Source organism: Pseudomonas floridensis (assembly GCF_002087235.1).
GTDB classification, from domain to species: domain Bacteria; phylum Pseudomonadota; class Gammaproteobacteria; order Pseudomonadales; family Pseudomonadaceae; genus Aquipseudomonas; species Aquipseudomonas floridensis.
In genome coordinates this window covers 1-56,327 of sequence record NZ_MUIO01000013.1, presented here as the reverse complement: position 1 = coordinate 56,327, position 56,327 = coordinate 1, and the positions used below count along the sequence as shown (strand labels likewise).

Sequence of the window (56,327 nt, the reverse complement as noted above, 5' to 3'; positions counted from 1 at the left end):
CGGTTTCGGACACGACCGCGTCACAGCTGTCCTGTGGCAGCCCCGGATCGTCGGACTCGATGCAGTTGCTCAGTTCATGGATCTGGCCATCAACCGGCAGTACGTTGGGAATTCGTGTGATCGGCCCGGCGATATGCCGGAACTCGTCATCGAACAAGCCGTAGGCGTCCACGGCGCGCATGTCGAAGGTCATGCTGGTGGCGAGTGCGTCGACCAGCGCCTGACCCTCGAAGCGGGAAAACAGTTGCTGACGGTGGGTCAGCGAATGGCGGGCGAGGTTGTCCAGGTAGTTATTCACTTCCCAATACAAGACGCCCAGCAAAATGGCGCTCCAGGCCACGAACAATGAACTGTAGAGCGCCAGAAGTCGGCTGGAGGAGGAGCGCCAGCCGTTAGACGGGTTCGGCAATGACATAACCTGAACCTCGCACGGTCTGTATCAGCGGTGCGATGCCGGGTTGGTCGATTTTTTTGCGCAGACGGCCGATGTGAACGTCGATCAGGTTGGTGCCGGGATCGAAGTGGTAGCCCCAGACTTCCTGGAAAATCATCATGCGGGTGATGATCTGCCCACTGTTGCGCATCAGAAACTCGAGCAGCTTGAACTCGGTCGGCAGCAGCGTCAGCGGTTCGCCACCGCGGCACGCTTCGCGGGTGATGAGGTTCAGCTCCAGGTCCGACACCTGGAGCACGGTTTTGGCCGCACTGACCGGATTGCTGCGCCGCAGCAGCACTTCCACCCGCGCCGCCATTTCATCCGATGCAAACGGTTTGGGCAGGTAGTCGTCGCCCCCGGCACGCAGGCCTCGCACGCGCTCGTCCACGTCGGACAGCGCGCTGATCATCAGAATCGGGGTCGCGATGCCCTGAGCCCGCAACTGGGTGACGATGGTCAGTCCATCGATCTCCGGCAGCATGCGATCCAGGGTTATGAGGTCGTAGTCGCCACTCACTGCACGCGCCAGGCCGTCACGGCCGTTGTCCACCCAGTCCACTTCGAGTCCGTGGCTGCTGAGTTCCGCGACGATTTCCTTTGCGGTGATGGCATCGTCTTCGATTGCCAGAATTCGGGTCATGGTCCCTGCCTGAATAAATGCGTTCAAAGGGCTATTTTGCGCTTAATTGGCACTGAAGTTCCTGAAAGAAAGTTTAATGACGGGGATCATATGTCCTTCTTCAATCGGGAATCGGCGTCCTTGAGCTTTTGCTCATGGGCCAGACGTTTTTCTTCGGCACGCATTTTCTTGTCCCGCTCCAGCTTGGCACTGGTGTCTTTCTCGCTGCGGATCTGCGCGTGGCTGATCAGGGCGAAAATGAAGCTGCCGCCGATGATGTTGCCCGCCAGCGTCGGGCCAGCAAAGGTGAACAGAAAGTCCTTCCAGCCGATTTCACCCGCAAACACCAGGTACGACACCTCTGCCGAACCCACTACGATGTGAGTGAAGTCGCCCAGTGCCATGAGATAGGTAATCAGCACAATAATCGCGATCTTGGCATTTTCCATTGAGGCGATCATCCAGACCATGGTCGCAATCATCCAGCCGGAGACGATGCCTTTGGAGAACATCTGACTGACGTCGTTCTCCATGACCTTGCGACCGATCTCCAGAAAGGCCTGATCGGTCTTGGTATCGAAGATCGGCAGGTTGAGCATTACATACGCGACCAGCAGCGTGCCGGCCAGGTTGCCGGTCAGCACTACGCCCCAGAGCCGCAGCAGGCGCCAAATGTTGGCCAGATTCAGTTTACTCATCACTGGCAACACGGCGGTGATGGTGTTCTCGGTGAACAGTTGCTGGCGCGCGAGGATGACCGCGAGAAAGCCTGCCGAGTACCCCAGGCTGGTAATCACATGACTGCCGGGAATGCCTTCCAGGCGCGACATGAACAGACCCATCGCCATCAGCGACAGCCCCATGGTCAGGCCCGCGGCCAGTGCCGACCACCAGAGCGCAGCGACACTGCGCTCCAGCTCGTGGTCGCCCTGAATGCGGATGGTTTCGTGCAACACAGCAGCGCGCGGCGGTTGATTCTCGTCGATTTCGCGCTCTTCGTCGGCTGACAGGCCGGGGGTCTTGCCGTCTACTTCGTGGTCCATACCGTTTCCTGATGTCTTGCTGAGGCGCTTGGCTCGCTGACTGTAGGTACACAGTCCGATGAGGAATGGACCTCGCAGTCTGCGTCAGTCCGCTGGTTCAGACAGGCGCCGTGCGCCGTCGTTCGCCAGCGCCGTGCAGTGTCGAAAAATGTATGAGCCAGTTGGCAGAACGTGCGGCCTGTACCTGTAATCACGGGCCATTCACGGCTTTGTCCGATGGCTAATAGCAGGATTAACGTGATTTTTGATAATTTGTATCAAGTGCTAATAAGAATCTGTACTATTCGCAAAAAAATCCGCCAGGTCCGAAGAGACCCGGTTTACTGCCAAGGGCTGCATATCGATGCGTCGTACCTTTCTTTCGCTTTGCGTCATTCAAGCCATCGCTCCATCCGCCTGGGCTGACCAGGTCACTGCCAATAACCCCTCGATCGAACTGCAGAACATCGATATCCAGAGCGCTGCCGATCTCGACACCGCACAAGGGCCGGTGCAGGGCTATCGCGCCACCCGGTCCGCGAGCGCCACGCGAACTGACACATCCCTGCACGAGACGCCGCAGTCGATCAGCGTCGTGACGCGCGACGCGGTCGAAGACATCGGTGCCACGCGTTTACAGGACGCGCTTGATTACGCGGGTGGCGTAGGGCGCGCCAACAACTTCGGTGGACAGGGCCTGACCACCTTCACCGTGCGCGGCTTCACCACCGGCGAGTTCTACCGCAACGGTTTTCCGATCAATCGCGGCTATCCGAACATGCCGGACGCCAACACCATCGAGCGTCTGGAAGTGCTGCGTGGTCCGGCGACAACGCTGTATGGTCGCGGCGATCCGGGCGGTACCTTCAATGTCGTCTCCAGGCAGCCGCTGGCCGAACGCTCGGTCACGCTGGGCAGTCAACTCAATGATCAGGGCATGAAGCGCGGTACGCTGGACGCCACCGGCCCGCTGGACGCCACCGGCCCGCTGGATGACGAGGGCCGGTTTGCCTATCGTCTCAATGTCGTGGCTGAGGGCGGCGACACCTTTCGCGATCATGTCGAAACCGAACGCTACGGCGTTGCACCCGTGCTCACCTGGCAGGTCGATGACGCCACGCGCCTCACCTTCGAAGGCGACTTCATGCGCAACAACGCGCCGCTGGACCGTGGCCTGACCCGCTATGCCCGCCAGACCCGCACAGCGTCACGCGATACCTTTTTCGGCGAGAAGGACGTGGGCAAGCTGCACAACGACAACAACATGGCGCAGATCCGTTTCGATCACGACCTGAACGCCGACTGGAAACTGGGCGGCGGAATCCAGATGCTCGACGGCTCGTTGAAAGGTGATGCCATCGAAGCCAACGGCCTGGCCGCTGACGGGCGCACGCTGGGACGCAACTTCAACTACCGCAAGCTGGAATGGACCGACCGCGATGTGCAACTGAACGTCACCGGACATTTTGCGACCGGTGCGTTCGACCACACGCTGCTGGCCGGTGTCGAGTACGAAGACTATGACTACAAGTCGATCATCCGGCGCTCCAGTGGTGCTGTCGGGGCTTACACCATCAATATCTTCGATCCTGTCTACGGCCAGGCGCGTCCGGCGCTGACCCGCACCACCACCCACGACAAAGAAAACCTCAAGACATACGCCGCTTTTTTGCAGGATCAGGTGGCGCTGACCGAGCGCCTGAAGTTGCTGGGCGGCGTGCGTTTCGAGCGTTTCGAGCATGACTACGACACCTTCGGCGTCGGCGTGCCCTTCACCAACAGCGATAACGCCGTCACGCCGCGTCTCGGGCTGACCTACGACCTGACCGATGACGTTGCGGTCTATGCCAACACCGCACGCTCGTTCAAGCCCAATACCGGCGCGAGCCGTCTGGGTGGTGGCTTCAAGGCCGAGGAAGGCAAGTCCTATGAAGTCGGGGTCAAGTGGCAGGCGCTGGACCGTCAGTTGAGCGTGGATGCCGCGCTGTATCAGATCGAGAAACAGAACGTGCTGACCACTGACCCGGTCGATTCGACGTTCAGCGTGGCGGCGGGTGAAGTGCGCAGTCGTGGGCTGGACCTGAATCTGGTCGGCAATTTGACCCCCGAATGGCGAGTGATGGGCAGCTATGCCTACGTCGACGCGGAGGTCACCAAAGACAACTCGTTGCGGTCCGGCACGCGGTTGCTGAATATCCCGGAGCAGACTTTCAGCCTGTTGAACGTCTATGAGTTCCAGGACGGTGCCTTGCGCGGGTTGGGGCTGGGGGTCGGCGGACGCTATGTCGATCAGCGCGCCGGGCAGACGGCCAATGTGGCCTTTTCGATGGACAGCTACACCGTGTTCGATCTGCTGGCCTTCTATAAGGTCAACGAACACGTGAAGCTCAACCTCGATGTGAAGAACGTGTTCGACACCGAGTACGAGGAGGGCGCCTTTGGCAACGTTTACGCTTATCCGGGCGCCCCTCGGACAGTGCAGGTGGGGATTGCCTACACGCTCTGATTGAAGGTCCGATACGGTCAGGCGAAAACCCTGATCGGCGACCCCGCATGCCAGGCCTGGATGTCTTCGATCATCTGGCTGAAAAAGGTCCGGTAGTTGTTTTCGGTGACATAGCCGATGTGCGGAGTCGCCAGCACGTTGTCCAGCGTGCGGAAGGGGTGTTGGGCCGGGAGTGGCTCGACATCGAACACGTCCAGGGCTGCTCCGGCAATCCTGCGTTGGCTGAGGGCTTCGATCAACGCCGCTTCATCGATGATCGGGCCGCGTGATGTGTTGACGATGAATGCGCCGGGCTTCATCCGGCCCAGCGCTTCGGCGTCCACCAGACCACGGCTGCGGTCGCTGAGCACCAGGTGCACCGACAGCACATCGGCCTGTTCGAAGAGTGCCTGTTTGCTGACGTAGGTCACCCCCGAGCCGGCCGCTCCCTCGGGCGTGAGGTTCTGGCTCCACGCGATCACCTTCATGCCGAAAGCCTGGCCGTATCGGGCGATCCATTTGCCAATGCTGCCCAGTCCCAGAATCCCTAGCGTCTTGCCATGCAGGTCGCCACCCAGTCCCGCTTGCCACTGACCCGAGCGCAATGCACCCGCTTCGGTGACCAGGTTGCGGGTGATGCCCATGATCAACGCCCAGGTCAGCTCCGGGGCGGCATGCTTGTAGCTTTCCGTGCCGCACACTTCGATTCCAAGGCGTCGGGCGGCAGCAACGTCGAGCGCAGCATTGCGCATGCCGCCGGTGACCAGCAGTTTCAGGCGTGGCAAACGGCTGAGCAGCGCCTCGTCGAACAGGGTCCGTTCACGCATCACGCAAATCACGTCGAAGTCTTGCAGGCGCTGGCTCATGGTGGCGGTGTCGGCCGGAAAATCATGCAGAAAACTGACGGCACCTATCGGGTCAAGTACCGACCAGTCGACGACGTCGCTGGCCACGTTCTGCCAGTCGTCAAGCACCGCGATGTTCAATGGGGTCATGAATGGACGTCTCTTTTGGCTATGTCGGGAAAGGCCGCTAGTTGAACAGGCTGGCCGCAATGTTGATCGAAAAGCCCAGAATCGCGGTGTTGAACACGAAGCAGATCAACGACTGGGCGAGCACGATCCGGCGCATTTGAGGGGTCGCCACGCCGACGTCGGACGTCTGTACTGCAACGCTCAAGGTGAACGAGAAATACAGAAAATCCCAGTAGTCCGGATTCTTCTCGCCGCCCGCGAAAGACAGGGCCGGATCCTTGCCTGTCCAGGTATAGAACAGCCGCGCGTAATGCAGGCTGAACACCACGCCGATCATCAGCCATGAGCCGATGATGGTGATGCCGGTGAACGCGTGGTGCAGCAATTGGGCGTGCGGTGACAGGCCCTTGCTGCCCGCGATCTCGACGATGATCGCGGCCAGGCTGGCCAATGCCGCGATGGAGACGGTCATCAGGATCGTGCCCGCGTTCTCGTCCTCTATCAGCGCGATACGCCGCACATCACCGGCGCTGCTGTGCAGGGTGCGGATGAACATCAGGATCAGATACAGCCATACGCCCAGGTCCCAGCCGATCAACAGCTTTTGGGTCAATGTGGTGTCGGGCAGGACCCAGATGGAGGCAATGCCGCAGGACAGGCCTGTCAGGGCCGCGATGGTCAGGCGAGGGTGGGTGTGAACGATATGGCGCATGCTGGCTAGTCGTTACTGATTGTTGCCAGACAGTATCACGCGGTGAAAGAAACCAAGAAAAAACGGCGCGCAAGGGGGTTGCGCGCCGGGTGCCTACACAAGGGCGAGAGTATGAGGGAAAGCGAAGCGGCTTAGCGCACCAGGCAGGGCTGCTTGTTGTTGAACGTCCAGTCCGGAATCAGAAACTGCATGGCCACGGCGTCATTGCGCGCCCCAAGCCCCATGCCTTTGTACAGTTCGTGAGCCTTGGCCAACTGATCTACGTCCAGCTCGACGCCCAGGCCGGGCTTTTTCGGTACCTCGACCTTGCCGCCGACAATCTGCAGTGGTGCCTTGGTCAGGCGCTGGCCATCCTGCCAGATCCAGTGGGTATCGATGGCGGTAATGTTGCCCGGTGCGGCAGCGGCCACATGGGTAAACATTGCCAGTGAGATATCGAAGTGGTTGTTGGAATGCGAGCCCCAGGTCAGGCCCCATTCGTTGCACATCTGCGCGACGCGCACCGACCCCTGCATGGTCCAGAAGTGCGGGTCGGCCAGCGGGATGTCCACCGATTGCAACTGAATGGCGTGGCCCATTTCGCGCCAGTCGGTGGCGATCATGTTGGTGGCGGTCTTAAGGCCTGTGGCACGGCGGAACTCGGCCATGACCTCGCGGCCGGAGAAACCGTTTTCCGCGCCACAGGGGTCTTCGGCGTAAGCCAGCACGTGCTGCTGATCGCGGCACAGGCGTATGGCTTCCTTGAGCGACCACGCGCCGTTGGGATCCAGCGTGATGCGGGCATCGGGGAAGCGTTCGGCCAGTGCCGTGACGGCTTCTATCTCGTCGTCGCCGCGCAGCACGCCGCCCTTGAGCTTGAAGTCCTGAAAGCCATAACGCTGATGCGCGGCCTCGGCCAGACGTACCACCGCGTCAGGGGTGAGGGCGACTTCATGGCGCAGGCGGAACCAGTCGTTGTCGGCGTCAGGCTCGCTGCGGTAGGCCAGGTCGGTCTTGTGTTGATCGCCAACGTAGAACAGATAGCCGAGCATCTCGACCTGATCGCGTTGCTGACCTTCACCGAGCAGCGCGGCGACAGGCACATCCAGGTGCTGGCCAAGCAGGTCGAGCAGCGCCGCCTCCAACGCGGTGACTGCGTGAATGGTGATGCGCAGGTCGAAGGTCTGTTGACCACGTCCGCCCGAATCGCGTTCGGCGAAGGCCTTGCGCACGTCATTGAGGATTTTCTGGTAAGTGCCGATGCTGCTGCCGACCACCAGCGATCGCGCGTCTTCCAGGGTCTGGCGAATCAGATCGCCACCGGGGACTTCGCCGACGCCGGTGTGCCCGGCGTTGTCCTTGAGGATCACGATATTGCGAGTGAAGTACGGACCGTGCGCACCACTGAGATTGAGCAGCATGTCATCGTGGCCGGCCACCGGCACGACGTGCATCTCAGTGATGGCAGGGGCTTTTGCAGTGATACTCGCGTGCTGAGCGTTCATGTTGAAATCCTTTGTCAAAATAGGGGGCGCGTCAGTGGGTGGCCGGTGTCTGCACGGCGGCGACCGGTGTAGCGCCGGGTTTCGGCGTGTTGCGGGCAGCGAAGACGATGACCGCGGCAATCAACGAGGTGGCGGTTAGCCCGTACAGTCCGCCCTGGATCGAGCCGGTGTGCTCTTCCAGCAGACCGAAGGTGGTCGGGGCCACGAAGCCGCCGAGGTTGCCCACCGAGTTGATCAGCGCAATCACCGCAGCGGCGATGCGTGCATCCAGATACGCCTGAGGAATCGGCCAGAACAGCGATGACGCCGACTTGAAGCCGAGCGCGGCGAAGCATATGGCGATGAAGGCGAAGATCGGGCTGCCGGTGGTGGACATGAACATCCCGGCTGCGGCAATCAACAGCGCTGCGGCGACCCAGGCCTGCTGGCGCTTCCATTTGGCCGACAGCGCAGCGAATGCGTACATGCCAACGATCGACAGCAGCCACGGAATGGAGTTGAACATCCCGACTTCGAAATCGCTCAGGCTGCCCATCTTTCTGATGATGCTCGGCAACCAGAAGGTGGCGGCGTAGATAGTCAGTTGAATGAAGAAGTAGATCACGCAAAACAGAATGATCTGACTGTCCTTGAGCAGCTTGCCGATAGACGCCTTGACCGGCGTTGCGGCTTCACGGGCGGCCTGTTCGGCATCGATGGCATTGACCAGTGCGTCCTGTTCTTCGCGGGTCAGCCACTTGGCATCGTGTGGCCTGGAATCCAGCCAGAACCAGACGAAGAAGCACAGACCCACCGAGAACATGCCCTCGATGAAGTACATCCACTGCCAGCCCTTCATGCCGAGGCCGTTGATCTGCAACAGCAGCCCGGACAGCGGGCCGGAAATCAGCGAAGCGATGGCCGAACCGCTGAGGAAGATCGCAATCGCCTTGCCGCGCTCTACGCCTGGCAGCCAGCGGGTGAAATAGTAGATCACCCCAGGGAAGAAACCGGCTTCGGCCACGCCGAGCAGAAAGCGCAGAATATAGAAGTGGGTTTCGTTCTGGATGAACGCCATGCAGGAAGCGACCAGCCCCCAAGTGAGCATGATCCGCGTCAGCCAGATACGGGCGCCGACTTTCTGTAGCAGGATGTTGGAAGGAACTTCGAACAGCGCGTAACCGATGAAAAACAGCCCGGCACCCAAGCCATAGGCTGCAGCACCGATACCCAGATCATGCTCCATGTGCGAACGCACGAAGCCGATGTTCACCCGGTCGATGTAGTTGACGATAAACATGATGACAAAAAGCGGCAGGACATGACGTTTGACTTTCGATACGGCTGAACTCAGGACCGAATCTGTGCCGTCGGCCATCCTGGAATTGGATGTGCTCACAGTTGAATCTCCCACTCGTTGTTTTTATGCGGGTCTGCGCAAGAGTGCCCTTGCATTGTCGGTCATCATACAAGTAACCCGGGCTTTGGCAAGCCCCTGATGGCGTTCGATTGCTGCGTTCTCCAGCTCGTGGCGACGAAAGGCGAGGGTCGTTTTTGCTTGGTAAACAGGCTATAAGCTTGGGTTTTGCCCAGTATTTGTTGGTTTTTTCTGTATGCCGGGAGTGTTTTCGGTCGCCAGGCGTCAGTTGGCCTGCGAAGAGTCATCGGAAATCGCGCGAAAAATGTGCGCGTTAAATTTTGACAAGCGCAGGTTGCTTGTAATACAAGTCAGACAAGTTGCCAGGGCCGTGAAACGCAGACGGGATGCGCCTGATCGGGCCAAAGCGTTTCGTTACCCGTCCGGTAACCACTGCACGAATAGACAACCTCAGGACACTCCCATGCAAGAGCCTGCCAGCACCGCGCCCAAACGCCGCCAGCACAGTCTCGCCACCGATCTGGTCACCGAGTTGAGCCAGCGCATTCTGCTGGGCAAGATCGCGCCGGGTGAAAAGCTGCCGTCGGAAAACCAGATCGTGCGTGAGCATGGCGTGAGTCGCACGGTGGTGCGTGAGGCCATCTCGAAACTTCAGGCATCAGGCCTGGTGGTGACCCATCACGGCATCGGTACCTTCGTGCTGGAACGCGGCGACCAGACCGGGTTACGCCTGAAGGTCGAGACCGTTTCCAGAGTGCGCGACATCATTGAGTTGCGCATCGGTCTGGAAACCCAGGCGGTGGCGCTGGCGGCGTTGCGGCGTACCGATGAGCAACTGGCGGCCATGCGCCAGGCGCTGGATGACTATCAGGACCTGCTGGCCAACGAAGACAGTTGTGTCGAAGCGGATAAGCGCTTCCACATGCTGATTGCCGAGGCGACCGGCAACCCCTATTTCATGGAGATCATGCAACACCTGGGCAGTGCGATCATTCCGCGCAGCCGCATAGCCTCAAGCGAGCGCGCTGGCAACAGTCTGGCTCATCAGGGCTATCTGGCCAATCTGGAGCACGAGGCCTTGCTCAGCGCCATTCGCCGCAAAGACCCCGATGCCGCACGTGCGGCGATGTGGACGCATTTGAGCAACAGCCGTGAGCGACTGGTGCCGCTGGAATAAGCGGCCGAATGGCCAGGGTTTGCTTCATTTTGCGTCTTTGAGCACGCCGAGCATCAACTGCGTCTGCCATTCGAACCAGGGGTTGAACGTCAGTCGCGAGTGGATCTTGCCCGGTTCCCGATACCCCCAGTCGGAATACCAGACCGGTTTGCCCGCCATGCAGTTCTTCGTGTCTTCGTCGCTCTGGCCGTTCCAGCAGATGCGCTGCGTGCCAGCCGCGCCATAAAGCGGGTTGTCCGGCGAAAACACCAGGCCCATGTGCGAAAAGCGGCTGATACGGTACGCCGGTAGATGATCGGTGCGGACCTCCACACGTGAGGTGACGGCTGTCCTGGCCGGCTGGTCGCCGTACCAGATCAGGCGGCTGTCCGGATGGCTGAAACGCGCATTGAAGGTATCCAGTACGTAAGCGGTGTCCAGTACCGAGTCATGCTGGGCGATGGCGACGAACACCGGTTTGTCGTAGGTGCGCTGCCGCAGACGGTTCTGCGCCAGCGTGCTGCTGCGATAGAACTGGGCGAAGCCGTTGGTGGGTACGTTCATGTAGCGCACCGGTGTCTGCATCGGACGCAGGCTGTCTTCGGGCGATGCGAGCAGCCAGGGTCTGGCCCAGCCGATCCACGGCGTGAGCCAGGCGTAGCCGCTGTCGGAGCGAAAGGCCGGAGAGAACAGCACCAGCCCGGCAATCTCGTCATGGTCATAGGCGTAGTCCAGCACCAGGTTGGCGCCGGTCGAAAAACCGCCCAGATAGACCTTTGGCACTTCTTCGCTGAGCAATTTCGCTTGCTCGCGGACCACCTGCTGCCACTGTTCCAGCGTCACGTCGAGCATGTCCTGAGGCTTGGTGCCGTGACCGGGCAGCAGCACGGTCCGGACCAGAAAGCCCTGGTCGGCCAGCCGCGGCCCTATGTCATGAAACGACCATGGCGAATCGCCCAGCCCGTGCACCAGCAGCACGCCGCCTTTAACGGGACCGCTTGGCGTCCACTGCTGCGGGGCATTCCAGTTGAGTTCGGCTTCGGGGTCCGAGGTCTGAAACGTCCGTTGCGAGCGGAGCAGGGCGATGGTCTGTTGCCGGTATTCTTCGAAGCGCTGAGTGGGGTTTTCGCCTTCGGCCATCGAGGTGCAGGCCGACAGTGTGAGCAGGGACAGCAGACTGGCGATTCGGGATCTGATCAACGTTCAGCGCGCCTTCGGCTAGGGTGGGGGGATTCAATGTATGACGGCAAGCCCGGCACTGTGCCATGCGCATCGCGCTCGATACCAGTTTCAGGCACACTCGATGCCTCAATAACTTCAACAAAATGTATCCGCATGCCTACTCATTCCAAGCCTCTTGCGACGGCGGGAGCTCATCATGTTTGCGCTTGATCGGGCTCTGGCTCAGGACATCGTCGACCGCGCCATGGCCATTCTGCCCTACAACGTCAATGTCATGGATTATCTGGGCATCATCATTGGTAGCGGTGATCCCGAGCGCCTGTGTACCCGGCACGAGGGCGCCCAACGGGTGCTTGCCAACAGCCAGGTGGTCGAGATCGATTCTCAGGCCGCCCTGCATCTGGGCGGCGTCAAGCCGGGCGTCAATCTGCCGCTGATGCTCGACCACCAATTGGTAGGCGTGCTGGGTATCACCGGCGAGCCGGACGAGGTTCGCGTGTATGGCGAACTGGTCAAGATGACCGCCGAAATGCTCATGGAACACCGTCGTCAACAGGCAGACCGTCAGTGGCGGCTGCAGCGCAGCGAAGACCTGCTGGCGCGGTTGTTGCTGCCTGATTGTCCGGATAGCCTGGTCGACGAGGCGCGACAACTGGGACTGCAGCCGCAACTGCCGCGTCAGGCGGTATTGCTCCAGCTTGAAGGGCAGCCCTCGGCTGCCAGCCAGATTGCCGGGTGGCTGGGATCACGCTACGCCGACAGCTGGTTCGTGCTGCGTGAGCCGACGCTGCTCTATTGGTGCCGGGCGGCAGGCAAGGATCGCGATGATGCCACGCTGCTCAAGCAATTCGACGAGCATCACTGGCCAGTGGTGCGCATGGCCACGGTTGAGCCCTCGGCGGATCTGCCCGAGTTGCGCCATGCCTGCGCCGCCGCCCGGGATCTGCTGGATTACGCCACTCAGGCGCGCCCGACACACAGGCTGTTGCGTCTGGCGGATCATCGCCTGCCGGTGCTGTTCTGGCGTCACCGCCACGACTGGCTGGCCGCCGAAGTGGCCGAATCCATTGGCCGTTTGCACAATCAGGGGGCATTGCTTGAAACCCTGTGCAGTTGGTTCGAATACAGCGGCGAAAGTCAGGCCTGTGCCGATGCTCTGGGCATTCATCGCAACAGCCTGCGCTATCGGCTGGAAAAGATTGCTGAGTTGACCGGCCGTGATCCCTACAAGACCGACGACCTCTTGCATCTTTATCTGGGTGCGCAGATGCAGCCTCGCCAGGGCTGAGCGCAGGTTTTGTTCAAATGCCCGACAAGCGTCGATAATCGTTGTGCGCAGGGCTGGCGGCAAAGCAGGGCCGTGATGAGAACATCCGGTAACGGACATGGAGAACAACAATGAAAATAGTCATCGCCCCCGACTCCTTCAAAGACAGCCTGAGCGCCCAGGCCGTCGCCAATGCCATCGCCAGCGGCCTGGCCGAAGTCTGGCCGGATGCCGAACTGATCAAATGCCCGATGGCCGACGGTGGTGAAGGCACCATCGAAGCGCTGCTGGACGCCTGCAATGGACAACTGATGAGCGCGCGGGTCAAGGGCCCGCTCGGCGACAGCGTCGAGGCCCATTGGGGCTGGCTGGCGCACAGCCGCACGGCGATCATCGAAATGGCCATGGCCAGCGGTCTGCAATTGCTCACTCTCGCGCAACGTGACGCCTGCCGCACCGGCAGCGAAGGCACCGGGCAATTGATCTCGGCGGCACTGGATGCCGGGGCGCAGCGCGTCATTCTGGCCATCGGCGGCAGCGCGACGAACGATGGCGGCAGCGGCATGCTGTCGGCGCTGGGCGTGCGCTTTGTGGATCACGCCGGTCAGGCGCTGCCGGGCGGCGGTCTTGCCTTGACCGATCTGGCACATATCGACCTTGCCGGGCTGGACCCAAGGCTTGCCGACGTACGCGTGGAAATTGCCGCCGACGTGGATAACCCCTTGTGCGGACCGAATGGTGCCTCACACATCTTTGGTCCGCAGAAGGGCGCCTCTTCCGAGCAGGTATTGGCGCTCGACGCTGCGCTGGCGCATTTCGCCGATCACTCGGCGCAGGCGCTGGGCCGGGACCTGCGCGACAGTCCTGGCAGCGGCGCGGCCGGTGGCATGGGTTTCGCAGCCAAGGCGTACCTGAATGCTTCGTTTCGTGCCGGGGTAGAAGTCGTCGCCGAGCTGACCGGACTCGAGCAGGCGCTGGCGGGCGCCGATCTGGTCATCACTGGCGAAGGCCGTTTCGACGCGCAGACCCTGCGCGGCAAGACGCCGCTGGGTGTGGCGCGGGTCGCCAAACGCCAGCGGGTGCCGGTGATCGTTCTGGCGGGTACGCTGGGTGAAGGCTACGAACAGCTTTATCAGCACGGCATCAGCGCAGCTTTCGCCCTGGCCGGTGGGCCGATGACGCTGGAGCAGGCGTGCCGCGAGGCGCCGCGTCTGCTGCGTGAGCGTGCGCGTGACATTGCCAGGGTCTGGCAACTGGCCGCGCGCTAGTTGCAGGTGAGGCAGACGGTGCGCGATCCCGGGCGGATCAGCGCACCAGCCCCAGCCGTTCATGCCACTGGGCAATCGACTCCTCTGGATACCCGTCGAACTGCCGGTCGCGCTCATGTGCCTCGATTTCGACCCAGGACGCCTTCGAATCAAGCAGCATGTGCGTACGCTCGGGCGCTGTCGGCAACGGCGTGTCGATGGCCGACGCGAAAGGGTGGATCAGTTGCGGCCACTCCGGACTGAACAGCCACAGGCCGCTGCCGCAGACTTTGCAGAAATGGCGCTCGGCGCTGCTGATTTTTACGTGATGATCTTCCCGGATTTTTGCGTGGTAGACCGAGATGTTCTCCCGCCCTTTGACTTTCAGGCTTGACGCCTCGCCGCTCAGGTTGATGGCATAGCCGCCCGCTCCCTGGGTCTTGCGGCAGATCGAGCAATAGCAGCGTTGATAAGGGTAAGGGTGGGCGCTGTTCAGGCTGAACTCCACCGCGCCGCAATGGCAGGAACCTTCCAGATGCATGGCAAAAACCTCCACGGTTGTACGAGCCGGTTTCGTGTGCATGAGGGTAGACAAGCGCGTGCTCGGGTTGAGCGTGTTCATTCGTCGGCTGGCCCGGAGGCTGAATGATTGTCGAAAGCCTTAAAGAATTGTCCGACAAGGGCGATACGCTGTGCGGTTGTCCGACAACTGTCGGTCGACGATCGTCTTCCAAATATAAAAGAGCCCTGGCCATGAATTTACGCAACCTCACTATCGCCCGCCGCGCAGGTCTGGGTTTTACCTTGATTTCCCTGCTCGTGGCGTTGCTGGGCTGGTTCGCACTGGTGCAGATGTCGACCATTCGCGAGAGCGAAGTGGCCGTTGAAACCAACTGGGTGCCGAGCATGCGCGTGGTCAACGACATACGCGAAATCATGTTGCGTATCCGGACCATCTCTCTGCGCATGGCGCTGGACACCGATCCTGCCAGTATCCCCACCTACCGTGGCCAGATGGATGTGCGTCTGGGCGACTTGACCAAGAAGCTCGACCTGCTCAACAAATTCGTCGACACGCCGGAAGAGAAAGTCCTTGCCGACCAGTTTCTGGTCACCATGGGGCAATACCGCACGGCGCTGGATCGCTCGTTCGTGCTCGCCGCGCAAGGTGACGGCGCAGGCCTGAACAAGCTGTTGCTGGCCGACATGAAGCAGATCGTCGATGGTTCGGGCAAACAGCTCAACGACCTGGCCGATTTCTACGTCACCAGGGTCGATGCCGAGGGCAAGGCAGCCGAGGCCCAGTACGAAGCGTCGCGCACTATTGTGTTGGTGTTCGTGGTACTCGCGGCGCTGGCGACCATCGGCCTGGCGCTGTGGCTGACCCGCAGCATTGTCCGCCCGTTGCAGCGTGCGGTCAGTGCCGCCGAGCATGTCGCCCAGGGCGATCTGACCCGCACCATTCAGATCGATGGCAACGACGAAGTCACCCGGCTGTTGCGTGCGCTGGAGCAGATGCAAGGCAATTTGCGTGAAGCGATGCGCCATATTGGCAGTTCGGCCAGCCAATTGGCGTCGGCCGCCACCGAGCTCAACTCGGTGACCGAAGACAGTTATCGCGGATTGAACCAGCAGAATGCCGAAATCGACCAGGCGGCCACGGCCATCAACGAAATGACGTCGGCGGTGGAAGAGGTGGCGCGTAACGCGGTGTCCACTTCCGATGCGTCCAGCCATTCCAGTGCTTCGGCCCAGGCCGGGCAGACGCGGGTCATCGAAACCGTGCAGTCGATCCAGACCCTGACCGACAACGTTCAGGCCACGTCGGTGCTGGTGCAGAACCTGGCCGATCAGTCTCAGGACATCGGCAAGGTGCTGGACGTGATTCGCTCGATTGCCGAGCAGACCAATCTGCTGGCGCTCAACGCCGCCATCGAAGCCGCGCGCGCCGGTGAATCGGGCCGCGGTTTTGCCGTTGTGGCCGACGAAGTACGGGCGCTGGCGCATCGCACCCAGCAGTCGACCCTGGAAATCGACTCGATGGTCAGCGCCATGCGCAGCGGCTCGGCCCAGGCGCTGGAGTCGATGAACACCAGCCGCGAACGCGCCGCCTCCACGCTGTCGCTGGCCAAGGGGGCGGGGGAATCACTGAGCGAAATCACGTCGTCCATCAACCAGATTTCCGAGCGTAATCTGGTGATCGCCAGCGCCGCCGAAGAGCAGGCGCAGGTCTCCCGTGAAGTGGACCGCAATATCGTCAACATTCGTGATCTGTCGATGCAGTCGACTCAGGGTGCCAATCAGATCAGCGCGTCGAGCCACGAGTTGTCGCGTCTGGCCGCCGATCTCAACCAGGTGGTGGCGCGCTTCAAGGTCTGAAACGCCGAAATCGATGAGGCCGCGGTGGCTTGCCGCTGACCGGCCGGGCGCGCATTATTGCACCCGGTCGCCGCGACCACCGTGCAGGTACGTCTTATCGATGGAGGCAGCACAGCGTCATGAATAATAACAATCAAACCTTCAGCAGTTGGCTTCGCTCGCCAGCCCACCATCAATGGCTGGCGCAGGAGGGCAGGCGTCTGCTGACCTTCGCCAAGGCCGCCAGGCTGGAAAACGGCTTCGGCAGCCTCGATGATTACGGTCGGCTGATGGTCGGGGCCACCGCCGAGACCATGAACACTGCGCGCATGACCCACTGTTTCGCCATGGCGCATGCGCAAGGCATTCCCGGTTGCGCCGCGCTGGTCGATCACGGCATCGCCGCACTCAGCGGCACCTTGCGCGACGCCGAACACGGCGGCTGGTTCAGCGCTGCGCTCGCCGATGGCGGCACCACCGACAAACAGGCTTATCTGCATGCCTTCGTCGCGCTGGCGGCCAGTTCCGCCGTGGTCGCCGGACGGCCTGCAGCCCAGGCGCTGCTGTCGGATGCGATTCAGGTGATCAACACCCATTTCTGGAGCGATGAAGAAGGCGCGATGCGCGAGTCCTTTGCCCGTGACTGGAGTGACGAGGAAGCGTATCGCGGGGCCAACAGCAACATGCACAGCACCGAGGCGTTTCTGGCTCTGGCCGATGTGACCGGCGACGCGCAATGGCTGGATCGGGCGCTGGGCATCGTCGAGCGGGTGATTCATCAGCATGCCGCTGCCAACGACTTTCAGGTCATCGAGCATTTCAGCCAGGACTGGCAGCCGTTGCCCGATTACAACCGCGAGAATCCCGCCGACGGTTTCCGCCCGTTCGGCACCACACCCGGGCATGCCTTCGAGTGGGCGCGCCTGCTTTTACACCTCGAGTCGTCCCTGCGCCACGCGGGACGTTCAAGCCCGGCATGGCTGGCGGAGGACGCCCGCCAATTGTTCGCCAATGCCTGTCGCTATGGCTGGAACGTCGACGGTGCGCCAGGCATTGTCTATACTCTGGATTGGCAAAACAGGCCGGTGGTCCGTCATCGCCTGCACTGGACCCATTGCGAAGCTGCGGCCGCGGCCGCTTCGCTGTTGCAGCGTACCGGCGAGCGGCAGTACGAAGAGTGGTATCGCGTTTTCTGGGAATTCAACGAAACGCTGTTCATCGACTATGAACACGGCAGCTGGCGACATGAGCTCAATGCACAGAATGAACCCAGTGAAGACATCTGGCCCGGCAAGCCTGACCTGTATCACGCCTATCAGGCCACGCTGTTGCCGGTATTGCCGCTGTCGCCGAGTCTGGCCAGCGGGTTGGCCGGGATGGACTGAGAAAGCCGCCCGCACCTTAGTGTGATGGCACGCTTTTGTCGGTCAGGCGGATGATCTGCCTGGCCAGAAAGCTGCCGGTCAGGATCACGCCGAACAATCGCAGGGTCTGCATGGCCAGCACGAAGCCTACGTCGGCATGGGTGTCGATGGCGATGATTGCCATGGTGTCCAGGCCGCCGGGGCTGGTGGCCAGATAGACCGAGAGGTAATCCTTGTCCATCAGCGTCGCGATCAGCCAGGCCGACGCGGCGCAGAGCACGATCAGCACCAGCGAGGCGAGAATCATCGCTGGCAGGCGCCGCCAGACGTACAGCACGGTAGGGCGGTCAAAACGCAGCCCGACATAGCAGCCGATCGCACCGTAGCCCAACGGCAACAGCCACGCTGGAATGGTAATCTGCAACACGCCGCTCAGTTGCAGCGCGCCGCCCAGGATCAACGGCATCAGCAAGGCACCCGCCGGCAGTCGCGAGCCCAGCATCACGCCGACCACGATCACGGCCACACTCAAACCGAAGTCCAGCAGGGTTGCACTGTGCAATGCGGCCGGCTGACTGTGCACGTCGGCACCATTGCCCGACGCGCCCATGAAGTGACTGACCAGCGCCCCGATCACCACCACGCAGACCACTCGCACGTACTGCATGGTCGCCACGACTCGCGAATCGGCGCCATAATCCTCTGACATGGCGACCATCGCCGAGGCCGCCCCCGGCGAGGTGCCCCAGGCTGCCGTGCTGCCGGGAATGCCGGTAAAACGCACCAGCAGCAGACCAACCACAGCACTCAGCACCACTGTAAGCAAGGTCGCCAGTAGCATGACGTGCCAGGATTGCAGCGCCGTCATCAGCACGCTGACCGACATGGCATGGGCGATCAAGACCCCGACGGTGCCTTGACCAAGTAGAAAGATCCGCTTGTTCATGCGGATGGTGGCACCTGACACGCCAAAGCCGATGGCGACCAGCATCGGGCCGAGAAACATCGCCGCCGGCATGTGCATCATTTTGAGCAGTTGACCGGCGCTGCCGGCGAGGAAAACAAGACCCAGCCATTGGGCCAGGGGAGGAATGTAGGGCGGTGACAGACTGGAAGCGCGTTGCAAGAGGTTCTCCCTGACGTTGCGAGTCGGTCGTGGAACTGACCGAGTGTTATTAGTATCGACATCCCAACCCATCAAGTCTATTTTCTAATAATCATGAATTGATAACTTTGGTTGATAGATATGGATTTGCGCGATCTGACGTATTTTGAAACCATCGCCGAACTGGGCCATCTGGGCAGGGCCGCTGAAAAGCTCAATCGCAGTCAGCCCGCACTGACCAAAAGCATTCAGCGTCTGGAAGAGTCATTCGGCACGAAACTGTTTCAGCGAGACGGGCGGCGCATCAAGTTGACGCCGGTGGGCGAGCTGCTTCAGGCACGCGGCAAGGAATTGCAGCAGAGCATCGCCCAGACCCAGCGCGAGGTGCGGGATTTTGCCAGCGGCATGGTCGGCAATATCCGTGTCGGTTGTGCGGCGACCATGGCCGAGTACCTGATGCCGAAACTGACTTCTGCACTGCTGCAACGCACGCCGGATGTAACCTTCAAGCTGGTGATCGGCCAGGACGACCTGCTGCGCGAATCGCTGCGCTCGGGCCAGTTGGACATGATCATCTGCGCCCTGGCCCCGGACAGCGAAGACGTCACCAGCTTCGCGGTGCTTCAGGACGAAGCGGTGGTGATCGCCAGCAAGCGCCACCCGATCTTCAAGAACGCGGCCCTGCAAATGAGTGATTTGTGCACGTATCGCTGGGTGTTGCCGCCGGTCAGCGTGTCGTCGCGCAAATGGCTGGACGCCACTTTTGCCGCCCATGGCCTGCCGTTGCCGACGGTCCAGATCGAAGCCAATTCGATTTCCCTGCTGCCCGGCCTGATTGCCCAGAGCAATCTGCTGAGTTTCGTCGCCCGCGAATCACTGGAGTTCGGCAAGACCATGCAACACCTGCGCGAAGTGCCGCTGGAGCAGACCACGCTCAAGCGCACCATCGGAGTCACATTGCGCCGGGGCGGTTATCTGTCGCCCGCCGCGCAGGGCATGCTGCAGATGCTGCGCGACAATGGCGGCGATTTTCTCGGCTGGACCTGATGAATCCGGCCTGAAGGGGCTGGCTTTCGGCTTCTACTGAGTTAGCCTTTGTGAATGCGGACACGCGGACGGTGTCCGATGAATCGATTACTGACAGGAGCCTTGAGTCATGCAAACCCCCGCACACACCGGCGTGATCGCGACCCCTATGCTTTTGAACGATATCTGGCAGTTTGGGGGTGACCAGTCGCCACTGAACGATGCCGACGCCGACGAAGACACGGACCCGGAGGCTTATCTGGATCTGGATATTCTCGGCCTGGACGACTTCGTTGACGCGGACAAGCTCGACCCCACCGTCACGGGCGATATCGGTTCCTCGACGCTGGGCTGACGTTACCGTCAGTACCTGTGTGTCTGCCTGTCAGTCAGCCTGGAGGCTTCGGCCTTATCGCTTGCTCAGGTACAAGGCCAGTGCTTCGGCACCCAATTCCACCGTGGAGCTGGTGCCGGCCCAACTGCAGGCCAGCATCAGGTTGCGGGGCAGGGCGAAGTCCTCTACCAGATAGCCGTCGCAATCGGCACCGTTTTCATCATGAGGCACCAGTTCGCGCAACGACGCGACCGGCTCGAAATACCCCCACACTGGTTTGTCGAGCGCCACCGCCATGCCCACTTCGAACGCCGTGCCGGAATCCGGCTCCAGGCCGCGAAACACATTCAGGTTAGCCAGCACCGCCGTGCATCGGCGGATCATCGCTACGTTCATGGTGTAGATCTGCCGGGCGGTTTCATGCAGCGGCAGGCCCGGCGTCACCTGGTTATCGAACGGGTACAGACCTTCCAGACCGTGCGCGGTGCACAGTGCCTTGAGATAACGGCCGTGCTCGACAGCGTCGGTGCGAAATACGTCAAAGCCTGCGAGGTATACCAGGGGCGTCTGCATCGTCGTTGTCTCCCGGCTGACCGTGGGCGTCGCTTTCCCGGAACGACCCACTGTCCAGAAAATGCGCCATTGATCGGCCAGCTCGCTGAAATGGGCGGTTGGGTGTGGCATCTGTACGGATAGCCAGTATCCTTGGCGGGTCTGCTCATTGCTGTGTGACCGTTGGCCTTGAATACTTCTGCTCTGGATAATCCGTTCTACTACCTGGAAAACTTTCGCCAGGCGCTGGACTGGATTGCGCAACGCTATCACGATCTGCTCGACGACTCGGAGCTGCGTTTCATCGAAACGTTCGCGTGGCTGCCTGTCGCCTCCCAAGGATTGCTGGTGCGCATGGTAATGCGCAAGGGCACGCTGTTTCGAGCGAGCAAGTTGAGTTATGAGGAGATCGGCGATCCGCAACAGGCGGTGCAGGCCCTGCTTGAACTCGGCTGGGTCGATGCCAGGCCGGCGCTGAGTCTGAGCGAGTTGTTCCAGTTGTTGCGCAAAGATGAACTGAGCCAGTGTTTCAAGGCGCACGGCGTGAAGAACACCGAGCGCAAGGAAGTGTGGTTCGAACGCCTGCTGCCACTTCACGGCGTCGTGCAGCCGCTCGATGACTGGTGCCCCGCGATGCCCGATGCGGTATTCGGCCTGACCGTGATGCTGCTGTGTGACCGCTTGCGACTACTGTATTTCGGCAATCTGTATCAGGAATGGTCGGAATTCGTCCTGGCCGATCTGGGTATCTATCGTTACGAGAAAGTCGAGTTTTCAGCCGATTCTCGCGCCATCACCGCGCGAGCCGATATTGACGTCTGTCTGCAACTGCACGTGTGCCGTGAGGCGCTGGAAACCAGCCTCGCGGTGCACGAGCTGGCCGGGCAGGCCATTGCCATCCAATGCTGCAATCCGTGGCTGCAGATGCGTCGCGCCAAGCTGCTATACCGCATCGGCCAGCAGGCCGAGCGCCTGCAGGACTGGCCGCTGGCCCTGTCGGTGTATCGACAGTCGAACTACCCCGGTGCACGCTCGCGGCAGATCCGGGTGCTGGAGCGTAACGCCGAGTATGCCGAGGCCATGGCACTGCTGCAGCAGGCCAGCCTTGCCCCTGAGAGCGATGCCGAGGCACAGCATCTGACCCGCGTCCTGCCGCGTCTGCAACGCAAACTCGGGCTGGCCACCGAGCGCAAGCGGGCAGCACGCGTCGTTTCAAGGCTGGATGTGCAAATCTTGCCGTTGCCGGGGCGCAGCGTCGAGCAATTGATCCGCGAACATCTGGAAGAGCAGGGCGGCGAGGTGCATTACGTCGAGAATGCGCTGATCAATTCGCTGTTCGGCCTGCTGTGCTGGCCTGCGATATTTGCCCCTTTGCCGGGCGCGTTCTTTCATCCGTTCCACAGCGCGCCCAGCGATCTGTACAGCCCTGATTTCCATCAACGGCGTGCTGTGCTGTTCGCGGCATGTCTGGCCGAGCTGGACAGCGATGCGTACCGCACGACCATCCGCGAGCGGTTCGCCAGCAAATATGGCCTGCAATCACCGTTCGTGTTTTGGGGGGCGTTGAGTTCCGAATTACTGGACCGAGCGCTGGATTGCGTGCCCGCCGAGCACTTACGGCACTGGTTCAGGCGTCTGTTACAGGACATAAAGGCCAACCGCACCGGTATGCCGGACCTGATCCAGTTTTTTCCGGAGCAGCGCAGTTATCGGATGGTGGAGGTCAAGGGGCCAGGCGATCGCTTGCAAGACAATCAGTTGCGTTGGCTGGATTTCTGCGCCGAGCACGGAATGCCGGTCCAGGTGTGTTATGTGAAGTGGGAGGTGGACAGTCAAGACGAGGCGGTCCAGGAAAGACCTGACTACGGGCCGCCGCGTTCAATTCAGGATCACGGTGCGTTGTCGTCGTCCTGATCGTCGTTGTCGTCCATGTCCTGCTGTTGAGAGTCAGGAGTCTGGCCGCGCATGCCGGCGCTTGGCTCCGGGTCCATGCCTTTCGTTCCAGGACTTGTACCTTTGGCACCGGGGGACGTGCCGTCGACGTTCTTTTCCATGCCAGTGCCTGGTACTTTCGGACTGTCGTTATTCGGATTGGTCGGACCGGTGGAGCCTGCAAGTGCGCTGACGCTGGCACCTGCGAGGATCATCGCCAGACCCAGCGCGCTGAGTTTTCTGCTCATCATGTCAAGAATCTCCTGAGGCGGGATTGCTGAACGGGTGTTGCCATATTCATTGAGCTGTGATCGGGACAACAGGTGCTGGGGTTCCGACCAGCGGGCAGGGTAGGTGCCCTGCCTGCTGTGTCGGTGGCATCAGTTGGTTTTCGGCTTTTCAGTGACATCGCCGTTGGTGTGCGTGCCGCCATGAGCATTCTTGTCATGGGTGGCCGATTTGCCCTTTGGCTGCTGTGCCTGGTTCTGGGCCTTGACGCCCTGAGTGTCTACCGTGCTGGACGAATTGCGATCCGCTGGCAGCGTGTTGGTGCCAGGCAGCTTGGTCGCATTGTTATTGACGGTCTCGGCAAAGGCGGCGCCAGATGCGACCGCCATCAGGCCAGCGAGGGTGAGGGCAGTCAGTTTGTTAGTGATCATGAGGCGTACTCCGTTTTTTAAGATACCCACATTGGTCATTGGCCACTGGCCATAGGTGCCAAGGCACCCGACGAACGGTAGCACATCCCGGATTCGTATCTAATACCACCCCTCAAATATGGCGCTTTTAAAAGACACCTGCACGCCCGGGAAAAGCCAGGTGATCAGCGCGAGAGGAGGAGGTTTTTCAGGCGATCTGGTTATAAGGCGCTGAGCTGCCTTTGCAGTGATCTTCTAAAAGCGCACATTTTTTTACACTTTTATAACGGGAGTGGCCCAGAGCTATTAGTAAGTTGGTGGCACTTCGCTACAGTGTTTGAATCGCTGCTTTAGCCCTGTAAATGCTGGGGAATACCGTATTTTAAAAAATTTATGATGTAGGAAATCAGCTATAAAAATGAGCTTCAGCCGACCTGGATCGACTGTTTGTCATTAAACAGAAACATTTGAGGGTTTAAATCCGCCTCGGGCCTCCTTAAGTGGACCACCACACAATCTCCTGGACTGAGGTATTACCGTGATTCTGCTGACTAAAAAACGCTTGTCGCTTCTGATCGCTTCGCTGTGCCTGAGCGGTGTAGCCCACGCGACTGATGTAACGGGCGCTGGTTCGAGTTTCGTCTTCCCGGTCATTTCGAAGTGGTCCCAGGACTACAGCAAGAATTCACCGAACCGCATCAACTATCAGTCGATCGGTTCGGGCGGTGGTATCGCTCAGATCAAGGCTGCAACCGTTGACTTCGGTGCTTCCGATGCCCCTATGTCCGCTGAAGATCTGCAGTCCGCAGGCCTGGGTCAATTCCCGAGCGTCATCGGCGGTATCGTGCCGATCGTCAACGTTGAGGGCATCGAAAGTGGCAAGCTGAAGCTTGATGGCGAAACCCTGGCCAAGATCTTCATGGGCACGGTCAAGAAGTGGAACGACCCTGCCATTGTCGCGTTGAACCCTGGCGTAACGCTGCCTGAAACTGCGATCACCGTGGTTCACCGTTCGGACGGTTCGGGCACTACCTACAACTTCACCAACTACCTCAGCAAAGCCAGTTCCGAGTGGAACGAGAAGCTGAAATTCGGTTCGACCGTGCAGTGGCCAGCCGGTGTGGGTGGCAAGGGTAACGAAGGTGTTTCGGCTTACGTCAAGCAGATCAAAGGTTCGATCGGCTACGTTGAATACTCCTACGCTGTCACCAACAAATTGTCCTATACGCAGTTGAAGAACGCGGCTGGCAAGTTCATTGCGCCGACAGCCAAGTCGTTCGCTGCCGCCGCCGACACCGCCGACTGGGCAAGCGCCAAGGACTTCGGTCTGATCATGACCAACGCTCCTGGTGAAGAAGCGTGGCCGATCACTGCGACAACCTGGATCATCATGTACAAGAAGGCCAAGAACGCAGAGAAGAGCGAAGCAGCGTTCGATTTCTTCAAGTGGTCCCTGGAGAACGGCCAGAAGCAGGCCGCAGATCTGGATTACGTTGCCTTGCCGAAGTCGCTGGTCGATCGTGTAGAAAACTACTGGAAAGCTGAATTCACCAAGTAAGTGATTCAAGCCTGTATGACCCCTGTCATCGACCGCGATATCGGTTTGATGGCGGGGGCTTTTCCTTGCGAGTGGACTCAACATGACTGAAAACACCCAATACCTGTCCGCTGCCGTCAATGCTGTCGAGACCGAAGGCGAGAAACGCGCCAAGCGGGATCACCGCCATGACCTGTGGTTCAAGCGTTCATTGCAGGCCGCCGCAATGCTGGTGCTTGCTTTGCTGGGTTGTATCGCCCTGTCGACCCTCTGGGGTGGCAGTCTGGCCTTCCAGACGTTCGGGTTCGACTTTCTGACCAGCACCGAGTGGGACGTGAATGCCGGCAAGTTCGGCGCACTGGTTCCGATCTACGGCACGCTGGTGACCTCTTTTCTGGCTCTGCTGATCGCCGTTCCGGTGAGTTTCGGCATTGCGATTTTCCTGACCGAAGTAGCGCCACCATGGCTTCGGATGCCTATCGCCTCGGCCATCGAGCTGTTGGCAGGCATTCCGTCGATCATCTATGGCATGTGGGGGCTGTTCGTGTTCGGGCCGTTCATGGCTGAACACCTGTCGCCCTGGATCACCGAAAATCTCGGTGCCTTGCCATTGGTCGGTCCCATGTTTCAAGGCCCGCCACTGGGCATCGGCATGCTGACAGCCGGTATCGTGCTGGCGATCATGATTACCCCTTTCATTACCTCGGTGATGCAGGAAGTTTTCCGCACCGTGCCCGTTGCCCTCAAAGAGTCGGCGTACGCCTTGGGTGGCACGACCTGGGAAGTGGTCTGGGACATCGTGCTGCCTTACACCCGCTCGGCGGTGGTCGGGGGCATCTTCCTGGGGCTGGGCCGCGCACTGGGTGAAACCATGGCGGTGACCTTCGTACTGGGCAATGCGCACCAGTTCTCGGCGTCGTTGATGATGCCAAGCAGCTCTATCGCCTCGGTGATCGCCAACGAGTTCAACGAGGCCTACACCGATCTGCACCGCTCAGCGCTGATTGCACTGGGCTTCCTGTTGTTTGTGGTGACCTTCATCGTGCTGGCCCTGGCACGTCTGATGCTGTCCCGTCTGTCGCGCAAGGAGGGGTTATGAGTAAGGACCTGACAGGCAGCGAGCGCATTTATCGGGTTCGCAGCATCAAGAACAAGATCGCGATGGTGCTCAGTTGTGGCGCCACGGCCTTTGGTCTGTTGTGGCTGGTCTGGATTCTGCTGACCACGATCATCAAGGGTATCGATGCCCTCAACCTGCAACTGTTCACCGGCATGACGCCACCGCCAGGTACTGAAGGCGGTCTGGCCAACGCGTTCTACGGCAGCGTGCTGATGTCCGGCATTGGCCTGCTGATCGGCACCCCGATCGGTCTGATGGCCGGTATCTGGCTGGCCGAATTTGCGCGCTACACCAAGCTGGGCAACGCGGTGCGCTTCATCAACGACATTCTGTTGTCGGCACCGTCCATCGTGCTCGGTCTGTTCGTCTACACGGTCGTTGTATTGCCGCTCAACGCGGTCACCGGCCATCAGGTCGGCTTCTCTGCACTTGCCGGTGCGCTGGCGCTGGCGCTGCTGGTGATTCCGGTCGTGGTGCGTACCACCGACGAAATGATGCAACTGCAACCTTCGACCATGCGTGAAGCCGCGCTGGCGCTGGGTGTGCCTCAATGGAAGCTGACCCTGCAGATCGTTCTGCGCGCCGCCAAGGCAGGCGTGGTCACCGGTGTGCTGCTGGCGCTGGCCCGCATCACCGGCGAAACCGCGCCGTTGCTGTTCACTGCATTTGGCAACCAGTTCTGGAGCAGCGATCTGCTTAAGCCAATCGCCAGTGTTCCGGTGGTGGTGTTCCAGTACGCAATGAGCCCGTTCGAAGACTGGCACTCCCTGGCCTGGGCCGGTGCGCTGGTCATGACGCTGTTCGTACTGATACTGAGTCTGCTTTCTCGCTTAATTCTTCTGCGCAATAGGGCGTCCTGATGAACAACCTTTCCCTGGCCAACGAAAAGACCAAGATCCAAGTGCGCGGTCTGGAGTTTTTCTACAACAACCAGAAGTCGCTGAAGTCCATCGACATGGTCATTCCCGAGAAGCGCATCACGGCCATCATTGGCCCGTCGGGGTGCGGCAAGTCGACCCTGCTGCGCGTGTTCAACCGCATCTATGCGATGTACCCGAAGCAGGAAGCGCGCGGCGAAGTGCTGCTCAATGGCGAAAACATCCTCGCGCCTGGCTATTCGATGAACCGTCTGCGCAGCCACGTGGGCATGGTGTTTCAGAAGCCGGTGCCGTTCCCGATGTCGATCTACGACAACATCGCCTATGCCATCAAGCACCACGAAAAACTGTCGCGTCGGGAAATGGAAGACCGCGTCGAGCAGGCCCTGCGTGGCGCAGCGCTGTGGGATGAAGTGAAGGACAAGCTCAAGCAGAGCGCCACCGGCCTGTCCGGCGGTCAGCAGCAGCGTCTGTGCATTGCACGGACCATCGCGCTGCGTCCTCAGGTGCTGTTGCTGGACGAACCGACTTCCGCGCTGGACCCGATCTCCACCGGCCGTATCGAGCAACTGATCACCGAACTCAAGGAGCAGTTCACCGTGATCATCGTGACCCACAACATGCAGCAGGCTGCGCGTTGCTCGGACTACACCGCGTTCATGTTCATGGGTGAGCTGATCGAACACGGCGACACCGACACCATCTTCACCAAGCCCTCCAAGACCCAGACCGAAGACTACATCACCGGTCGGTTCGGCTGATCAGCCAGCCAGGGCGGGCGCTTCCCGGCGCTCGCCCATGAACTCCTCGATCCTGTTGCGCAACCAGCGTTCGGCGGGATCGTTGTCCATCACGCTCAACCACGTCATCGACAGATCAAGCCCAGGCGTGGGGAAGGGCAGCGGTTCGTCATACAGCAGCCCCAGCGCGCTCATCGCACTGGCCGCATAATCCGACAACCCTGAAATCAGGTCTGTACCCGCCATCAGCGCGGGCAGGGTGGTGAATTGCGGCACCGACAGCACCACCTGCCGCTTGCGACCCAGTGCGGTCAGCCACTCATCGGCGAAGCTGCTCACGCTGGCGACATGCGACACCACCACATGCGGCCGCGAGCAATATTCGTCCATCGACATCGGCCCCGAAGGCTTGTCAGCGCGCACCAGACGCGGCTGCACATTGCGCAACAGCTTGCGTTTGGCATTGGCGGGCAACTCGCGGGTCAGGCACACACCGACGGTGATGTCGCCGGACATCAACACCTCGGAGATATTCAGGTAATCCACGTGTTTGACCACGATCACCACGCCCGGCGCTTCCTCGCGGATGGCCCTGAGCATGGCAGGCAGCAGACCGAACTCCACATCGTCCGACAGACCGATGCGAAAGGTCATCTTGCTGACCGAAGGATCGAAGTCCGTGGTCAGGCTCAACGCTGTGGACATGGCGTCCAGCGCGGGAGTCAGGTGCTTGAGGATTTCATGGGCGCGAGCGGTCGGTTCCATGCGATGGCCAACGCGAATGAACAGCGGATCGTTGAGCAGGCTGCGAAGGCGGTTGAGCGCCGCGCTGATGGTCGGCTGGCCAAGAAACAGTTTCTCCGCAGCGCGGGTCACGTTGCGTTCCTGCATCAGGGTTTCGAAGACCACCATCAGGTTGATATCGGCCTTGCGCAGTTCATTGCGGTTCATTTGGATTCCTTGGCATCAGACCTGTCACCCCGGTGGTGCCCACAAAGAGATGGCTCAGTCTAGGGAAGCGTCATGGCAAGCGTCCAGCGTTTTGCCCTGGTACGCAGAAACGTCTTCTTACGTTTCCATGGGTAGGAAAAGGGCGAATCTGTCGCGGGATATGAGGTCTACTTGCGGGTCCGGAACTCGCGTCCAGTGGGGTCCGGTTACCCCGACCCACACTTACAGGAGGTGCCCCTTATGCGGGCTGCAAAGATTGCCGGCTTGTTGATGTCGATGACCTTGCCTTGCGCGGCGCTGGCTGAAACGCCCAGCTACGGTCAGCGACTGGAAGGTTTCGCCTATCCGCACACGTTGCACACATTCGCATTTCAGTCCCAAGGCCAGGCGCTGGAAATGGGGTACATGGATGTAGCACCCACCGGCAAGGCCAACGGGCGCACTGCGGTGCTGATGCATGGCAAGAACTTTTGCGCCGCCACCTGGGAAGACACCATCAAGGGCCTCAGTGCCTCGGGTTATCGCGTAGTTGCACCCGATCAGATCGGTTTCTGTACGTCCACCAAGCCCGCCTACTACCAGTACAGCTTTCAGCAGCTGTCGATGAACACCCACGCGCTGCTGGAAAAGCTCGGCATCGACAAGGTCTCGGTAGTCGGTCATTCCACCGGAGGCATGCTGGCCACCCGTTACGCACTGATGTACCCCAAACAGACTGAACAGCTGGTCATGGTCAACCCGATCGGTCTGGAAGACTGGAAAGCGCTGGGCGTGCCATACCGCACTGTGGATCAATGGTATGAGCGGGAACTGAAAACCAGCGCCGAAGGCATTCGCGCCTATGAACAGAAAACCTACTACGACGGGCGCTGGAAGCCGGAATACGACAAATGGGTCGACATGCTGGCGGGTCTGAACAAGGGCCCAGGTCAAAAAGCGGTCGCGTGGAACTCGGCGCTGATCTACGACATGATTTTCACCCAGCCGGTGTTTTATGAGTTTCCGAAGTTGCAGGTGCCCACCGTGCTAATGATCGGAGATGCCGACACCACGGCCATCGGCAGCGACATCGCGCCCCCAGAGGTCAAGGCGAAAATCGGCAAGTACGAGGTCTTGGGCAAGCAGGTCACCGGGATGATTCCGGGTGCCAGGCTGGTCGAGTTCAAAGGCATGGGCCACGCCCCGCAGATGGAAGATCCGGCTGGGTTCAACAAGGCGCTGGTCGAGGCGCTTCAGTAATCATCTGATGATGGGCGTGCCGACGCGGCGCGTCGGCATGCCTCTTGGAACTTTCCCTGTGCCGTTTCGAAAGCGCACGCTACGCGTCCAGAGGGGCATTGGTGAGCGGGAAGCGGCGTACGATCAAAGCTGGCGCGCGCCAGGCGCTGTACGAAACGTGGCTGCGTCCGGTGATGCTGCGTTAAAAACAGGCGCGCAATGCTCATTTACACCACGCAGACTCCGCTTCTTGCCTGTCTTTGCATTGCCCGACCTTCGCTCGCCGACTTTTTGTACAGAGCTAACTCAATAGCTGCGCGAACGCCTTGTCGGCCTCCAGCACCGCAGGCAGTCCGGCGAACAGAGTGTCCAGATCGATGCCCTCCATAATCGGGCCGTTAGAGGCTTTCTGTGCTTCAGGCGTCGCACCGCCGTGGGCTTCCAGGGCGTCGGAAATCACGATGGCTTGAGCGACGATGCGCGGCAGAGGCGCATCGTCCGGTGCCTGCATCGGTTTGGCCTGATAAGCGATCGCCTGCTGGATCAGATTCGGCAGATGCCAGCGACGGGCCAGTTCGGCGCCCACTTCCGGATAACCGAAACCCAGTTGTACGGTTTCATTGGCGGCGCGTCCTGCGGTGCCGGCCTTGGTCGCGCTGTTCAACCGTTCGGCCACATCGGGCGCGCCGGTCTGGATCAGCAGTTCACCGATGTTGTGCATCACTCCGCAGGTAAACGCGATTTCCGCATCGACGCCGCTCTGTTTGGCGAGCATCCGGCAGATCCCCGCCACTTGAAAGCTTTTCAGCCAGAACGCCTTGAGGTCAAAGCTCGGCCCGGCCTTGAAGGCCCCGGTCACCGCCGAGGCCATGACCAGTGTGCGCAAGGTATTGAAGCCCAGGCGCATGGCCGCGTCTTCAATACTGGACGAATCTCGGGAGCCGCGAAACCGCGCCGAGTTGGCCAGGCGCAGCACCTTGGCAGCTATCACCGGGTCTTTTTCGATATTGCGGGCAATGCTTTCCAGAATGGAGGAGGGGTTGTCGAACTGCAGCATCAAGTCCTGAGCCACCTTTGGAATGCTCGGCAGACTGTGCAAATCGTCAAACAGCTTTTCAATACTCATCATAACGGGACCATCCTCTGGACGACGGGATGACTTGACCATAGCCAATATTTTCCGCTCTGCACGTTTTGCTGGCGTTTATGGGAAGCGTTTCTCACGGGGCTGAAAAATAAAAATAAAAGACTCCTCATGTAAGGCCGATACAGCACCGAGGGCCTGCGTGACGGCGCCGTTCGGCGCCCGCGATGCCCTCCGAAAACGGCAGCGTTTTTGCGTGGTGACTGACGATCCCTGAATCGTCCCAATTGTTTATGCCGTGGAAGTACTCGCTATGATGAAAAGCCTGGGTTTCAGCAAGAAAATCCTGTTGGCCGCCGCCTTGATTGTGGTTGTCGCGTTCAGTGTGTTCATTGTCATCAATGATTACCGACAACGTCAGTCGCTGAAATCCAGCGTGCAGTCCGAGTTGCAACAGCTCGGCACCCTGACCACCCAGAATATCCAGACCTGGCTGGAAAGCCGTATTCAGTTGCTGCAATCGATGTCCCAGCAGATTGCCATCGACGGCAAGGCGCTGCCTCAACTGCAGCGTGCCGTAGGCCTTTCCGTTTACAGCGATAACTTCCAGCTGGGTTATTTCGGCACCACCGAAGGGGTGATGCTCTCCAACCCGTCTGCCACGCGGCCGGCTGATTACGACCCACGCGCCCGCGGCTGGTACAAGGCCGCGCAGAACGTGACAGGCACTATCGTCACCGAGCCCTACATCGCCGCTTCGTCCGGCAAGCTGGTCATGACGATTGCCACTCCGGTCAAGATCCAGAACCAGCTCGCCGGTGTCGCCGGTGCCGACATCTCGCTGGACAGCATCAGCAAGACCATCAACTCGCTGAGCTTCAACGGTCACGGTTACGCCTTTCTGGTCAGCGCCGAAGGCAAAATCCTGGTGCACCCGGACAGCAAGCTGGTGCTGAAGAACATCAGCGAGGCCTACCCGACCAATACGCCGAAAATCGCCACCGGCGTAACCGAAATCGACTCCGGCAGCAAGCCTGAGATCATCTCGTTCACGCCGGTGCAGGGTGTTTCCAGCGCCAACTGGTATGTGGCGCTGGTGCTTGAGCAGGACGCCGCCTATTCGATGCTCAGCGAATTCCGTACTTCGGCCATCACCGCGATGGTGGTGGTCGTGATGGTGATCATCCTCCTGCTGGGCCTGCTGATTCGCGTGCTGATGCAGCCGTTGCACCAGATGGGTCGTGCGATGCGCGACATCGCCGATGGCGAAGGCGACCTGACCAAGCGTCTGGCAATCACCTCCCAGGATGAATTCGGTGCCTTGGCCCAGTCCTTCAACCACTTCGTCGAGCGTATTCATGCCTCGATCCGCGAAGTCGCCTCGACCGCGGCCCAGCTGGGTACGGTGGCGACCCAAGTGGTGAAGGTCTCCAACGCGTCGATGAGCAACTCCGATCAGCAAGCGCATCGCACCGAAAGCGTTGCTGCGGCGATCAACGAGTTGGGTGCCGCCGCGCAGGAAATCGCCCAGAACGCGGCGCGTACCTCGCAGCAGTCCAGCGACGCCAGCGAACTGGCTGGTGACGGTCAGGCTGTGGTGCAGCAGACCATCAAGGCCATGAACGAGCTGTCCGGCAAGATCAGCGAGTCGTGCGTGAACATTGAAAGCCTGAACGGCAAGACCGCCAACATCGGACAGATTCTTGAGGTGATCACCAGCATTTCCCAGCAGACCAACCTGTTGGCGCTGAACGCCGCCATTGAAGCGGCTCGTGCCGGTGAAGCCGGTCGTGGATTTGCCGTAGTGGCCGATGAAGTACGCAATCTGGCGCACCGCACACAGGATTCGGCGCAGCAGGTGCAGAAGATGATCGAAGAACTACAGGTCGGCGCTCGAGATGCAGTGATCAACATGACTGAAAGCCAGCGCCAGAGCGAAGACAGCGTGGGCATCGCCAACCGTGCCGGCGAGCGTCTGGGCAGCGTGACCCGCCGCATCGACGAAATCAACGGCATGAACCAGTCGGTTGCAGCCGCCACCGAAGAGCAGACCTCGGTCGTGGAGTCGATCAACGTTGACATCACCCACATCAACACCTTGAACCAACTGGGTGTCGATAACCTGCGCCAGACGCTGCAAGCCTGCCATTCACTGGAAGAGCAGGCCGCCCGCCTGCAGCAACTGGTCGGTAGTTTCCGTATCTGATACCGCCGGATGGCTCCCGGCCCGGACACAGGCCATCTGCCTGAGGTCTGGAATCGTCCCTACGCTCTGCGTGGGGACGCCTCCCAGGACGCTCCGCGTCCAGCGTTCGAAACGCTGCAATAACTAAGTGATCACTTCCATTGGCGACACAAACCGTCCCGGACGGCATCCCGACGCCGGGCTCCGGCCTGATCGGATAGTCAGTAGCGGCTGCAATGTAACCTGCCAAAAACTGTTATGGGTTCGTCATCCTCGCTTCACCTCTTTGCAACACCACCGGTTCAGTCTGGCTGACAACCGAATACGACCTGCACCGGGTTGTATCGCAGACAGAGAAGCATCATGAGCCCAGCTATCCATGTCGAAGGTTTGAACAAAAGCTTTTCTCGCAAAAGCGCGCTGGTTGGCCTGGGGTTGTCTATACAACACGGTGAGATGGTGGCGCTGATCGGCGCGTCCGGCTCAGGCAAGTCCACTTTGTTGCGTCATCTGGCGGGTCTTGCGTGCTGTGATCGGGACAATGGCGGTCAGGTGCGCGTACTTGACCGCGAAGTGCAGGCGTCGGGGCGGCTCAATCGTCATGTTCGTCGTCTGCGTGCCGACATCGGCTACATCTTCCAGCAATTCAATCTGGTCAATCGCCTCAGTGTGCTCGACAACGTGCTGCTTGGCTGTCTGGGGCGCATGCCGCGCTGGCGTGGCAATCTGGCGCTGTTCAATGCCGAAGAAAAGCAGTGCGCAATGGCATCGCTGGACCGTGTCGGGCTGGCCGATCTGGACGCGCAACGCGCCTCGACCCTGTCCGGCGGTCAGCAGCAGCGGGTCGCCATTGCCCGCGCCTTGACCCAGCGCGCCGAGGTCATCCTCGCCGACGAACCCATTGCCTCGCTCGACCCTGAGTCCGCGCGCCGGGTCATGGAAATCCTCGCCGACATCAATCGTCGCGACGGCAAGACAGTAGTGGTCACCCTGCATCAGGTCGATTACGCAATGCGTTATTGCCCGCGCGCCGTGGCGCTGAAGGGCGGCCGTATTCATTTCGATGGTCAGGCGCAGGGCCTGAGCAGTGCGTTCCTCGACGACCTCTATGGTGCCGAACAGAACAGCCATCCGGCGAGCACCGGCAAGAAGCTGCGCCTGGAAAAGCCATCGCGTCTGGCGTTGGCCAAAGTCTGAATGCTTTTACCGTCAGTTGCCTGACATCAACCGCTGTTGCACGAACCTCACATCAGGAGTGCTTTCATGTTCAACCGTATCGGTCGCGTTCTCGCGTCTGCCGCCTTGCTGGCCACTTTTGCGCTGGGCACTGCCCAGGCGCAAGAGAAGGTCATCAACTTCGGCATCATGTCCACCGAGTCATCGCAGAACCTCAAAAGCATCTGGCAGCCGTTTCTGGATGACATGAGCAAGAAAACCGGTCTCAAGGTCAACGCGACTTTCGCTTCGGATTACGCGGGCCTGATTCAGGGCATGCGCTTCAACAAGGTCGATGTCGCCTGGCTGGGCAACAAGGCGGCGATGGAAGCCGTGGACCGATCCAACGGTGAAATCTTCGCCCAGACTTCCGCCGCCAATGGTGCTGCGGGTTACTGGAGCCTGTTGATCGTGCGCAAGGACAGTCCGATCAATTCCGTCGAAGACATGCTCAAGAACGCCAAGACTCTGACTTTCGGCAACGGCGATCCCAATTCCACCTCGGGTTATCTGGTACCGGGTTACTACGTGTTCGCCAAGAACCACGTCGATGCATCCACTGCGTTCAAGCGCACACTGAATTCCAGCCACGAAGTCAACGCGCTCAGTGTCGCCAAGGGCCAATTGGATGTGGCGACCTTCAACACCGAGAGCTGGGACCGCCTGGCCGTCACGCAACCCGACAAGGTCGAGCAACTCAAGGTGATCTGGAAGTCGCCGCTGATTCCGGCCGATCCAATGGTCTGGAGCAAAGCGCTGTCGGATGAAAACAAGGCCAAAATCCGCGAATTCTTTGCCGGTTATGGCAACACCGACGAAGAAAAAACCGTGCTGGCGAACATGCAACTGGGCAAATTCCTGACGTCCAGTAACGACCAGTTGCTGCCGATCCGCCAACTCGAGCTGTTCAAGCAGCGCACCGAAGTGGCGGCCAGCCCCACGCTCAGCCCTCAGAAAAAAGAAACCCGCCTCAAGGAGATCGATGCAGGCCTGAGCAAATTACAGGAACGTATCACCGAGCTGAACCAGAAGACGGCCACCAGCACGGCGGGCTGAGCCCTTCACACAACCTGTTCGGGCGCGTCTCTGGCCGCGCTCCATCAGCCGCCATCAGGACATCGCTATGACCACTCATGTTGCATACACCGAGGCCGTCGGCCGGCGCTCCTGGTCCCGATACCTGGGCTGGGGACTGTTTCTGGCCGCGCTGGCCTGGGCCTGGCAAGGCGCGGAGATGAACCCCCTGTCGCTGATTCGCGACTCGGGAAACATGGCGACTTTCGCTTCCGACTTCTTTCCGCCTGATTTCCGCGAGTGGCGCAGCTACCTCAAGGAAATGCTGGTCACGATCCAGATTGCGTTGTGGGGCACGGTGCTGGCCATCGTCTGTTCGGTGCCGCTGGGCATCCTGTGCGCCGAAAACATCACCCCGTGGTGGATTCACCAGCCGCTGCGGCGCTGTATGGACGCGTTTCGCTCCATCAACGAAATGGTCTTTGCCATGCTGTTCGTGGTGGCCGTGGGGCTGGGGCCGTTCGCCGGGGTGCTGGCGTTGTGGATCAGCACTACCGGTGTGCTGGCCAAACTGTTCGCCGAAGCCGTGGAAGCCATCGAGCCGGGACCGGTCGAAGGCGTGCGCGCCACGGGTGCCAGTGCGCTGCAAGAAGTGATCTACGGGGTCATTCCTCAGGTCATGCCGCTATGGATCTCCTACGCTTTATACCGTTTCGAATCCAACGTGCGTTCGGCAACGGTGGTGGGCATGGTTGGGGCAGGGGGCATCGGCGTGATTCTCTGGGAGAACATTCGTGCCTTTGCTTTCGTCCAGACCAGCGCCGTGTTGCTGGTGATCATCGTCGTCGTCAGCGTCATCGATGTGGTATCGCAGCGCTTGCGCAAGCAATTCATCTGACCGGAGAGGGGTGTCCCGATGGACGCTTTTTTTGACCATGCACTTGTCTAGACAAACCGAACCGCTCTACCGCGAACTGGCTGAAACCCTGCGCATGGAGCTGGGCCGTTACAAGCCCGGCGACTACCTGCCTGCCGAGTTCCAGCTGGCCGAACGTTTCAGCGTCAATCGTCACACTGTCCGACGTGCCGTCGATGAACTGGTACGCGAAGGCAGTGTGCTAAGGCGCCAGGGCAAAGGCACGCAAGTGCTCGACCGTCCGCTGATCTATCCGATGCGTGCCGACAGCGCCTACAGCCAGTCGTTATCGGCCCAGGGCATTGGCGTCGAGGCCATTGTGCTGCTGCGTCGTGAATGCCAGGCCAATGCCGAAGACGCCCTGCATCTGGGGCTCGACGAACAGGCGCCGGTGATCGAACTGCAGACCCTGCGCAAGCTGGACAGTCAGCCGGTGAGCCTGATTGTGCATCGGTTCAGCGCCCGTTACAGCGAGTGGCTGGTTGATTACCAGGGCGGATCGCTGCGTCAGCACCTGGCCGCCCGCGATCTGCCATTGACGCGCCAACAGAGTCTGATCGGCGCCCGGCTACCCACGCGCTACGAAGCCGCGCAGTTACTGATGCCGCGCCACATGCCGACGCTGACGGTGCTGACTGTCTCCTGTGATCGCTCCGGCCAGCCTGTGGAACTGTCCCGTTCCACCAGCCGCAGCGACCGTTTCCACTATCAAGTGACCACCTGATGCCGAGGTCCGACATGCAATCACCTCAACTCGATTCTGCAACACGCGCGCGACAGCGCTGGATGGGCGTGCTCGCCAGGGCTCATGCCGATGAGCCGGGCCGCGATCTCCTGAGTCGTCACGAAGCAGCCTTGCGTGACACCGACTACCAACTCATCCGCGCTCCGGAAATTGGCATGACGCTGGTGCGCGGGCGCATGGGCGGCACCGGTGCGGCGTTCAATCTGGGCGAAATGAGCGTGACCCGTTGCGTGGTGCGGCTGGCTGATGGACGCACCGGTTACAGCTACCTGGCCGGACGCGACAAGCGACATGCCGAACTGGCTGCGCTGGCCGACGCACATCTGCAAGGCCCGCAGCAAGCCGACTGGCTGGCTGACCTGATCGAGCCATTGGCACAGGCGCAGGCGTTGCGCAAAGCCGAGAAGGAGGCCGCGACCGCGGCCACCAAAGTCGAATTCTTTACGCTGGTCCGAGGAGAAGATTGATGAACGCCATTCTGTTGCAACCAGCCTTCACCGATCCGGTGCTCGATGCCCAGCGCAGTTTCCGTGCGGCCCTCAAGGCCTTGGCGGGCCCCGGCGTCGCCCAGACCCTGAATGCTGCGCATCAGCCACCCGCGCTGTCGGGACTGGACAGCGCCACGCATGCGCTGTGCCTGGCGCTGCTCGACCTGGACACGCCGGTCTGGCTGGCGCCTGCGTTCGACACAGCGGCAATCCGTGCCAATCTGGCGTTCCATTGCGGCTGCCCGATCGTCAATGAGCGGCAGAACGCCCGCTTTGCGCTGCTCGATGCTTCGGTGGCGCAGGACCTGGCCGGGTTTGATCTGGGCAATGATCGTTATCCGGACCAGTCCTGCACGCTGTTGATCCAGTTGCCTGACCTTGACGGAGGTGCGCCGCTGATCTGGAGCGGTCCGGGCATCGAACACCAGCACCGCGTGGCCCTGCCGCTGGCAAATGGTTTCTGGGCTGAACGAGCCTCACGCAACGATTTTCCGCGCGGGCTGGACGTGTTCTTCCTCTCGGGCAGCCAGATATTGGGCTTGCCGCGCAGCACCCGCGTGCAGGAGTGTGCCTGATGTACGTCGCTGTCAAAGGTGGCGAGCAGGCCATCGATAATGCCCACCGCCTGCTGGCTTGCAAACGTCGTGGTGATACGGCCATTGCCGAACTCGATGTCGAGCAGATTCGTCAGCAACTGCCGCTGGCGGTCGCTCGGGTCATGACCGAGGGTTCGCTGTACGACGAACAGTTGGCCGCGTTGGCCATCAAGCAATCGGCGGGAGATCTGGTCGAAGCGATCTTCCTGCTGCGCGCCTACCGCACAACCCTTACGCGTTTCTGCGCCAGTCTGCCGATCGACACCTCGAACATGCAGCTCAACCGTCGTTTGTCCGCGACCTTCAAGGATGTGCCGGGTGGGCAATTGCTGGGGCCGACTTTCGACTACACCCACCGTTTGCTGGATTTCACCCTGCTGGCCGAGGGCGAGCATCCGGGGCCGAGCGTGGCGCCCGATGCTGCATTGCAGCCGTGCCCTCGGGTGCTCGGTCTGCTGGCCAAGGAAGGCTTGATGAAGCCTGAGGTCGATAACGATGAACCCATCGCCGACATTACCCGCGAACCGCTGGAATACCCGTCCAGCCGCGCCGAGCGCTTGCAGGCGCTGGCCCGTGGTGACGAAGGTTTTCTGCTCGCGCTGGGCTACTCGACCCAGCGCGGCTACGGCCGTAACCATCCGTTTGCCGGGGAAATCCGTATCGGCGACGTCGAGGTGTGGATCGAGCCGGAAGAGCTGGGCTTTGCGATTCTCATCGGCGACATCGAAATCACCGAGTGCGAAATGATCAACCAGTTCGTCGGCTCGGCCACTGTGCCTGCGCAGTTCACCCGTGGCTACGGCCTGGCGTTCGGCAATGCCGAGCGCAAGGCGATGGGCATGGCGCTGGTCGATCGCTCGCTGCGCGCAGAGGAGTACAACGAGGAAATACGCTCCCCGGCGCAACAGGAGGAGTTCGTGCTGGCCCACTGCGACAACGTCGAGGCGGCGGGCTTCGTTTCGCACTTGAAACTGCCGCACTACGTGGACTTTCAGTCCGAGCTGGAGCTGATCCGCAAGCTGCGCAAATCCACCGGGGAGAACGAGCAATGAGCACCATCGACCAGCCCGGTGTCAGGGACACCGCGTACAACTTTGCCTATCTGGATGAACAGACCAAACGCATGATCCGTCGCGGCTTGCTCAAGGCGGTGGCCATCCCCGGTTATCAGGTGCCGTTCGGCGGTCGCGAGATGCCGCTGCCCTATGGCTGGGGCACGGGTGGCATGCAACTGACCGCAGCGATTCTGGGTGATGACGATGTGCTGAAAGTCATCGATCAGGGCGCTGACGACACCACCAATGCGGTCTCGATCCGGCGTTTCTTTGCCCGCACCGCCGGTATTGCAACCACTGAACGCACGCCTGAGGCGACCGTAATCCAGACCCGTCACCGCATTCCGGAAACCGCACTGCATGCCGACCAGATTCTGGTCTATCAAGTGCCGATCCCCGAGCCGTTGCGCTTCATCGAGCCGTCCGAGACTGAAACCCGGACCATGCACGCGCTGGACGACTACGGGGTGATGCACGTCAAACTCTACGAAGACATCGCCTCCTTCGGCCACATCGCCACCAGTTACGCCTACCCGGTGATGGTCGATGAGCGCTATGTCATGGACCCGTCGCCGATTCCCAAATTCGACAACCCTAAGCTGGACATGAGCCCGGCACTGATGCTGTTTGGCGCGGGCCGCGAGAAACGCCTGTACGCCGTGCCGCCTTACACCCGCGTGGTGAGTCTGGATTTCGAAGATCACCCGTTTGAAATCCAGCGCTGGGAACAATGTTGTGCAATGTGTGGCAGTCATGATTCCTTTCTCGACGAACTGATTATCGACGATGCCGGGACCCAGCGCTTTGTCTGTTCCGACACTGATTATTGCGCCCAGCGGGCCAGCCAACAGGAGAACGCCCGATGATCAGTGCCATGTCGGTCAATCCGGTCAACACCCCACGACCCGAACGGGACGAAGCGCTGCTCAAGGTGCGCGGCCTGACCCGGCTGTACGGGCCGGAGAAAGGCTGTCAAAACGTCAGCTTCGACCTGTATCCCGGCGAAGTACTGGGTATCGTCGGCGAGTCCGGTTCGGGCAAGTCCACCTTACTGTCGGTGCTCAGCGGACGTTCCGCGCCGCAGAGTGGCAGCATCGACTACCGCAACGGCACCGGCGGCTGGCTCGACCTGTACAGCGCCAGCGAGGCGCAGCGCCGCACTTTGTTGCGCACCGAATGGGGCTTTGTCGAACAGAACCCGCGTGACGGTTTGCGTATGGGTGTTTCAGCCGGGGCGAACATCGGCGAGCGGCTGATGGCCCAGGGCGTGCGCAACTACCAGCAGTTGCGTGGCGCGGCGCTGGACTGGCTGAGCCAGGTCGAAATAGACCCGGCGCGCATCGACGATTTGCCACGTACCTTCTCGGGCGGCATGCAGCAGCGTTTGCAGATCGCGCGCAATCTGGTGTCCGGTCCGCGTCTGGTGTTCATGGACGAACCCACCGGCGGACTCGACGTTTCAGTGCAGGCGCGCCTGCTGGACTTGCTGCGCGGATTGGTGCGCGAGCTGGACCTGGCGGTGGTGATCGTCACCCACGACCTGGCCGTGGCCCGACTGCTGGCCGACCGGCTGATGGTGATGCGTCGCTCGCATGTGGTCGAAGCCGGGCTCACCGATCAGATCCTCGATGACCCGCAGCACCCGTATTCACAGCTGCTGGTGTCCTCGGTACTCCAGCCATGATCCGCACAGAGGGATGAGCCTGATGACTACCTTGATCGAGGTCCGCGACCTCTCGAAAACCTTCACGCTGCATCAACACGACGGCGTGGTGCTCAACGTGCTGCGCGGCCTGAATTTCTCGGTACGCAGTAGCGAATGCCTGGTGCTGGGCGGGGATTCCGGCAGCGGTAAGAGCACCTTGCTGCGCACCTTGTATGGCAATTACCTGCCCGCTGCCGGGAGCATTCGGGTGCAGCACGACGGCGAATGGACCGAACTGGTTGGTGCCACGCCGCGCCAGGTCCTGGAAGTCCGGCGTCGGACAGTGGGCTACGTCAGCCAGTTTCTGCGGGTCATTCCACGCGTGTCGAGCCTGGACGTGGTCATGGAACCGGCGCTGGCACGCGGCTGGGCTCGCGAGGACGCGAAGGCGCGTGCACAAGCGTTGTTGACCCGCCTGAACATCGCGCCACGGCTGTGGCCGTTGGCACCCAGCACGTTTTCCGGCGGCGAACAGCAGCGCATCAACATCGCCCGGGCATTCATGGTGCCGTGGCCGGTGCTGCTGCTCGATGAGCCGACGGCCTCGCTTGACGAGGCCAATCGTCGGGTGGTGCTGGAGCTGATCGACGAAGCCAGGCGCGATGGCGCCGCGCTGATCGGTATTTTTCACGACCGTGAAGCGCGCGACGCGATTGCCAGCCGCCAATTGGACATGACACCGGCAGACCTGACTGCCAAGGAGTCGCTGCAATGTTGAACGAGCAGATTTTCACCAACGCCTGTGTGGTCACCGCAGAGCAAGCGTTCAATGGCACGGTGGTAGTGCGTGACGGGTTGATCGCAGGGATCGATTCAAGCCGCAGCCAGTTGAGCCAGGCGCAGGACCTGCACGGCGAGTATCTGTTGCCGGGGCTGGTCGAACTGCACACTGATAACCTCGAAAAACACTTGTCGCCACGGCCGGGCGTGGACTGGCCGTCGACCTCGGCGGTCATCAGCCACGATGCGCAGATTGTCGCGGCGGGGATCACCACCGTGTTCGACGCGCTGTCGATTGGTGACGTCAATCCCAAGGGCAAGCGCATGCAGCAATTGCCCGCGATGCTTGCGGCCATTGCCGCGGCCACCGAGGCAGGCCTGACCCGCGCCGAGCATCTGTTGCATTTGCGCTGCGAAGTCAGCCACCCGGACACTCTGGGCGTGTTTCGCGATCTGGTGGATCAGCCGCTGGTGCAACTGGTCTCGGTGATGGACCACGCACCCGGCCAGCGGCAGTTCGCGCTGGAGTCCAAGTACCGCGAGTACTACATGGGCAAGTACCACATGAGTCACGATGAGATGGATCGGTTCATCGTCGAGCAGGTGGCCAATTCCACCGAATACGCCGACCGTTATCGCCGCGCCATTGTCGAACTCTGTCTGGCGCGTGGACTGTCGATCGCCAGTCACGACGATGCCACCATGGCCCATGTCGAGGAGTCGGCGGGCTACGGGATGAACATCGCCGAGTTTCCGACCACGCTGGAAGCGGCGCATGGTTGCAGGCGTCTGGGCATGAGCGTGCTGATGGGCGCACCGAACATCGTGCGTGGCGGCTCGCACTCCGGTAACGTGGCGGCCGCGTCGCTGGCCAAAGAAGGACTACTGGATATTCTCTCCAGCGACTACTATCCGGCCAGTCTTCTGCAATCGGCGTTCATACTGGCCGAACAGGACAACACCTACGGATTGCCGCAGGCCATGAACACGGTCAGTCGCACTCCGGCGCGGGCGGCGGGTCTGACCGATCGCGGGGAAATCCGCATCGGTCTGCGCGCCGACCTGATTCAGGCGCGCAGCCACGGCAATCTGCCGGTTATCGATAAGGTCTGGCGACAAGGCAAGAGGGTATTTTGATGGCAGGCAGGTTGATCTATCTCATCGGACCATCCGGTTCAGGCAAAGACAGCCTGATGGACGGTGCTCGCGAAACCCTGGCGCAGCGCAACTGCCGAGTGGTACGGCGGGTGATTACACGCTCTGCCGAAGCGGTGGGCGAAGCCGCGCAGGCGGTCGATGTCGAGCAGTTCGAACACATGCGTGAACACGGTGCATTTGCGCTGAACTGGCAGGCCAACGGTTTGCATTACGGCATCCCGATCGTTATCGATCAGTGGCTGCTGGAAGGGCACGATGTGTTGATCAATGGATCGAGGGCGCATCTGGAGCGTGCGCAACGCCGCTACCCCAACCTCATTGCGGTGCTGCTGACCGTCGAGCAGGAGGTCCTGCGCCAACGGCTGCTGCACCGGAATCGCGAAACGTTGCCGGAAGTCGAGGCGCGGCTGGAGCGCAACCAGCAGTTCGCCGGTGACTTGCTGGCCAGCCATCCCGGTGTGTTCGCGCTGGACAACTCAGGTCCGCTGGAGCAGACCGTGGCCGCTCTGGTGCGCTATCTGGAGAAACACCCGGCGTGCGCCTGACGCTGCTCGGCACCGGCGATGCGCGGCAGGTGCCGGTTTACGGCTGCCAGTGCCCGGCCTGCCAGGCGGCATTGAGCGACAGCACATTGCGTCGTCTGCCGTGCAGTGCGCTGATTGAATTCGACGACCAACGCTGGCTGATCGACAGCGGTTTGACCGATCTCACCGAGCGTTTCCCGCCGCGCAGCCTCAGCGGCATTCTGCAGACCCACTACCATGCCGATCACGCTCAGGGCTTATTGCACCTGCGCTGGGGGCAGGGACAGGTAATCCCGGTGCATGGGCCGGTAGACCCGGAAGGTTTGGCCGATCTGTACAAACACCCCGGTATTCTCGATTTCAGCCAGCCATTTGCCGCGTTCGAATGCCGTTCCCTGGGCGCTTTGCGTGTCACCGCGGTGCCGCTGCAACATTCCCGGCCCACGCTGGGCTATCTGTTGGACGGGGGCGGCCGAAGCGTTGCCTACCTGACCGACACCGTGGGCCTTCCTGAAGCGACGTTCGATAAGCTGCAACGCCGCTCGCTGGATGCGTTGATTCTCGACTGCTCCATGCCCCCGCAAACCCAGGCACCGCGCAACCACAATGACCTGACTCTGGCGCTGGACATCATAGACCGGTTGCGACCGGCCAAAGCAGTGCTGACCCATGTCGGCCATACCCTGGATGCGTGGCTGATGGCGCAGCCGCGCACCTTGCCGGATAACGTACTGATTGCGCGTGACGGTATAGTGGTGGTCGAGGCGGACTCATCGGCAAATACCGTTCGCTGATCGCCCGCTAAATCGAGCCCATGCATTCCATCGTTTGCAGCCGTTTTAGCGCTGTTGCTAAGCCGTGTCCCGCTCTATCCTCGGACTGAAACAGGGTGCGACAATTTGTCAAAATGAACCGGTTAGTACATTCTGCGCGGCTGTAAAAATCCGACAGGTTCGAAACATGACTAGCAAGCAAGACACAGGGGCGGGCGGCAGATTCTGGCTGCTCGCATTAGGGGTGCTCATCGCGTTGATCGGGCTTGGCCTGGCGGGCGGCGGCGGTTATCTGGTGGCATTGGGCGGGAGCTGGTATTTCCTGCTCATGGGCCTGGCAATGCTGATCAGCGGCGTGTTGATCGCGGCCCGCAAACCCAAGGGTGCGCTGATCTATGGCGCGGCTTTGGTATTGACCGTGATCTGGGCGGTATGGGACGCCGGCCTGCATTACTGGCCGCTGGTGTCCAGAGTGCTGACCTTTGCCGTGATCGGTCTGGTGGTTGCGCTGATCTACCCGTCACTGGTTCGCGCCTCGGGCGCACAGGCAAGCCGCAGTGCCTACGGCCTGGCGGGTTTGCTGGCCATTGGTGTCGTGGCGACCATCGGCTACATGTTCGTGCCGACTCATGTGGTCAGTGCCAGCAACGTGCCCGACATCGTGCCGGTCGCTCCGGGCACCGAGCAGAAAGACTGGGCGCACTGGGGCAATACCCCGGCAGGCAACCGTTTCGCGGCGCTGGATCAGATCAACAAAGGCAATATCGACAAGCTGCAAGTGGCCTGGACCTTCCACACCGGCGATACCCCGCAGAGCACCGGCGCGGGGGCCGAAGACCAGAACACGCCATTGCAGATCGGTGATACGGTCTACACCTGCACCGCCTATGGCAAGGTGTTCGCGCTCGACGCCGATACCGGCACGCAGCGCTGGACATTCGATCCTAAGGGCAGTGCGCCCAACTGGCAGCGCTGCCGTGGTCTGGGGTATTTCGCCACACCGTTCGCAGAAGCGACCGCCCAGCCTGCAGCCTGCGCCCGACGCATATTCCTGCCGACCGGTGATGCGCGTCTGATCGCGCTCGACGCCGAGACCGGTGAGGCCTGCAAGGACTTCGGCAATCAGGGCGTGGTTGACCTGAAAACCGATATGGGCGAAGTCAAGGAAGGTTACTACCAGCAAACCTCGACGCCGCTGGTGGCGGGCAATGTCGTGGTCGTGGGTGGCCGTGTCGCCGACAACTTCTCCACGGGCGAACCACCAGGCGTGGTGCGTGCGTTTGACGTGCACAGCGGCGAGCTGGTCTGGGCCTGGGATCCGGGTAATCCAGATACGACCAAGCGTCCACCGGCGGGCGAGACCTACACGCGGGGAACGCCGAACGTGTGGTCCGCCATGTCCTACGACGAGAAACTGGGCCTGATCTACCTGCCGACCGGCAATGCCACGCCGGACTTTTTCGGCGGTACGCGGACCGAACAGGATGACAAATGGTCGTCCTCAGTGGTGGCGGTCGACGTCAAGACCGGCCAGGTGCGCTGGAACTTCCAGATGACCCACCACGATCTCTGGGACTTCGACATTCCGGCCCAGCCGCTGCTGTACGACATTCCGGACGGCAAGGGCGGTACCCAGCCAGCGCTGGCGCAGGTCACCAAACAGGGTGAAATCTTCCTGCTCAATCGTGAAACCGGCGTGCCGATTTCCAGGGTCCAAGAGCGTCCGGTGCCGCAGGGCAGCGTGCCAGGCGAACGCTACTCGCCGACCCAGCCGTTCTCGGTGGACATGCCGTCGATCGGCAACCAGACCTTGAAAGAGTCCGACATGTGGGGCGCGACGGCGTTCGACCAGTTGATGTGCCGGATTGCTTTCAAGGGCATGCGTCACGAGGGCGTGTACACGCCGCCGGGCATGGATCACGCGCTGCAATTCCCTGGCTCCCTGGGCGGCATGAACTGGGGCAGTGTGTCGGTGGATCCGACCAACAGCTATATGTTCGTCAATGACATGCGTCTGGGTCTGGCCAACTACATGATCCCGCGTGACAAGATTGCCGCCGGGGCCAGCGGCATCGAAATGGGCGTGGTGCCGCAGACCGGCACACCGTTCGGCGCGATGCGTCAGCGCTTCCTGTCGGCGGTCGGCATTCCTTGCCAGGCACCGCCGTTCGGTACGATGTCGGCCATCGACCTGAAGACCAAAAAACTGGTCTGGCAAGTGCCGGTCGGTACCGTCAAAGACACCGGCCCGATGGGCATCCGCATGGGCCTGCCCATTCCGATCGGCATGCCGACCCTGGGCGCTTCGCTGTCCACCCAGTCGGGGCTACTGTTTTTCGCCGGTACTCAGGATTTCTACCTGCGCGCCTTCGACAGCGGCAATGGCAACGAAATCTGGAAGGCCCGTCTGCCGGTGGGCAGCCAGTCCGGGCCGATGACCTACGTGTCGCCCAGGACCGGCCGGCAGTACATTCTGCTTACCGCCGGGGGCGCTCGCCAATCGCCTGACCGTGGCGATTATGTAATCGCCTACGCATTGCCCAAGTAGCGTGACGCAGGCATGGGGGGCAGATGCTCCTCATGCCTGGCGCGTTCGTCACCCCAGCGCACTCACCAGCCACATCCACAGTGGCAGGGTGGCGGCCGACAGCACTGTGGTCAGGCAGATCGCCGAACTGGTTTTCTGCACATGCGGCACGCTGCGGGCAAAACCCAGGACGTTGACCCCGGCAGGTCCGGCAGCCATCAGCACCAGCACCCCGCGTGACAAGCCTTCGATGCGCAACAAAACGCATGCCAGCAGCACCAGCAACGGCATCAGCGCCAGTTTGCCCAGGGTAATACCCAATGCCTGTGGGCTGGGCGTCAGTTTGAAGCTGGAAAGGTTGGAGCCCAGCACGATCAAGGCGCAAGGCAGGGCCGCCTGAGCGAGCCATGTGGTCAGATGATCGGCCCAGTCGGACAGGCCGACGCCTGAAAGATTGACCACAATCCCCAGCAGCAGGCCAATGATTAGCGGGTTCGCCAGGCTGGCGAACAGCGAACGGGTATTGAATGGCTCATCGCCCGCCACGCTGTCGTAAAGGCTCTGGAAGGTAAACAGCGTCAGGCTGTGCACGGCGATCACAGTGAACAGTAACACCAGCCCCTGATCACCGAACACGCCGACCACCAGCGGGATGCCGATCAGAATGTTATTGGAGAAGCTGGCGGTCAGGCCAAACGGTGTCGAGGTCGTGCCAGACCGGTGCATGGCCAGGTTGACCAGTACGAACACGATCAAGGCAGGAACGAAGTACGCCGCCAATACCCGCAGATCCAGACCGTCGTGCAGCGGCGCCTTGACCATTCCGGTGAACAGCACCATCGGTAGAAACAGCTTGAACGCCAACACACTCAAGGCCTTGGTGCTCTCGAGCGTCAACGTCTTGCGTTTGCCCAGCACATAGCCGAGCACGATCAGCAGGAAAACGGGCAGGATGGCTTGCAGAACGGCCACGGGCTCTGACTCCTTGAGGGCATGGCCGTCCAGTATGACCGAGCGTCTTGACTTTACCTATCCGTCGCGACGCTACATGGCTCCGATCTCGGGCTTGCGGGTCGGCGCGCCGCCGTAGACTGGCGGGTGGGTCACGATATGTGTCAGGTCCACGGCCGAAGCCATCAGCCGTTGCAGATCGGGACGTGGACGGCACAGGCGAGCGTCAGAAGCGCTGGCCTGTTCCAGGGCGTGAGCGCAGGCCATCAGCGCGGCGTCTCCACGAAAGCTGCCAATCAATTGCAGGCCGAACGGCATGCCTTTGTGATCGGTGCCGCAGGGCAATGACAGCGCCGGATTGGTGGTCAGGGTGATGGTGTAGCAGAGCGCCAGCCAGCGGTAGTAGTTGTCCAGTTGCACACCGTTGACTTCACGCAGGTACAGCTCGCTCCAAGGGAACGGCGAAACGGGCGTTGTTGGCGCAAGGATCAGGTCATAACGCTCGAACTGCTTCTGAAAATTGCGAAACAGACGGCTCTGTTCGGCATGCGCCTTCACGCAATCCTGCAGCGACATGGCCGCGCCCATGTCGAAGTTGGCGCGAGTATTGGGCCCGAGCGCATCAGGATCCCGGTCATGGGCGTCCTGCAAACCGGCCACGAACGCCTCGGCGCGCAGCACGTCGAAGGTGCGATGCGCGCTGCTCAGGTTCAGGTCGATGGGTTCGCAGGATTTGAAGCTTGACTTCAGAACGCTGATTTTCTCCCGGAACACCTGACGAATCTGCTCGTCCACCGCGCAGGTGCCGAAGTCTTCGCTGTAGCCGACGCGCAGCTCGCTGAGATCGACGCTGCGGGGCGAAAACTCATCATCCGCTACGGCATAGCTCAGCGGATCGGACGGTGCCAGACCCGCGCTGGCACGCAACTGCAGCAAGGTATCGGCGACGTTGCGCGCCATCGGGCCGACCACCGACAGTGGCGTCCAGCCAAGCTTTTTGCGCTCGCTCGGCACCAGACCGGGAGAAGGGCGCAGGCCGACGATGCCGCACAACGCCGAAGGGATGCGCAACGAGCCGCCGGTGTCAGAGCCGCTGCATAGCGGCACCATGTCCACCGCCAATGCAGCCGCCGAACCTCCGGACGATCCGCCCGCATTGAGCTCTGGATTGAACGGATTGCCCGTCGCACCCCACACCACGTTGCGTGTGTTGGCACCCGCGCCCAGTTCCGGGACATTGGTCTTGCCGACCATGATTGCCCCGGCATCACGCAGGCGCTTCACGAACAGATTGTCCTGGCCTGGAATATTGTCGCGAAACAGTTGCGAGCCGTAGGTGGTCAGGACACCTGCCGTCTCTTCCAGATCCTTGATGCCGATCGGCAGACCGTGCAGCAATCCCAGTGGCTTGCCCGTCATGACAGCCTGTTCCGCCAGCACGGCTTCCTCGCACGCACGCTCGAAACAGGTCGCGGCGAAGGCGTTGATCTTCGGATTGAGCGCTTCAATGCGCGCGATGCTGGCGTTCACCAGTTCGACGGGCGAGAGCTGCCTGTTGCCGATCAGAGTGCGCAATTCAGTGGCTGATTTTTCAAGCAGGTCGGACGGGGCAGGCATGTGGTTTCCTCAAGTCAATGATGGTCAGGCTCGCATTGATCGCTGCTCACGACTCGCGTAGGTATGCAGCCTGTGATGCCCTGCGTCAACGCTCGGCGCAGCCGCGTGGACAGGATCAATTCCCCAACGCCAGTATCGTGGCTACCAGTGCCTGGCCGCGTGGCACGAGGGTGTCGAGTTCCAGGTATTCGCGGTCTGTATGAACTTTGCCGCCCACCGGTCCCAGTCCGCACAGGGTCGGGATTCCGAGGCTGGCGGTGAAGCCCGAATCGGCGCAGCCGCCGGTGAACTCGCCCTCGACGCTGAAGCCCAGTTCTTGCGCCAGCGTCTGGTAGATGCCCAGCAGGTCCGTACTGTGCTTTGCTTCCATGGGCAGAAAGGTCGTGGCTTCCAGCAGTCTGGCCGAGCTGCCGGGCAGCTCTTCATGGTCAACGATGGCCTGAATGGCGGTGAGTATTTCATCCCATTGGCGCAGTTCGACAAAGCGTACGTCGAGCTTTGCGGTCGCGGTCGGTGCCACGGTATTACTGGAGGTGCCGCCCGACATCAGCCCCACGTTGGTGGTGATACCTGCCGCGTAATCGGTCAGGGCATGCAGCTTGATGACTTTGTGTGCCAAGGCTTGAATGGCGCTCGCGCCATCGGCATGGTTGACGCCCGAGTGCGCAGCGCGGCCGCTCACTTCGATGATCAGCGTCGCGCCGCCTTTTCGGGCACTCACCACGTTACCGCTGACCCGGCCCGGTTCCGGATTGAGTACGGCGCGAGCGGCCTTGGCGTGACGCTCGATGTGCACGCGCGCACTGCCTGAGCCGATCTCCTCGTCGCCGGTATAGAGAATCTGCACCGGAAACGGCAGCGGACCGGCGCGCTTGAGTGCCTTGAGCGCAAAGCAGTTCAATACCAGACCGCCTTTCATATCGGCCACGCCGGGGCCATAAGCCAGCTTGTCGTCCCGCGTGTAACCCCGGGTCGTGGTCGTGCCCTTGGGGAATACCGTGTCGCGATGCCCCAGCAGCAGAACCGGCTTGCCAGGGCCTCCCGGCAGTTCAGCCAGCAGCACATCGCCAAAACCCTCGACTGCGATGCGTTCGACGCCGATGCCATCAACGTTCAATTGCGCGACCAGCAAATCGCCCACCGCATCGACACCCACTTTGTCGTAGCTGTTGGAATCGGTGTCGACCAGTCGATGCAGCAACGCCTCCATCGCCTCGAATTGCCCGGCCAGCCATTGCGTCGCTTTCAGTTGTGTCTGATTCATTGGCCTGTTTCCTGTGCCCGATGTTCACGCGCCAGACGAGCGCCGTCGTTGCCCAGGTCCCAGAATAGCCCGGCCATGATCTGCAGGCTCTCTTTCACCACCGGTGCCAGCAGGTGTTCGTCGGGGGCATGCTGCGAACAGGCCGGGTAGGAATGCGGTACCCACACGGTCGGCAGGCCGAGCACTTCGGCGAACACGTCATTGGGCAACGATCCGCCAAGATTGGGCAGCAGGGCGGGCTTCTTGCCGGTGGTTCTGCTCAGCGAGTCCAGTGCCCAGCCGACCCACGGGCTGTCGGGTGACAGGCGCGTGGCGTGCATCACGTCCATGCGCGTCTGCCTGACCTCGACCTGAGTGAATCCATGGGCATCCAGATGCGCCCGCACCGCCGGGATGAAGGTCGTGTAATCGCTGTCGACCACGAAGCGTATGTGGCATAGCGCATGGGCCTTGCCGGGGATCGCGTGAACGGGCGCATCGGGATTGCCGGTCTTGAATGCCAAGACATCCAGCGTGTTCCAGCCAAAGACTTTCTCGCTGAGCGACAACCCCGGCTCACCCCAGTGCGGATCGATGTCCGGGTCGCCGGGTCCACCACCGACCTCTATATCGACCAGGGCGCTACGCACTGCCTCGGGAATGGCCGCAGGCATCAGGCCCGCGACTTTGACCCGGCCATGTTCGTCCACCAGGCTGGCGATGGCATTGGCCAGAATGATGCCGGGGTTGGCCAGCAACCCGCCCCAGTTGCCCGAATGATGCGCGCCGTCGCGCAGGTGCACGCTCAGTTCGAAATTGAAGACGCCGCGAGAGCCGAGGAAGAGCGTGGGCCGCGTAGACGCCAGACGCGGTCCGTCGGAGGCGATGAAGATATCGGCGGCCAGCGCCTCGGCATGCTGCTGGCAAAACAGGCTCAAACCTGGCGAGCCATCTTCCTCGCCCATTTCCAGCAGCAATTTGACGTTGAAACCCAACTTGCCGTCCCGCGCCTTGAGGGTTTGTTCCAGTGCAGTCAGGTTGATCAGGTGCTGACCTTTGTTGTCCGCCGTGCCACGGCCATACCAGCGCTCGCCGCGCTCGACCACCTGCCACGGTGATAGGCCCGACTGCCACTGCGCGTCGTAACCGCGCACTACGTCGCCATGCCCGTAGCTGAGCAAAGTCGGCAGGGACGGGGCTTCGATCCGCGTGGCAATCATCAGCGGGCCGCATCCGGCCACCGGGTTGTCATGGATGTTGACCGTAAAGCCCAAGCGTTCGACGTTCGGCGTGATGAAGTCGGTCAGGTAGCGGTACAGCTCGGCCAGGCTGTCCGGCTCCTGACTCTGGGTCGGATACGCGACACTCTCGCCGAGCAGGGCGAAGAATGCCCCGTTGTCGAACTGTTCGGTGACGTTGTCGATGGCGTGCGAACGGCTAGTCATGAGGGCATCAGCTCCAAAGTTTTCGGGGTGTCACGCAAGTGGCAACGGACGGTGCCGCCTTCGAGGCTGTCAGCGGCGGGGTATTGGCCTTTGCAGACCGTCATGCAACTGGGGCAACGCGGATGAAACGCACAGCCGGACGGCGGCGACATGGGATTGGGAAACGCACCCTGCAGACCCAGTTCGGGAATGCCCAGATGCGGGTCGGGCGTGAGGACCGAATCCAGCAGCGCCTGGGTGTAGGGATGGCCAGGCCTGGCGAACAGCGCTTCGCGGCTGCGCTCTTCGACGATCTTGCCCAGATACATCACCGCCACCCGGTCGGCCAGATGCTCGATCACCGCCAGGTTGTGGCTGATCAGCAGGTAAGTCAGACCGAACTCCTGCTTGAGATCCTGAAGCAGATTGAGAATCTGCGCCTGCACCGACACGTCCAGCGCCGAGGTAGGTTCGTCACAGATCAGCACGTCCGGACGCATCACCAATGCTCGGGCAATCGCCACGCGCTGGCGTTGACCGCCGGACAACTGGCTGGGGTAGCTGTCTATCACCCGTTTGGGCAAGCCCACCACGTCCATCATCTCTTCCGTACGCGCGCGGCGTTCTGCGCCGGTGCCGATGCCATGGACGATCAGCGGCAGGGTGACGATTTCGCGCAGGGTCTTGCGCGGGTTGAGCGAGGAGTAGGGGTCCTGAAAGATCGGCTGGATGCGCCGCGCCATCTGCTTGCGATCGGTTCCGGCCAGGTGCTTGCCGTTGACCAGCACGTCGCCGCTGCTGGGTGCCAGCAGACCCAGCAGCATCTTGGCCAGAGTGCTTTTGCCGCAGCCGGATTCACCGACCAGACCGAGGGTTTCGCCGCGCATCAGCCGCAGCGAAACACCGTCGACGGCTTTGAGCGTTGCCGTCGGTTTGAAGAAACCCCGACTGATGGTGAACTCGCGCCGGATGTCACATAGTTCCAGGGCAATGTCCTTTTTCGTACCGGTTTTCAAGGCCTGATTCATGAGCGTGCGCCCTCGCGATGAAACACCGGTTCCGCGTCCGCTGTGGCAAACAGGCAGCGGGTCATGTGGTCGTGGTCCTCAATGGCGGGCACCTCGTCGGCGCAGGTCGCAATCGCCTGCGGGCAGCGGTTGCGAAAGGCACAGCCATGCTGTTCGCCGACCAGGCTGGGCACCAGACCTGGAATCGAGCCCAGCGGCTGACCCGGCTGGGTTCGTCCCGGTATCGGGATGCTCGCCAATAAGCCACAGGTGTAAGGGTGTTGCGGGTTTTCGAACAACTCGATGGCCGGCGCGGTTTCGACGATCTGCCCGGCGTACATCACCGCCACACGGTCGGCGATGCGTGCGACCAGACCCAGGTCGTGGGTGATGAAGATCACCGCCAGCCCGAGTTCTTTCTGCAGGTCGCGGATCAGTCGCAGGATCTGCGCCTGAATGGTCACGTCCAGTGCCGTGGTCGGCTCGTCGGCGATGATCACGTCCGGTTCGCACATCAGCGCCATGGCTATGATCACCCGTTGACGCAGACCGCCTGACAACTGATGCGGGTACTGGCGCAGTCGCTCGGCGGCATTGCTGATGCCGACCTTTTCCAGCATTTGCGCGGCCCGTGACAGAGCATCTTTGCGTGACACCTTGCGATGCCGGGTCAGCACTTCGCTGAGCTGGTCGCCAATGCTGTAGGCCGGGTTGAGCGAGGTCATAGGCTCCTGAAAGATCATTGCCAGCCGGTTGCCGCGCAGGTCGCACATCTGCCGCTCGCTTTGGCTCAGCATGTCGATGCCGTCCAGGCTCAGTCGGGTTGCCGTGCGCAGTGCCTTGCGTGGCAGCAGGTCCATGAGCGCCAGCGAGGTCAGGGATTTGCCGCAGCCCGACTCACCGACGATGCACAGCATTTCGCCGCGTTCGACCTGAAAGTCCAGGCCCCTTACAGCGTGTAGCGTGTCCTGCCCCAAAGGGATATCGACACGCAGGTTTTCAACATGCAACAGCGCCATGTCCGGATCTCCTCTGTCAGTTGCGCCCGTCGGGCAGGATCAGATCACGCAAGCCATCGCCGACCAGATTGATGCCCAGCACCAGCACCATCAGCGCGATACCGGGAATGGCGATGACCCATGGGGAAAAGAACATGTAGGGCTTGCCTTCGGCGATCATCAGGCCCCAGGACGGAATGGGCGGCTGCACGCCGACCCCCAGGAACGAGAGCGCCGATTCGAGCAGGATGGCGTGAGCCATTTCCAGTGTGGCGACCACGATCAGTGCGCCAACCAGATTGGGCAGGATTTCACTGGCCAGAATGCGCAGGGTCGAGCAGCCGAGGGCTTGCGCGGACGCGACATATTCCGCGTCGCGGATCTGCTGCACGGCGGCACGCACCACCACAGCGAAGCGATCCCACAGCAGGCAGCCGAGCAGAATGATCACAACCTTCAGCGAACCGCCGATCAGCGAGGCCGAGGCCAGGGCGATCATCACCACCGGCATCGCCAGGCGGGTGGTGATCAGGTAGCTGATCACCGCGTCCACCTTGCCGCCAAAATAGCCGGCCAGCAGGCCCATAATGGTGCCGATGACGCCCGAAATCAGCGCCGCCGAAAAGCCGATGAACAGCGAAATGCGCGCGCCATACAGCAGGCGCGACAAGTAATCGCGGCCCAGCTTGTCGGTGCCCAGTACGTAGTCCCAGGTGCCGTTGGCCATCCATACCGGAGGCTTCATGCGCAGCATCACGTCCTGCGCGTAGGGGTCGTAAGGCGCAAGCCACGGCGCGAACAGCGCGCCCAGCACAATGATCGACAGCAGCACGGCGCCAATGGCGAAGCCGCGATGGCCGAAACTCAGGCGCAGGGTGCGCAAGACACTTCTGGCCGGCGGCTGATAATCGTTGATCACCAGCGGCGACGAGGTGGTTGTGTTCATAAAACCTCCTATCTGACGCGGATGCGCGGGTCGAGCAGTGCATTGAGCACGTCGGCCAGCAGGGTGAGAACGATGTAGATCACGGCGATCAGCAGCACCACTGCCTGCACCACCGGGAAGTCGTCGCGGGCAATCGCATCCCAGGCCAGCTGGCCGATGCCTTGCAGCGAGAACACCGTTTCGATGACCACCGAGCCGCCGAGCATGAAGCCAAATTCCACAGCGGCCAGCGCCACCACCGGAATCAATGCATTGCGCAGCGCGTGCTTGAACAGCACCGTGCCGGGGCGCAGCCCCTTGGCGCGAGCGGTGCGGATGTAATCGGAGTTGAGCACATCGAGCATCCCGGCGCGGGTCAGGCGCATGATGGCCGGCGTTGCGTAATAGCCCAGCGCAATGGCCGGCATCACGAAGTGCGCCCAGGTCGAGTTGCCCGAAACCGGCAGCCATTTGAGCGTCACCGAGAACACCACGATCAGCATCAGTGCGAACCAGAAACTCGGCATGGCCTGACCCAGCACGGCGATGCTGAGTGCCAGCCGGTCAATCCAAGTATCGCGTTTCACGGCGGCCAGCACGCCCAGTGGAATGGCGATCGACAAGGCAATACCCAGTGCCATCGCGCCGAGCCCGAGGGTAATCGACAGGCGCGAGGCGATCAGGTTGTAGACCGATTCCTGAAAGAAAAACGAGTCGCCCAGGTCCAGGCGCAGCACGTCGCTCAGCCACTCGACATACTGAGTGATCAGCGGCTTGTTGAGGCCGTATTGCACGCGGATCTGTTCGATCTGCTCGCTGGTGGCCTCCGGCCCGCCAATGGCGGTCGCCAGGTCGCCGGACAGGTGCAGCAGGGAAAAGCTGATCACCGAGACGGTAATCGCGACGCACAGGGCAATGCCCAGGCGACGTAGCAGAAATCCAGACATGGCACGTGACCCTGTATCCATGAGGTGACGAGGTGAGCCGCGTGGCGTGCGGCATCACCGGCGGACAATCGAGAAAACTATTTCCAGCTCGACAATGTGAAGCGCGGCAGTTCGTCGGGGTAAGGCTTGAAGTTCAGGTCCGAGACATAGGCGTAGTTCATCGAGTAGTTGAACAGCGGCGCCCAGTACGCCTGCTCGCTGATGCGCTGCAATGCCTTGCGGTAGTTGTCTTTGCGCACCTGTGGATCAAGGGCGTTGTCGGCGGTCTGCAGCCAGTTCTGGACTTGCGGGTCCTTGATGTTGTCGTCCGGGTTGCCCTTGAACCAAGTGCCTGCCGAGGCTGAGGTGTCGAGGATCGAGAACGAGCCCCAGGCCTGGAAGGACATCGGCACCTTGCCACCGCGTTGCTGGTCGCGCAGGGCGGCGTATTTCAGGTAGCGCAGCTTGGCATTGATGCCCACGGCGCGCAGGTTGCCAATGATCGCCTCGACATAATCGCGGTCGCGGTAGGCGAAAATCTCGGTCTCGAAGCCGTTCGGGTAGCCGGCTTCTGCCAATAGCGCCTTGGCCTTGGCCGGGTCATAGTTGTAGACCGTGGCGGCGCTGGTGTCGCATCCGAACTGGCCTGGATAGCAGGCCACTTGCAACGGTTTGCTTTCGCCGCCGACCAGTTGCGAGGCAAGCCCCTCGCGGTTGATGGCGTGATTGATCGCCTGTCGCACCTTCAAGTGCTTCATGGGCGAGTCGGCCGTTGAGGTGCCGCGCGCGTCGAGAATCAGAAAGCCGATGCGCATCGTCGCGCCGCTGGTGACCACC

53 protein-coding genes and 2 pseudogenes (1 of these 55 running past the window's edge) are annotated in these 56,327 nt (G+C 61.1%); 31 read left to right on the top strand and 24 right to left on the bottom strand.

What is annotated here, in order from left to right; translation table 11 throughout:
• From BZK31_RS04685 to BZK31_RS04675, 3 genes are all read right to left on the bottom strand, one after another.
• Positions 1 to 415, bottom strand: the 5' end (the start) of a protein-coding gene (locus tag BZK31_RS04685; protein WP_083181612.1) for a sensor histidine kinase. It extends 983 nt beyond the left edge of the window; only the first 415 of its 1,398 coding nucleotides appear in the window; its start codon is at positions 413 to 415; its stop codon lies off the left edge, out of view.
• Positions 393 to 1,076 (bottom strand): response regulator transcription factor, encoded by a 684-nt coding sequence (locus BZK31_RS04680; RefSeq protein ID WP_083181610.1) that lies wholly within the window; start codon positions 1,074 to 1,076, stop codon positions 393 to 395. The genes BZK31_RS04685 and BZK31_RS04680 overlap by 23 nt, the downstream gene beginning before the upstream one ends.
• A gap of 86 nt (positions 1,077 to 1,162) precedes the next feature.
• Positions 1,163 to 2,098, bottom strand: a complete 936-nt coding sequence (locus BZK31_RS04675; protein WP_083181609.1) for a formate/nitrite transporter family protein — start codon at positions 2,096 to 2,098, stop codon at positions 1,163 to 1,165.
• Positions 2,099 to 2,441: 343 nt separating this feature from the next.
• On the opposite strand from BZK31_RS04675, the gene BZK31_RS04670 reads away from it, so the two are divergent.
• Positions 2,442 to 4,583 carry a TonB-dependent siderophore receptor gene (locus BZK31_RS04670; protein WP_083181608.1) on the top strand — a complete coding sequence of 714 codons (2,142 nt, stop codon included), beginning with the start codon at positions 2,442 to 2,444 and terminating at the stop codon, positions 4,581 to 4,583.
• A 17-nt stretch (positions 4,584 to 4,600) separates the two neighbouring features.
• Here the strand turns inward: BZK31_RS04670 and BZK31_RS04665 are convergent, their stop codons facing one another.
• The 4 genes from BZK31_RS04665 to BZK31_RS04650 form a co-directional block, all read right to left on the bottom strand.
• Positions 4,601 to 5,557 carry a D-2-hydroxyacid dehydrogenase family protein gene (locus tag BZK31_RS04665; RefSeq protein WP_083181607.1) on the bottom strand — a complete coding sequence of 319 codons (957 nt, stop codon included), beginning with the start codon at positions 5,555 to 5,557 and terminating at the stop codon, positions 4,601 to 4,603.
• Positions 5,558 to 5,594: 37 nt separating this feature from the next.
• The gene (locus tag BZK31_RS04660) at positions 5,595 to 6,248 is read right to left on the bottom strand and encodes a DUF1345 domain-containing protein (protein WP_083181606.1); all 654 of its coding nucleotides are present in this window, start codon (positions 6,246 to 6,248) and stop codon (positions 5,595 to 5,597) included.
• Positions 6,249 to 6,379: 131 nt separating this feature from the next.
• Complete coding sequence (gene gudD / locus BZK31_RS04655; protein WP_083181605.1) at positions 6,380 to 7,732, bottom strand: glucarate dehydratase; 1,353 nt, start codon at positions 7,730 to 7,732, stop codon at positions 6,380 to 6,382.
• A gap of 31 nt (positions 7,733 to 7,763) precedes the next feature.
• Complete coding sequence (locus BZK31_RS04650) at positions 7,764 to 9,089, bottom strand: MFS transporter (RefSeq protein ID WP_083181604.1); 1,326 nt, start codon at positions 9,087 to 9,089, stop codon at positions 7,764 to 7,766.
• 463 nt (positions 9,090 to 9,552) lie between these two features.
• Between BZK31_RS04650 and BZK31_RS04645 the strand changes: the two genes are divergently transcribed.
• A complete protein-coding gene (locus BZK31_RS04645; protein ID WP_083181603.1) occupies positions 9,553 to 10,266 on the top strand; it encodes a FadR/GntR family transcriptional regulator in 714 nt (237 codons plus the stop codon).
• Between the two features lie 24 nt (positions 10,267 to 10,290).
• Here BZK31_RS04645 and BZK31_RS04640 read toward each other — a convergent pair whose 3' ends face one another.
• Positions 10,291 to 11,385 carry an alpha/beta fold hydrolase gene (locus BZK31_RS04640; RefSeq protein WP_083181623.1) on the bottom strand — a complete coding sequence of 365 codons (1,095 nt, stop codon included), beginning with the start codon at positions 11,383 to 11,385 and terminating at the stop codon, positions 10,291 to 10,293.
• Positions 11,386 to 11,623: 238 nt separating this feature from the next.
• On the opposite strand from BZK31_RS04640, the gene BZK31_RS04635 reads away from it, so the two are divergent.
• Positions 11,624 to 12,715 carry a sugar diacid recognition domain-containing protein gene (locus BZK31_RS04635; protein ID WP_083181601.1) on the top strand — a complete coding sequence of 364 codons (1,092 nt, stop codon included), beginning with the start codon at positions 11,624 to 11,626 and terminating at the stop codon, positions 12,713 to 12,715.
• 110 nt (positions 12,716 to 12,825) lie between these two features.
• Positions 12,826 to 13,962 (top strand): glycerate kinase, encoded by a 1,137-nt coding sequence (locus tag BZK31_RS04630; RefSeq protein WP_083181599.1) that lies wholly within the window; start codon positions 12,826 to 12,828, stop codon positions 13,960 to 13,962.
• Between the two features lie 37 nt (positions 13,963 to 13,999).
• Here BZK31_RS04630 and BZK31_RS04625 read toward each other — a convergent pair whose 3' ends face one another.
• Positions 14,000 to 14,482: a GFA family protein gene (locus BZK31_RS04625; RefSeq protein ID WP_083181597.1), complete on the bottom strand. Its 483-nt coding sequence runs from the start codon at positions 14,480 to 14,482 to the stop codon at positions 14,000 to 14,002.
• 104 nt (positions 14,483 to 14,586) lie between these two features.
• Here BZK31_RS04625 and BZK31_RS30520 point away from each other — a divergent pair.
• The 3 genes and pseudogenes from BZK31_RS30520 to BZK31_RS04615 form a co-directional block, all read left to right on the top strand.
• Positions 14,587 to 15,465, top strand: a pseudogene (locus tag BZK31_RS30520) (HAMP domain-containing protein); the annotation flags it as partial.
• Positions 15,457 to 16,320, top strand: coding sequence for a methyl-accepting chemotaxis protein (locus BZK31_RS30515; protein ID WP_415639603.1), 864 nt, complete (start codon positions 15,457 to 15,459; stop codon positions 16,318 to 16,320). The pseudogene BZK31_RS30520 and the gene BZK31_RS30515, both read left to right, overlap by 9 nt.
• A 119-nt stretch (positions 16,321 to 16,439) precedes the next feature.
• On the top strand, positions 16,440 to 17,684 hold the full coding sequence (locus BZK31_RS04615; RefSeq protein WP_083181594.1) for a D-mannose isomerase: 1,245 nt from the start codon (positions 16,440 to 16,442) through the stop codon (positions 17,682 to 17,684).
• Positions 17,685 to 17,700: 16 nt separating this feature from the next.
• On the opposite strand, the gene BZK31_RS04610 is transcribed toward BZK31_RS04615, so the two are convergent.
• On the bottom strand, positions 17,701 to 18,789 hold the full coding sequence (locus BZK31_RS04610) for an AbrB family transcriptional regulator (RefSeq protein WP_244182630.1): 1,089 nt from the start codon (positions 18,787 to 18,789) through the stop codon (positions 17,701 to 17,703).
• A gap of 120 nt (positions 18,790 to 18,909) precedes the next feature.
• On the opposite strand from BZK31_RS04610, the gene BZK31_RS04605 reads away from it, so the two are divergent.
• Together BZK31_RS04605 and BZK31_RS04600 are read left to right on the top strand one after the other, a co-directional pair.
• The gene (locus tag BZK31_RS04605) at positions 18,910 to 19,815 is read left to right on the top strand and encodes a LysR family transcriptional regulator (RefSeq protein ID WP_083181590.1); all 906 of its coding nucleotides are present in this window, start codon (positions 18,910 to 18,912) and stop codon (positions 19,813 to 19,815) included.
• 109 nt (positions 19,816 to 19,924) lie between these two features.
• Positions 19,925 to 20,149 (top strand): hypothetical protein, encoded by a 225-nt coding sequence (locus BZK31_RS04600; protein WP_083181589.1) that lies wholly within the window; start codon positions 19,925 to 19,927, stop codon positions 20,147 to 20,149.
• Between the two features lie 54 nt (positions 20,150 to 20,203).
• Here BZK31_RS04600 and BZK31_RS04595 read toward each other — a convergent pair whose 3' ends face one another.
• The gene (locus BZK31_RS04595; protein WP_083181621.1) at positions 20,204 to 20,701 is read right to left on the bottom strand and encodes a nucleoside 2-deoxyribosyltransferase; all 498 of its coding nucleotides are present in this window, start codon (positions 20,699 to 20,701) and stop codon (positions 20,204 to 20,206) included.
• A 168-nt stretch (positions 20,702 to 20,869) separates the two neighbouring features.
• Between BZK31_RS04595 and BZK31_RS04590 the strand changes: the two genes are divergently transcribed.
• Positions 20,870 to 22,594, top strand: coding sequence for a VRR-NUC domain-containing protein (locus tag BZK31_RS04590; protein WP_083181620.1), 1,725 nt, complete (start codon positions 20,870 to 20,872; stop codon positions 22,592 to 22,594).
• Here the strand turns inward: BZK31_RS04590 and BZK31_RS04585 are convergent.
• Positions 22,570 to 22,863 (bottom strand): hypothetical protein, encoded by a 294-nt coding sequence (locus BZK31_RS04585; protein WP_083181587.1) that lies wholly within the window; start codon positions 22,861 to 22,863, stop codon positions 22,570 to 22,572. The two genes, BZK31_RS04590 and BZK31_RS04585, sit on opposite strands and share 25 nt — an antisense overlap.
• A gap of 129 nt (positions 22,864 to 22,992) precedes the next feature.
• The gene (locus BZK31_RS04580; protein ID WP_083181585.1) at positions 22,993 to 23,271 is read right to left on the bottom strand and encodes a hypothetical protein; all 279 of its coding nucleotides are present in this window, start codon (positions 23,269 to 23,271) and stop codon (positions 22,993 to 22,995) included.
• Positions 23,272 to 23,788: 517 nt separating this feature from the next.
• On the opposite strand from BZK31_RS04580, the gene pstS reads away from it, so the two are divergent.
• From pstS to pstB, 4 genes are all read left to right on the top strand, one after another.
• A complete protein-coding gene (gene pstS / locus BZK31_RS04575) occupies positions 23,789 to 24,808 on the top strand; it encodes a phosphate ABC transporter substrate-binding protein PstS (protein WP_083181584.1) in 1,020 nt (339 codons plus the stop codon).
• A gap of 82 nt (positions 24,809 to 24,890) precedes the next feature.
• A complete protein-coding gene (pstC, locus tag BZK31_RS04570; RefSeq protein WP_083181582.1) occupies positions 24,891 to 25,886 on the top strand; it encodes a phosphate ABC transporter permease subunit PstC in 996 nt (331 codons plus the stop codon).
• The gene (gene pstA, locus BZK31_RS04565; RefSeq protein WP_083181581.1) at positions 25,883 to 26,767 is read left to right on the top strand and encodes a phosphate ABC transporter permease PstA; all 885 of its coding nucleotides are present in this window, start codon (positions 25,883 to 25,885) and stop codon (positions 26,765 to 26,767) included. The genes pstC and pstA overlap by 4 nt, the downstream gene beginning before the upstream one ends.
• Positions 26,767 to 27,546, top strand: a complete 780-nt coding sequence (gene pstB / locus BZK31_RS04560) for a phosphate ABC transporter ATP-binding protein PstB (protein WP_083181579.1) — start codon at positions 26,767 to 26,769, stop codon at positions 27,544 to 27,546. Before pstA ends, pstB begins: the two co-directional genes overlap by 1 nt.
• On the opposite strand, the gene BZK31_RS04555 is transcribed toward pstB, so the two are convergent.
• The gene (locus BZK31_RS04555) at positions 27,547 to 28,476 is read right to left on the bottom strand and encodes a LysR family transcriptional regulator (RefSeq protein WP_083181578.1); all 930 of its coding nucleotides are present in this window, start codon (positions 28,474 to 28,476) and stop codon (positions 27,547 to 27,549) included.
• 240 nt (positions 28,477 to 28,716) lie between these two features.
• Between BZK31_RS04555 and BZK31_RS04550 the strand changes: the two genes are divergently transcribed.
• A complete protein-coding gene (locus tag BZK31_RS04550; RefSeq protein WP_083181576.1) occupies positions 28,717 to 29,715 on the top strand; it encodes an alpha/beta fold hydrolase in 999 nt (332 codons plus the stop codon).
• A gap of 280 nt (positions 29,716 to 29,995) precedes the next feature.
• Here BZK31_RS04550 and BZK31_RS04545 read toward each other — a convergent pair whose 3' ends face one another.
• Positions 29,996 to 30,823: an HDOD domain-containing protein gene (locus BZK31_RS04545; protein WP_083181575.1), complete on the bottom strand. Its 828-nt coding sequence runs from the start codon at positions 30,821 to 30,823 to the stop codon at positions 29,996 to 29,998.
• 268 nt (positions 30,824 to 31,091) lie between these two features.
• Between BZK31_RS04545 and BZK31_RS30510 the strand changes: the two are divergent.
• From BZK31_RS30510 to BZK31_RS04470, 16 genes and pseudogenes are all read left to right on the top strand, one after another.
• Positions 31,092 to 32,129, top strand: a pseudogene (locus BZK31_RS30510) (HAMP domain-containing protein); the annotation flags it as partial.
• Between the two features lie 90 nt (positions 32,130 to 32,219).
• The gene (locus tag BZK31_RS30505) at positions 32,220 to 32,984 is read left to right on the top strand and encodes a methyl-accepting chemotaxis protein (protein ID WP_415639602.1); all 765 of its coding nucleotides are present in this window, start codon (positions 32,220 to 32,222) and stop codon (positions 32,982 to 32,984) included.
• A gap of 342 nt (positions 32,985 to 33,326) precedes the next feature.
• The gene (gene phnC / locus BZK31_RS04535; protein ID WP_083181573.1) at positions 33,327 to 34,160 is read left to right on the top strand and encodes a phosphonate ABC transporter ATP-binding protein; all 834 of its coding nucleotides are present in this window, start codon (positions 33,327 to 33,329) and stop codon (positions 34,158 to 34,160) included.
• A gap of 66 nt (positions 34,161 to 34,226) precedes the next feature.
• Complete coding sequence (gene phnD / locus BZK31_RS04530) at positions 34,227 to 35,234, top strand: phosphonate ABC transporter substrate-binding protein (protein ID WP_083181572.1); 1,008 nt, start codon at positions 34,227 to 34,229, stop codon at positions 35,232 to 35,234.
• 67 nt (positions 35,235 to 35,301) lie between these two features.
• Positions 35,302 to 36,090, top strand: coding sequence for a phosphonate ABC transporter, permease protein PhnE (gene phnE / locus BZK31_RS04525; protein ID WP_083181570.1), 789 nt, complete (start codon positions 35,302 to 35,304; stop codon positions 36,088 to 36,090).
• A gap of 37 nt (positions 36,091 to 36,127) precedes the next feature.
• Positions 36,128 to 36,832, top strand: coding sequence for a phosphonate metabolism transcriptional regulator PhnF (gene phnF, locus BZK31_RS04520; RefSeq protein WP_083181569.1), 705 nt, complete (start codon positions 36,128 to 36,130; stop codon positions 36,830 to 36,832).
• A gap of 14 nt (positions 36,833 to 36,846) precedes the next feature.
• On the top strand, positions 36,847 to 37,320 hold the full coding sequence (phnG, locus tag BZK31_RS04515) for a phosphonate C-P lyase system protein PhnG (RefSeq protein WP_087881636.1): 474 nt from the start codon (positions 36,847 to 36,849) through the stop codon (positions 37,318 to 37,320).
• Positions 37,320 to 37,916, top strand: a complete 597-nt coding sequence (gene phnH / locus BZK31_RS04510; protein ID WP_083181566.1) for a phosphonate C-P lyase system protein PhnH — start codon at positions 37,320 to 37,322, stop codon at positions 37,914 to 37,916. The genes phnG and phnH overlap by 1 nt, the downstream gene beginning before the upstream one ends.
• On the top strand, positions 37,916 to 38,989 hold the full coding sequence (locus tag BZK31_RS04505; RefSeq protein ID WP_083181564.1) for a carbon-phosphorus lyase complex subunit: 1,074 nt from the start codon (positions 37,916 to 37,918) through the stop codon (positions 38,987 to 38,989). Before phnH ends, BZK31_RS04505 begins: the two co-directional genes overlap by 1 nt.
• On the top strand, positions 38,986 to 39,858 hold the full coding sequence (locus BZK31_RS04500; RefSeq protein ID WP_083181563.1) for an alpha-D-ribose 1-methylphosphonate 5-phosphate C-P-lyase PhnJ: 873 nt from the start codon (positions 38,986 to 38,988) through the stop codon (positions 39,856 to 39,858). The genes BZK31_RS04505 and BZK31_RS04500 overlap by 4 nt, the downstream gene beginning before the upstream one ends.
• A gap of 8 nt (positions 39,859 to 39,866) precedes the next feature.
• Complete coding sequence (gene phnK, locus BZK31_RS04495) at positions 39,867 to 40,676, top strand: phosphonate C-P lyase system protein PhnK (protein WP_167377843.1); 810 nt, start codon at positions 39,867 to 39,869, stop codon at positions 40,674 to 40,676.
• A 22-nt stretch (positions 40,677 to 40,698) separates the two neighbouring features.
• Complete coding sequence (phnL, locus tag BZK31_RS04490; protein WP_083181617.1) at positions 40,699 to 41,415, top strand: phosphonate C-P lyase system protein PhnL; 717 nt, start codon at positions 40,699 to 40,701, stop codon at positions 41,413 to 41,415.
• Positions 41,409 to 42,554, top strand: coding sequence for an alpha-D-ribose 1-methylphosphonate 5-triphosphate diphosphatase (locus tag BZK31_RS04485; protein WP_083181559.1), 1,146 nt, complete (start codon positions 41,409 to 41,411; stop codon positions 42,552 to 42,554). The genes phnL and BZK31_RS04485 overlap by 7 nt, the downstream gene beginning before the upstream one ends.
• On the top strand, positions 42,554 to 43,120 hold the full coding sequence (gene phnN, locus BZK31_RS04480) for a phosphonate metabolism protein/1,5-bisphosphokinase (PRPP-forming) PhnN (protein ID WP_083181558.1): 567 nt from the start codon (positions 42,554 to 42,556) through the stop codon (positions 43,118 to 43,120). Before BZK31_RS04485 ends, phnN begins: the two co-directional genes overlap by 1 nt.
• The gene (gene phnP / locus BZK31_RS04475) at positions 43,111 to 43,893 is read left to right on the top strand and encodes a phosphonate metabolism protein PhnP (protein WP_083181556.1); all 783 of its coding nucleotides are present in this window, start codon (positions 43,111 to 43,113) and stop codon (positions 43,891 to 43,893) included. Before phnN ends, phnP begins: the two co-directional genes overlap by 10 nt.
• A 166-nt stretch (positions 43,894 to 44,059) precedes the next feature.
• Positions 44,060 to 46,420 (top strand): glucose/quinate/shikimate family membrane-bound PQQ-dependent dehydrogenase, encoded by a 2,361-nt coding sequence (locus BZK31_RS04470; protein ID WP_083181554.1) that lies wholly within the window; start codon positions 44,060 to 44,062, stop codon positions 46,418 to 46,420.
• A gap of 48 nt (positions 46,421 to 46,468) precedes the next feature.
• Here the strand turns inward: BZK31_RS04470 and BZK31_RS04465 are convergent, their stop codons facing one another.
• The 9 genes from BZK31_RS04465 to BZK31_RS04425 all read right to left on the bottom strand — a co-directional run.
• Entirely contained in the window at positions 46,469 to 47,371 is a 903-nt protein-coding gene (locus tag BZK31_RS04465; RefSeq protein WP_083181553.1) for an AEC family transporter, read from the bottom strand.
• 72 nt (positions 47,372 to 47,443) lie between these two features.
• The gene (locus tag BZK31_RS04460; RefSeq protein ID WP_083181551.1) at positions 47,444 to 48,967 is read right to left on the bottom strand and encodes an amidase; all 1,524 of its coding nucleotides are present in this window, start codon (positions 48,965 to 48,967) and stop codon (positions 47,444 to 47,446) included.
• 115 nt (positions 48,968 to 49,082) lie between these two features.
• Positions 49,083 to 50,231, bottom strand: coding sequence for a M20 family metallopeptidase (locus tag BZK31_RS04455; protein WP_083181549.1), 1,149 nt, complete (start codon positions 50,229 to 50,231; stop codon positions 49,083 to 49,085).
• Positions 50,228 to 51,655 (bottom strand): M20 family metallopeptidase, encoded by a 1,428-nt coding sequence (locus BZK31_RS04450; protein WP_083181548.1) that lies wholly within the window; start codon positions 51,653 to 51,655, stop codon positions 50,228 to 50,230. The genes BZK31_RS04455 and BZK31_RS04450 overlap by 4 nt, the downstream gene beginning before the upstream one ends.
• Positions 51,652 to 52,662, bottom strand: coding sequence for an ABC transporter ATP-binding protein (locus BZK31_RS04445; protein WP_083181546.1), 1,011 nt, complete (start codon positions 52,660 to 52,662; stop codon positions 51,652 to 51,654). Before BZK31_RS04445 ends, BZK31_RS04450 begins: the two co-directional genes overlap by 4 nt.
• A complete protein-coding gene (locus BZK31_RS04440; RefSeq protein ID WP_083181544.1) occupies positions 52,659 to 53,660 on the bottom strand; it encodes an ABC transporter ATP-binding protein in 1,002 nt (333 codons plus the stop codon). The genes BZK31_RS04445 and BZK31_RS04440 overlap by 4 nt, the downstream gene beginning before the upstream one ends.
• 16 nt (positions 53,661 to 53,676) lie before the next feature.
• A complete protein-coding gene (locus BZK31_RS04435; RefSeq protein WP_083181542.1) occupies positions 53,677 to 54,585 on the bottom strand; it encodes an ABC transporter permease in 909 nt (302 codons plus the stop codon).
• Positions 54,586 to 54,593: 8 nt separating this feature from the next.
• Complete coding sequence (locus tag BZK31_RS04430; RefSeq protein ID WP_083181540.1) at positions 54,594 to 55,511, bottom strand: ABC transporter permease; 918 nt, start codon at positions 55,509 to 55,511, stop codon at positions 54,594 to 54,596.
• A gap of 77 nt (positions 55,512 to 55,588) precedes the next feature.
• Positions 55,589 to 56,327: ABC transporter substrate-binding protein (locus tag BZK31_RS04425; RefSeq protein ID WP_244182629.1), on the bottom strand; the 739-nt coding region annotated here is incomplete at its 5' end.

What these genes read in the sequence shown, in the direction of transcription:
- BZK31_RS04680 (WP_083181610.1), bottom strand. Translation starts at nt 1,076, where the DNA reads ATGACCCGAATTCTGGCAATCGAAGACGATGCCATCACCGCAAAGGAA.
- BZK31_RS04675 (WP_083181609.1), bottom strand. Translation starts at nt 2,098, where the DNA reads ATGGACCACGAAGTAGACGGCAAGACCCCCGGCCTGTCAGCCGACGAA.
- BZK31_RS04670 (WP_083181608.1), top strand. Translation starts at nt 2,442, where the DNA reads ATGCGTCGTACCTTTCTTTCGCTTTGCGTCATTCAAGCCATCGCTCCA.
- BZK31_RS04665 (WP_083181607.1), bottom strand. Translation starts at nt 5,557, where the DNA reads ATGACCCCATTGAACATCGCGGTGCTTGACGACTGGCAGAACGTGGCC.
- BZK31_RS04660 (WP_083181606.1), bottom strand. Translation starts at nt 6,248, where the DNA reads ATGCGCCATATCGTTCACACCCACCCTCGCCTGACCATCGCGGCCCTG.
- gudD (WP_083181605.1), bottom strand. Translation starts at nt 7,732, where the DNA reads ATGAACGCTCAGCACGCGAGTATCACTGCAAAAGCCCCTGCCATCACT.
- BZK31_RS04650 (WP_083181604.1), bottom strand. Translation starts at nt 9,089, where the DNA reads ATGGCCGACGGCACAGATTCGGTCCTGAGTTCAGCCGTATCGAAAGTC.
- BZK31_RS04645 (WP_083181603.1), top strand. Translation starts at nt 9,553, where the DNA reads ATGCAAGAGCCTGCCAGCACCGCGCCCAAACGCCGCCAGCACAGTCTC.
- BZK31_RS04640 (WP_083181623.1), bottom strand. Translation starts at nt 11,385, where the DNA reads ATGGCCGAAGGCGAAAACCCCACTCAGCGCTTCGAAGAATACCGGCAA.
- BZK31_RS04635 (WP_083181601.1), top strand. Translation starts at nt 11,624, where the DNA reads ATGTTTGCGCTTGATCGGGCTCTGGCTCAGGACATCGTCGACCGCGCC.
- BZK31_RS04630 (WP_083181599.1), top strand. Translation starts at nt 12,826, where the DNA reads ATGAAAATAGTCATCGCCCCCGACTCCTTCAAAGACAGCCTGAGCGCC.
- BZK31_RS04625 (WP_083181597.1), bottom strand. Translation starts at nt 14,482, where the DNA reads ATGCATCTGGAAGGTTCCTGCCATTGCGGCGCGGTGGAGTTCAGCCTG.
- BZK31_RS30515 (WP_415639603.1), top strand. Translation starts at nt 15,457, where the DNA reads ATGCAAGGCAATTTGCGTGAAGCGATGCGCCATATTGGCAGTTCGGCC.
- BZK31_RS04615 (WP_083181594.1), top strand. Translation starts at nt 16,440, where the DNA reads ATGAATAATAACAATCAAACCTTCAGCAGTTGGCTTCGCTCGCCAGCC.
- BZK31_RS04605 (WP_083181590.1), top strand. Translation starts at nt 18,910, where the DNA reads ATGGATTTGCGCGATCTGACGTATTTTGAAACCATCGCCGAACTGGGC.
- BZK31_RS04600 (WP_083181589.1), top strand. Translation starts at nt 19,925, where the DNA reads ATGCAAACCCCCGCACACACCGGCGTGATCGCGACCCCTATGCTTTTG.
- BZK31_RS04595 (WP_083181621.1), bottom strand. Translation starts at nt 20,701, where the DNA reads ATGCAGACGCCCCTGGTATACCTCGCAGGCTTTGACGTATTTCGCACC.
- BZK31_RS04585 (WP_083181587.1), bottom strand. Translation starts at nt 22,863, where the DNA reads ATGATGAGCAGAAAACTCAGCGCGCTGGGTCTGGCGATGATCCTCGCA.
- BZK31_RS04580 (WP_083181585.1), bottom strand. Translation starts at nt 23,271, where the DNA reads ATGATCACTAACAAACTGACTGCCCTCACCCTCGCTGGCCTGATGGCG.
- pstC (WP_083181582.1), top strand. Translation starts at nt 24,891, where the DNA reads ATGACTGAAAACACCCAATACCTGTCCGCTGCCGTCAATGCTGTCGAG.
- pstA (WP_083181581.1), top strand. Translation starts at nt 25,883, where the DNA reads ATGAGTAAGGACCTGACAGGCAGCGAGCGCATTTATCGGGTTCGCAGC.
- pstB (WP_083181579.1), top strand. Translation starts at nt 26,767, where the DNA reads ATGAACAACCTTTCCCTGGCCAACGAAAAGACCAAGATCCAAGTGCGC.
- BZK31_RS04555 (WP_083181578.1), bottom strand. Translation starts at nt 28,476, where the DNA reads ATGAACCGCAATGAACTGCGCAAGGCCGATATCAACCTGATGGTGGTC.
- BZK31_RS04550 (WP_083181576.1), top strand. Translation starts at nt 28,717, where the DNA reads ATGCGGGCTGCAAAGATTGCCGGCTTGTTGATGTCGATGACCTTGCCT.
- BZK31_RS04545 (WP_083181575.1), bottom strand. Translation starts at nt 30,823, where the DNA reads ATGATGAGTATTGAAAAGCTGTTTGACGATTTGCACAGTCTGCCGAGC.
- BZK31_RS30505 (WP_415639602.1), top strand. Translation starts at nt 32,220, where the DNA reads ATGAGCAACTCCGATCAGCAAGCGCATCGCACCGAAAGCGTTGCTGCG.
- phnC (WP_083181573.1), top strand. Translation starts at nt 33,327, where the DNA reads ATGAGCCCAGCTATCCATGTCGAAGGTTTGAACAAAAGCTTTTCTCGC.
- phnD (WP_083181572.1), top strand. Translation starts at nt 34,227, where the DNA reads ATGTTCAACCGTATCGGTCGCGTTCTCGCGTCTGCCGCCTTGCTGGCC.
- phnE (WP_083181570.1), top strand. Translation starts at nt 35,302, where the DNA reads ATGACCACTCATGTTGCATACACCGAGGCCGTCGGCCGGCGCTCCTGG.
- phnF (WP_083181569.1), top strand. Translation starts at nt 36,128, where the DNA reads ATGCACTTGTCTAGACAAACCGAACCGCTCTACCGCGAACTGGCTGAA.
- phnG (WP_087881636.1), top strand. Translation starts at nt 36,847, where the DNA reads ATGCAATCACCTCAACTCGATTCTGCAACACGCGCGCGACAGCGCTGG.
- phnH (WP_083181566.1), top strand. Translation starts at nt 37,320, where the DNA reads ATGAACGCCATTCTGTTGCAACCAGCCTTCACCGATCCGGTGCTCGAT.
- BZK31_RS04505 (WP_083181564.1), top strand. Translation starts at nt 37,916, where the DNA reads ATGTACGTCGCTGTCAAAGGTGGCGAGCAGGCCATCGATAATGCCCAC.
- BZK31_RS04500 (WP_083181563.1), top strand. Translation starts at nt 38,986, where the DNA reads ATGAGCACCATCGACCAGCCCGGTGTCAGGGACACCGCGTACAACTTT.
- phnK (WP_167377843.1), top strand. Translation starts at nt 39,867, where the DNA reads ATGTCGGTCAATCCGGTCAACACCCCACGACCCGAACGGGACGAAGCG.
- phnL (WP_083181617.1), top strand. Translation starts at nt 40,699, where the DNA reads ATGACTACCTTGATCGAGGTCCGCGACCTCTCGAAAACCTTCACGCTG.
- BZK31_RS04485 (WP_083181559.1), top strand. Translation starts at nt 41,409, where the DNA reads ATGTTGAACGAGCAGATTTTCACCAACGCCTGTGTGGTCACCGCAGAG.
- phnN (WP_083181558.1), top strand. Translation starts at nt 42,554, where the DNA reads ATGGCAGGCAGGTTGATCTATCTCATCGGACCATCCGGTTCAGGCAAA.
- BZK31_RS04470 (WP_083181554.1), top strand. Translation starts at nt 44,060, where the DNA reads ATGACTAGCAAGCAAGACACAGGGGCGGGCGGCAGATTCTGGCTGCTC.
- BZK31_RS04460 (WP_083181551.1), bottom strand. Translation starts at nt 48,967, where the DNA reads ATGCCTGCCCCGTCCGACCTGCTTGAAAAATCAGCCACTGAATTGCGC.
- BZK31_RS04455 (WP_083181549.1), bottom strand. Translation starts at nt 50,231, where the DNA reads ATGAATCAGACACAACTGAAAGCGACGCAATGGCTGGCCGGGCAATTC.
- BZK31_RS04450 (WP_083181548.1), bottom strand. Translation starts at nt 51,655, where the DNA reads ATGACTAGCCGTTCGCACGCCATCGACAACGTCACCGAACAGTTCGAC.
- BZK31_RS04445 (WP_083181546.1), bottom strand. Translation starts at nt 52,662, where the DNA reads ATGAATCAGGCCTTGAAAACCGGTACGAAAAAGGACATTGCCCTGGAA.
- BZK31_RS04440 (WP_083181544.1), bottom strand. Translation starts at nt 53,660, where the DNA reads ATGGCGCTGTTGCATGTTGAAAACCTGCGTGTCGATATCCCTTTGGGG.
- BZK31_RS04435 (WP_083181542.1), bottom strand. Translation starts at nt 54,585, where the DNA reads ATGAACACAACCACCTCGTCGCCGCTGGTGATCAACGATTATCAGCCG.
- BZK31_RS04430 (WP_083181540.1), bottom strand. Translation starts at nt 55,511, where the DNA reads ATGTCTGGATTTCTGCTACGTCGCCTGGGCATTGCCCTGTGCGTCGCG.